This window comes from Streptomyces xantholiticus (assembly GCF_014651015.1).
In the GTDB taxonomy this organism is placed as follows: domain Bacteria; phylum Actinomycetota; class Actinomycetes; order Streptomycetales; family Streptomycetaceae; genus Streptomyces; species Streptomyces xantholiticus.
The window spans coordinates 464,100-521,770 of sequence record NZ_BMWB01000001.1; the positions used below are offsets into that span (position 1 = coordinate 464,100).

The window sequence follows — 57,671 nt, forward strand, 5'->3', positions numbered from 1 at the left end:
GTAGCCGGTGGGTGGGCGTTCGGTGCGGCCGTGGCCGCGCAGGTCGTACAGGACGATGTCGTGCCCGTCCCGTGCGGCCGGGACGGCGAGGGTGGCGTAGAAGCTGGAGAGGTTGTCGACGACCAGACCGTGGAGGAAGACGGCGGTCGCGCCCGCTTCACCCGGTGCGTCGGCGGCCGGCAGCCGGTGGACATGGAAACGCAGGGAGTTGGCGAGTATCTCGGCCATCGCGTGCTCAGGCGGCCGGAGCCGACACGGGTGTGCCGGAGATATGGGCCACGAGGTCGCCGACCGTCAGCGCCAGGATCTCCTCCATGTCCTTCTCGGCCAGGAAGGAGATCAGGTCCGCCGCGGCGCCGTACCGCTGCCGGAGCAGTTCGGCGAGCGCGACGAACTCGATGCTCTCCAGCGCCAGGTCCTCGTTGAAGGTGGTGTCGAACGTGACTTCTTCCGCGAGGAGGAACTCGTCGCCGACGGTCTGCACGAGCATGGCGGTGATCTCGGCGAGTATGCGCATCGCCGTGGGGTCGGTTGTCATGGCTGGGCTCCGTCCGGGTCGGGGGTGGGAGGTACGGTCCAGGCGACGACGTGCGGGGTGGGTGCGGTGTCCGGTCCGGACAGGTCGTGCACGGTTTCGGTTCGTACGCAATGGGCGCGGCCATCCGGAGAGACCACGCGGAGCCCGGCCGTTGTGTCGGTGACGGTCCACTGCCGAAGGCGTCCGCCCAGGCCGGTGCCCTCCGCCTTGGCCGCGGCTTCCTTTGCGCACCAGAGCGTGGTGAGCGCGTGCGCCTCGCCGTGCCCGTCACGGGCGGCGATCTGTTCGGCGAGCCGTCGTTCGTCGGCGGTGAGCGCGACACGACTCAGGGCGGCGGGGTCCTCGGTGACGGTCTCGATGTCGATGCCGACGGCGTGGGTGGGGTGGGCATACGCCACCGCGAGGCGGTCCTTGTGGGCCAGCGACATCCGCAGCCCGGCGGTGAGCGGGCCCTCGGGGTGCGGGCGGCCCGCCTCGTCATTGCCGACCGTGACCTCCACGGGGAACAGGGGTCCGGCACCACGGTCCCAGAGGAGCCGGCGTACGGCGTCCTTCGCGGCGATCCGCCCGAGCAGCCAGGCCGCGCGGGCTCGCGGCGCGCGCTGTTCGTACGCGGCCCGCTCGGCCGCACCGAGATAGCGCCGCATCACCAGCTCCTGCGAGGCGGGATCGGTCCAGCGACGCCGGGCCAGACACCAGCCGCCGGGCTGCGGCTCGCCGATGCCGCAGATCTCCGGCGTGAACTTCATCGGCCACACCCGCTCGTCGGCGGCAAAGCGCCGGTACGTCCAGCCGTCCAGCCGGGCCAGTACGGTGCCGTCCGCGCGGACGAGCTCCACGTCGCCCTGTACGGCGTCCGGCCGCACGGAGCGGATGCGGGCGGTGGCGCGGATCAGCGAGCCGTCGCGGGGCACCGGTCCGTACAGGCTGACCCGCTCCAGCGAGGCGGGGAACACCAGCCGGTCGACCGGCAGCCGCAACTGCATCCAGTGGCCGAGGAGTTGACCGGCCGCGTCGAGCAGCGCGCCGGGCGCGGGCAGGGCGCGCAGCACCCCGCGGATGCCGTCGTCGGCGACGGCGGACACCTCGTGGACACCGGCGAAGCCGGGACCGTGGAACATCCACCGGTCGCGGTAGAGGGCCTCGGCGCTGACGGGGGCCGGGCCTTCACGGGTCAGTGCGGAACGATCGGGTGCGGGAGGGGAGGGGTGGCGGGATCCGAGCACGACGGTGACGCTCGCGCACCCGCCGATCTCCACGCGTACACGCCCGCCGGCCTCCGGAGTGACGGTGAACTCCGCGTCGACGGGGGGCGCGACGGGCAGCCAGCGCAGAGCCCGTACGTCGTCGAAACCGGTCACGGTGGTCTGCGGCACCGCTTGGAGGGCGGCGTCCGCGGCGAGGTCGAGCAGGGTGGTCATGGGGACGACGGGGAAGCGGTCGGAGGGCTCGGGCCAGGCGTCGGGCTGGAGGTAGACGCAGTGGTCGCGGACGTAGGGCATGGTGTCGAGGGACAGCCGTCGGGTGGTGACCACGGACGCCGGCGGGGTACGCCAGCCGTCGGCGACGGCGCGCGCCGCTTCCTCGGCCTCGTCGAGCACGGCGTCGAGGGCCAACTGCAGTCGCGGCCGATCGGCGAGGTGCGTGCGGGCGGTCGTGGGCGGTCCGGCCAGTTGGAGCGTAGGCGCGGCGGGACCGAGGCGGATGAGGGGCGAGCCGAGATCGAGGGGGACGGAGCGGGGCGCGGGGCCGGCGGGCATCGCGGAGTCGGCTGCATCTGTCGGCGCCACCGGCTCGGTGCTCATCAGGGCAACGGATTCCGGCTCGCGTTCGACCAGAGCGTCCCAGTGAACGTCCCGGCCTTCCGTCCACAACGCGGCCGCCAACGCGCGTAGTTGGGCGACGCCGGTGTCTGCCCGGGACGCACCCGCCGAGACCGCCAGATGGGGGTGGCCGTGCAGGGTGTCCGAGACGAAGCCCGGGAGGCTGCCCGGGCCCAGCTGGACGAAGGCGCGCACGCCCTCCGCGTACAGGCGGTTCGTCAGCTCCCGAAAACGCACCGGCTCCAGCAGGTGGCGGAGCACCACATCCCGTACCTCGCGCTCGTCGGCGGGGTACGGCGCGACTGTGGTCGCCGACCAGACCGGCACCGTCGGGGGCCTCAGCGGCAGGCGGCCGAACGCGGCGCGGACCTGGTCGAGGTACGGGGCCCACATCGGCGTGTGAAAGCCCGAACGGAACGGTAGCTCCTGTGTGAGCACACCCTGCCCGGCCAGCCGCCGCAGCGCTTCCCCCACCGGGCGGGGCTCTCCGCAGAGCACCGACTGGTGGGGGCAGTTGTCGTGGCTGACGGCCACCCCGTCCATGCCTTCCAACACCTCGGCCACCTGCCGGGATCCGCAGCCGACGGCCGCGTACACCAGATCCGGAACATCGAGGTCGCCCGGCCGCAGCGAGTCGAGGAACGTGTCGACGGCCCGCTGTGGATACATCCCGGCGACCACCATCGCGGTCCACTCGCCCAAGCTGTGCCCCGCCAACAGTTCGGCGTTTATGCCGAGTTCGGGCAGGACGCGGGCGAAGAACCGGCCGACGGTGATGGCGTCCACCGCTCGCTCCACCAGCGTGCCGCCGTCCGTCAGGGCGGGCCGGGGCAGGCCGAAGTGGTCGGCGACATCGGCGACGTACGGCGCGAAGTCCGGCTCCAGGCCCGGGAAGACGAACGCCAGCAGGCCGTCGTGCGCGAGCAGCGGGCTGGGGGTGAACCAGACGCCGCCGCGACCACGCCACGGCCTGCCACGAGCCACGACCGCCGCGGCCAGCGCCTGGCGCTTGGGGGTCAGTCCGAGGACGGCGAGGCGGCAGGGTCCGGCCGTCGACGGCATGACTTCTCCAGGCAGCGCCTCGACCAGACGGCCGAGTTCGGCAGGAGTCGCGGCGGCCAACAGCGTGACATCGGCCGACACGGGCCGTCGGACACGGCCGGCCGGGACGACTGCTCCCGGTGCCTCCTCCAGCACCACATGCGCGTTGATCCCGCCGAACCCGAACGCGTTCACCCCCGCCCGCCGCGGCCCGCTCCCACGCCGCCAGGGCTCCGCCTCCGTCACCGGACGCATCCGTGTCCCGGCAAAGCCCTCGTGCGGCTCTTCCAGATGGAGGGTCGGCGGCAGCGTCCCGTGGTGCAGGGCGAGTACCGCCTTGATCAGCCCGGCCATCCCGGACGCCTGCATGGTGTGGCCGAGCATCGACTTCACTGAGCCCATCGCCACCGGTTCGGCGCCCGGCGTACGCCGCCCGAACACCTCACCGAGCGTCGCGAGTTCGGCCTCGTCGCCGACCGGCGTTCCGGTGCCGTGCGCCTCGAGCAGACCGAGCGCGTCGGGCGCTGTCGGGTCGAGGCCGGCCTGCGACCAGGCTTTCCGCAGAGCACGGACCTGGCCGTCGACCAGCGGGCTCATCAGGCTCGCGGCCCGGCCGTCGCCCGCGACGCCCACTCCCCGTACGACGGCGTAGACGCGGTCGCCGTCGCGCTCGGCATCGGCCAGGCGTTTGAGGAGTACGACTCCGGTGCCCTCGGACAACAGTGTGCCGTCGGCGCGGCGGTCGAACGGGCGGATGTGCTGGCTCGGGCTCAGCGCCCGCAGCTGGGTGAAAACGCTCCAGAGCGTAGCGATATGGCAGTGGTGCACGGCTCCGGCGGCCACCACGTCGCAACTGCCGCTCGCCAGCAGACCGACCGCCTGCTCGACGGCGATCAGCGACGACGCGCAGGCGGCGTCGAGTGTGTATGCGGGGCCCCGGAAGTCGAGCCGGTTGGCGGCCCTGGCCGCGGTGAAGCTCGGTACGAGGCCGATCGAGGCCTCCGGCTGCTCGGGCCCGAGTCCGGCCTGGAAGGCGTCGCGTACGGCGGCGATCCGCTCGTCGCCGAGTTCGGGTGCGAGTTCACGCAGGGTCGCGGCGAGCTGATGGGCGGTGCGTACGCGCTGGTCCAGGCGGGCGGTGGCGACGCCCATGAACCCGCCGCGGCCGAGGATCACGCCGATGCGGGAACGGTCGGCGGGCAGCCGCTCCTCGCCTCCCGCGTCGGCCAGGGCCTCGGCGATGACGCGCAGCGCGAGGAGCTGATCGGGCTCCGCGCCCGCCACGGCCGCGGGCATGATGCCGAAGCGGGTCGGATCGAACGCGGTGAGGTCGTCGATGAATCCGCCGCGCCGGCAGTAGAAGTGGTCGCTGCGGGCGAAGCCCTCTGACGCGCCCGGGTCGTAGTAGACCTCAGGGTCCCAGCGGTCGGGCGGCACATCGCTGATCGCGTCGGTGCCGGCGAAGAGATTGCGCCGGTAGGCGGCCAGGTCCCCGGCACCGGGGAAGACCGCGCCCATGCCGACGATGGCGGCGTCGGTCGGGCGTGGCCCGCCGTCAGCCATGGGAGGTCTCCCCCGCCATGAGTACGACCTGCCCCTCGGTGCCGTGCGCGAGTTCGGCGAGGAACGCCGCGGTCCCCGCTGCCGGATCAAGGACCGGGATTCCGCGGCTCGCGTACATCCGTTCCAGCTCGGGTGTGACCATGCCGCCGGCCTCGGCTGCCCACGGCCCCCAGTCGACACTCAGCACACGGCCTGGGAACCGGCGTGACCAGGCAGGGTTGGTGGCGAGCGTGTCCAAGGCTTCGTTGGCGGCCGCGTAGTCGGCCTGGCCGCGGTTGCCGAAGACACCGGCGACGCTGCCGAAGAGAGCGAGGAAGGCGGGGGCCCGATCCTCGCCGTGGTCGGCGGCGGCGTGGGCGAGGTGGCGGGCGGCGTCGACCTTGGTGGCGAAGACCCGCGCGAAGGATGCCGGGTCCTTGTCGGCGAGCCGGCGGTCCTCGATGGTTCCGGCGCCGTGCACGATGCCGTCGAGACGGCCGTGGCGCGTACGGATGTCGTGCACGACGGCGCGTACGGCTTCGGCGTCGGTCACGTCGGCGACGTGGTAGCGCACCGAGGCGGCTGTGCTGTTGAGGGCGGCGAGCGTGGCCCGCACCTCACGCGCGGCGAGGATGCGGGTCGCCTCGTTCTCGATTTCGGCGGGTGTGCGCAGGCCTTTCCCGAACAGGGCGGCACGCAGGGATACACGGTCGTGGGCGTGGCCGACGGCCGGGTCCTCGGCGTCCTCGGGCCGTGAGGTGCGGCCGACGACTTCGATGTGGCAGCCGGTCGCCTTGGCGAGGGCGAGGGCCGTACGCGCGGTGATGCCACGGGCTCCCCCGGTGAGGAGGACGACGGCGTCACGGCCGATCGGGAGCGGTGGCATCGCTTCGGTGACCGGCAGGGGCGCGGACACGGTCCGCAGGGTGTTGCGGGTGCCGTTGGTGTAGCCGATGACCAAGGGCTCCTCGGGCGCGCACAGTTCGGCGATCAGATGGGCGGCGATCCGCACGGGGCGGTCCTTGGGGTCGACGTCGACGGCGCGTACCGCGGTGCCGGGGTGCTCGATCGCCGCGGTGCGGGCGAAGCCGTACAGTCCGGCGCCGGGGACGGGGTCGGACGAGCCGGTCCGGCCGAAGTCGCCGCCGCGGCCGGTGACGAGCAGGAGCCGGTGCGTTCCTGCGGTCAGAATGTCGCGCAGCGCGGCGAAGTTCTCCGGAAGCACGGGCGCGGGGGCGGGTCGCAGGGCGCTGAGGTCCACGACGCCGTCTGCTCCCGCAGCGTCCGCGAGCCGGTCCGGGTGGAGCGTGCGCACCTCTGCGCCATGGGACTCCAGTACGGCGGCGAGGGCGGCGGCGACACCGAGCCCGTCGTCGACGACGGCGAGCCGCAGTCCGGGGAGTACGTCGGCGGGGTCGCGGGTGTTGGCCGGCCCGACGGGGACGACCTCGACGAGCAGCCTGTCCGGCAGCGGCACCGGGGCCGCCGCCACTTCCTCGGGGGCCGGGGGCCCGGAGGCCCGCACCGACCCGTCGGCCGACACGGCTTCCGCCGCCGCGTCCCGTGTCACGATCCAGTCGACGATCCCGCCGATCGTCTTCAGCCGGGACAGTTCCTCGACGGCCGAATCGGCCGGGCCGTCCGCTCCCCGCGGCAGCCCGATCCGTTCGGCCAGCGCGCCGATGATCTCCACCCTCTTGATGGAGTCGACCGAGAGGTCGGCCTCCAGATCCAGCGTGGGGTCGAGCATCTCCCTCGGGTAGCCGGTCCTGACGTGGACGATTTCCAGGACCGCGTCGAGGAGTTGATCGGGCGTCAGAGGCCGATGACCGGCCGTGGGCTCATCGGAGTCGACCCGCACTGGCGCAGGCACCGCCTGCGGCTCCGGCAGCGGCTCCGGCACAGCTCTCGGAGCTGCCTCAGCGCCCAAGTACCCCAGCAGTACGTCCCGCTGCGCGGCCACGAGTTCCCGTGCCCCACGCAGGTACTCCAGTACTGCGTCCTCCCGCCGGTCCACGGCCTCCGCCGCCGCACGAACCGGGGTCACCCGCCGTGCCGGAAGCAGTCCACCCGCCACCGGAACGCCGTCCGCCGTGCGGACGAGGTGGCCGTCGACCAGCCATCCGGCTCGGCGGGGCGGCTCAGCAGGCAGGGCGGAGGCGCGGCCGGCGAACAAGGGCTCCGGGTCGAACGGGACCCCGGCGGCGACGAGTTCGCCCAGTGCGTTCAGCAGGCTGGCCAGGCCGTGCTCGCCCACGACGTCGATCGGCACCGCGGTGTGCGGCCGGTCGCCCAGAATGCGCCCGACGAGGCCCGTGAGCACCCGGCCCGGGCCGGCCTCCACAAAGGTCCTCACTCCCGAGGCGTACATCGCTTCGATCTGCTCGGCGAATCGCACGGGTTCGGCGAGTTGACGCGCAAGGAGCGCCCGCAGGGACGCCGCCTCGACCGGATAGGGGCTCGCGGTCGTGTTGGACCACACAGGGATGGCGGGCTCGGTGACGGACGCAGCGGCCAGCTCGGAGGCCAGCGCATCCGCTGCCGCCGCGACGACCTCGCTGTGGAACGCGCAGGCGACCGGAATGCGTTCTGCCCTGATTCCCGCGTCTCGCAGCGCTCCGATCGCGGCGTCGACCGCCGCGGTCGGGCCGGAGATGACGCTCTGCGCCGGTGCGTTGTGGTTGGCGACGACGCATCCGGGCGGCAGTTCGGGCAGCTCGCTCGGCGCCGCGGACACGGCTGCCATCGTTCCCGGGTCGTCGCCTGCCGCGGCGAGGATCGCATCGGCACGCCGGTCGCTGAGCCGCAGCAGCGTCTCGGTGTCGTACGCGCCTGCCGCCCAGAGCGCGACGAGTTCGCCGTACGAGTGGCCGGCAGTGCAGTCGGGACGTATGCCGAGTGAGGTGAGCAACTGGTGAGCGGCGGCGCCCGCGATGCCGAGGGCGGGCTGGGCGGTGCGGGTGTCGGTGACGGCGGCGCGCTGGGCGGCGCGCTCCTCGGGGGTGAAGGCGGCGGGCGGGAACATCGCGGCCGCGAGGCGTGGATCCGCCTCGTACAGCAGCCCGCGCAGGTGGGGAAAGGCGATGAACAGGTCGTTCAGCATGCCCGGGCGCTGGCTGCCCTGGCCGGGGAAGAGGAAGGCGGACCGGCCGCCCGAAGCGGGCGCGGCGTCGTGCACGTAGACGCCCTCGCCACAGGCGTGAGTCCGGGCCCGGTCCAGCTTCGCGGGCAGGTCGTCCAGGCCCGTGGCGACGACCGCGATCCGGATGGCTCCTTCGCCGCGCGAGGTCTCGGCGGCGAGGTCGCGCAGGGGCCAGGGCCGACCGGCCGCGTCGTTCTGCTCCAGGCGCGCGGCGAGGCGGTCGATGGCGCCGAGCGCGGCGTCCCGGTCGGCTCCGCGGAAGCAGAACAGCTCGGCGGGCCAGGCGTCCAGCCCGTGCTCGGGCTCACCGCCGCCGTAGGGTCCGTCCTCATGACCCGAGAGCACTGCGTGGTAGTTGGTGCCGCCGAAGCCGAAGGCGCTGACGCCCGCGAACCGCTTTCCCGGGGGCGCGGTCCACGGCCTGGCCTCGGTGTCGAAGCAGAAGGGGCTGACGTCGGGCCTCCAGTCGGGGTTGGGGCCGGCCAGATGCAGCGTCGGCGGCCGTACGCCGGAGTGCACGGCCCGTGCCGCCTTGATCAGCCCGGCCAGGCCCGCGGCGCATTTGGTGTGGCCGAGCTGCGACTTCACGGATCCGAGCGAGCAGGAACCCGTCCCGGAGTCTGCGAAGACCTCGGTGAGGACGGCCAGTTCGGTGCTGTCGCCGACGACGGTTCCGGTGCCGTGTGCTTCCACCAGGCCGATCTCGGCAGGTGCGATTCCCGCGCGCCGGTAGGCGCGTTCCAGGGCCCGTCGCTGTCCTTCGGGCCGGGGCGCGGTGAGGCCGAGGGATCGTCCGTCGCTGGACGCGCCGACGGCCTTGACGACGGCGTAGATGCGGTCACCGTCGCGTTCGGCGTCCGCGAGGCGTTTGAGTACGACGCAGGCGACGCCTTCACCGAGTGCGATGCCGTCGGCGGATGCGTCGAAGGGCCGACAGCGGCCGGTGGGCGACAGGGCTCGTACGGAGGCGAACATCAGGTAGTCGTTGATGCCGTTGTGCACATCGGCGCCGCCGCAGAGCACCATGTCGCTGTCCCGGTCGCGCAGCTGCTTGCAGGCCAGGTCGAGTGCGGCGAGCGAGGACGCGCAGGCGGCGTCGATGGTGCAGTTGGCGCCGCCGAGGTCGAGTCGGTTGGCGACACGTCCGGCGATGACGTTCGCGAGGACTCCGGGGAAGGAGTCCTCGGTCAGCTTGGGTAACTGCTCGTCGAGTTCGGGCGGCAGCCGGCCGAGATAGCCGGGGTGCAGGGCGCGGAAGCCGTACGCCCCGGCGAGGTCGGTGCCCGCTTCGGCGCCGAAGACGACGGAGGTGCGGGAGCGGTCGAACTGCCGCCGGCCCGCGTATCCGGCGTCGGTGAGTGCGCGGGCGGCTACGTCGAGTGCGAGCAGCTGCACCGGCTCGATGCTGCCGAGTGAAGCGGGAGCGATGCCGTGTGCGAGCGCGTCGAACGGCGCGGCCGACAGGAAACCGCCCCACCGAGACGGGGTGCGCTCTCCCGCGCGTGCCGGGTCGGGGTCGTAGTGGATCTCGGGGTCCCAGCGGTCGGCCGGGACTTCGGTGACGGAGTCGGTGCCGGCGACGATGTTGGACCAGTACGCGGCGAGGTCGTCCGCACCGGGATAGCGGCAGGCCATGCCGACGACGGCGATGTCCAGCGGTTCCTCGGGCCCGGACGTCGGCGCGCCCGCTCGCAGCTCCTCGAGTCGCTCTTCGAGCAGTCGTGTTGCGCCGTCGGTGACCTTGGTGTGCAGTTCGGCGACGGTGGTGACGGCGGTGCGTGCGGTGGCGATCTGGCCGAGCATGTACAGGCCCTCATCGCGCTGCACGGCCTCGTCCACCGGCACGAGTCCCGTCTCGGTGCGGCGCAGGCCCTTGCTGGCGAGCCGCAGCCGTCCGAGGTTGAGCTTCTCCAGTTCGGCCCAGATCTCGCTCTGGCTCGCGCCGTCCTGCCGCAGCCGTTCCGCCGTGGCGGTGAAGGCGTCGACGTACGGCGTGGTGGCGCACCGGGTCGCATGGCCCGGGGAGGTGTGCAGCAGGCTGGTGGCCTCGCAGCCGATGGCTTCCTGCTGGAAGCCGGGCAGGACGGCTCCGGCGGTGACGGCATCCTCGGTGAACAGATAGGCGGTGCCCATGAGGACCCCGGTCCGGGCTCCGCGCTCGGCCAGCGGGCCTGCGGCGGTCATGGCCATCGCGGCGGACCGCTCGTCGTGGATGCCGCCGGCGAACAGCACGTCGAGTTCGGCGGCGTACGGGCACGCGAGCAGCCGGTCGATCTGCTCCTCCCAGAGCGGGAAGGCGGCGCGCGGGCCGATGTGGCCGCCGCACTCCAGCCCTTCGAAGACGAACCGCCGCGCGCCTTCGGCGAGAAACTGCTCCAGCAGTCCTGGCGAGGGCACATGCAGATAGGTCCGGGTGCCTGCGGCCTCCAGCTCGGCGGCCTGCGCGGGCCGGCCGCCGGCGATGATCGCGTACGGGGGTCGGGCGTCGGCGACGGCGGCGAGCTGTTCGCGGCGCAGTTCGTCGGGCGCGAAGCCGAGCAGGCCGACGCCCCAGTCACGGCCGGCCAGGCGTGCGGCGGTCTCGGTGAGCAGTTCGCGTACGTCGGAGCCGTTCATCACGGCCAGCGCGACAAAGGGCAGCCCGCCCGACTGCGCCACGGCGCAGGCGAAGGCGGGCCGGTCGCTGACGCGGGTCATGGGCCCTTGGGCGACGGGCAGATGGCCTTCGCCGGGGCGAGGCTGGAGCGGACGGGCCAGTACGGCCGCTTCGAGGTGGTCGGTGATGGCCGCTCGCACCGCCTGTACGACGGAGCCGGTGGTGCGGTGGCGCGCGGCGAGCCGGGCGGCGGCGGCTCCGTCCTGGCCGACGGGCAGCGGCTGCGTGCGCAGACCGCGGGCGCCGAGCTGTTCGGCGACGTCGCCGTGAACGGGTGCCAGATCGGGGCGGGTGTAGATGCGGTGGCCCCCGACGACAGTGGTTTCGCTGCCGTCCATGGCCCGGATGGCGGCCTCGACGTCGGCGGGTAGTCCGTTCACGCCTTCGGTGGTGAGCGCGAGCTGGGTGTCGAGTACGACGCCGGCGGCCCCGCCCGCGACGGCTGCGGCGGCCGTGTGCATTCCGATGCCCCCTGCCGCATGGATCGGCACGGTCAACTCCGGGTCGGCAAGGAGCCGTTGGAGCAGGACAAAGGTGGTCAGTTCGCCGACGCGGCCGCCCGCCTCGTGTCCTTTGGCGACGAGTCCGGACGCTCCGGCGGTGACGGCGGCACGGGCCTCGGCGATGTCGACGACCTCGGCCCACACCCTGCGCGTGGCCGTGCGCGCCCCCCATTCTGTCGTTCCGGTGCGCCAGTGCTCTGCGGCGAGCAGGACGGTGTCCACTGTGTCGGGCAGTTCGTCCGGTGCGACGAGGCATCCGGCCGGTATTCGTACGCCGTACCCCCGTCCCCGCAGTGAGTCCATCGCGGCCCGCGCCCGTTCACGATCCCTGCCGAGGTCGAGCATGCCCAGCGCGCCGGCACGTTCCGCGGCCGCGACCATCCGCGCGTCGGGCTCCTCGAACGGGCTCACCACGACGACGAGATCCCGTACGGCGTGCCGGAGGGTGGGGTGAGGGATCACGGGCTCTCCTTGGGTTCCGAGCAGGGCCGGGCGGGGGAGCGAGCGTGGCGCATGTGCCTCATGTCCATGGAATACCGGTGGCACGGCACCGCGGATACGCAGGCATGACAGGCGCACCGCGACGGGTCCCAGGAGGTACGGGCTCCTGTTCGTCAACCCGGTACCGGGCGGTAACCCGATGCCGTTGAATCCTGCGGCGGTCGGCCGCCAGAGTCAACGCTCAGCCGCCGGCCATGCCACAGAGGTATGGCACGTCGCCTGCGGAACCACCCTCAACTCCCCCGTATTGACCGGAGTTTGTTCCCACTCGCGCTCTTACACCTGCAACACCCCAGGGCTACCGTCCACACATGACCCCCACACTTCAGCAGCTGCGTTACCTCGTCGCCGTCGCGGACTGCCGATCCATCACGGCCGCGGCGTACTCGGTCTACGTCGCCCAGCCCGCGCTCTCCCGGTCCATCCAGTCGCTCGAACGCGACTTGGGGGTGGAGCTCCTCGAACGCACGACCTCGGGCGCGACGCTCACGCCGGAAGGCGCTCGTGTCGTGCGGCTGGCCCGCACCGTCCTTGACGCCGTGGAGGCGATCGAGGACATCCGTCCGGCGCATGCGGGCTGCTCGCGCGCCTCGCTGGCGGTCGCCGCGACGCCGACCCTCTCACTGGATCTCGCCGCCGACCTGGTGCCCTCCTTCGCCGAGCGCCATCCCGCCATCGACGTACGCCTGCTCCAGCACGACAGCCGCGAGGCGCTCGTGCGGGCCCTGAGCGACGGCGCGGCGGAGCTGGCGCTGGTCGATCTGCCGGTCGACAAAGAACTGTTCACGCACCATCTGCAGGACCGGGAGATCGTCCTGATCTCGCCCCCCGGCTCGGGGCTGCCCGATCCGGTTCCGTTCCGCATGCTCGACGGTCTGCGGATGGTGCTGCCGACGCCCGGTACCGGCCCTCGCGCGGAGCTCGACGCGATGTTCGGCCGGCTCGGTGTACGGCCCGTCGCGGTGGTCGAGTCGGACGAGCGGCCGGCGTGGGTGACCAGCGTCGCCGACGGTCGTGGCTCGCTGATCTGGTACCGGGACATGGTCTTACGGGCCTTCGGCAGTCGCGTGGAAGTCCGATCGTTCACACCGCCGTTGCTGCGTGCCGTCGACATCGTGCACCCGCGCCGCCCGCTCAGCCGCGCCGCCCGCGCGTTCCTCTCGCACGCCCGGCACAACGCAGCGGTGCGGGAGCCTGCGAGATAGGGCGACGGGTCCTCGTGCCCGCCGGGCATCGACCCATGCCCGACCGGCGGTACGCGCTTGGGGCCTGGAGCGCTCGACGTTGCTGACGGTTCGGCGCCCCGACGGCCGGCTTCTGCCGGGTTCCTGGCGGTGTGACCCGTGTCGCGATCTGTTTCCAGCGGTCACGATCACGTCGGGGCATGGCTTTGCTGCCGAGGAGCGCGAGATCGATCGTTGGAACCCACAGCGCGCTCAGTGGCGTGTCCAGTTCCGCAGGGCTGCGTCGGACAAGCATCGACCTGCCGTGAAGTGCTACTTCGTCGAAGGCGTGGGCTTGACCTGCGTGCTCGTCGATGGGCTGTGTGGTCCCCAGGTCACCTGCGAGGGGATCCGTTTGATAGGCCGTGTGGCGTCGGAGTTGGACGCGGAGATGGAGGCGCGTGCTGTAGAGCGGGACTTGGGTATCTGGTACTGCCCTACGGGCGACCTGGGCTGGCCCGACTTCGAGTTCGATCGGGGCGCGCCGGCTCACCGGGGTCGGCTGTGCGCCGACCCGTCCCGCGCCCGACGGACCGCCTGTCTGCTCGCCGGGGAGCTGAACGCCGCCCACGGGCACCGATTGCGTCGCCGGCAGGAGCCCGGGATCACCGGCGATGACGGTGAATCGTTGTGGGGCCAGGTGCCGGGCCGCACCGGACGGCCGCACGGAGGACCGGCCGAGGACCGGACGGCGTGCCCCGCGCCCTGAGCCGCCCGTCGAATCCTGCCACGCGGTGGAAGCCCTCGGACCGGAGGGAAAGCTGACGTCGCCCGGTGGAGGCCGGTCCCGCCGCTCGGACGAACGGCAACCTACAGCTGGCCGAAAGTCGAGCCATCGCTCCCTTCGAGCCGGGTAGGCGTCGGCCTGGCGCGGCGCACGTTCCGGTACTTCCTGTCGAAGTGAGGCGAACATGATCCGGGTGTTACTGGTGCACGACACATGGCTTATGCGTTCGGCCCTGACCGCGCTGCTGGATTCTGCGGAGGGCATCGAGGCGTCGTCCGCCTGCTGGGAGAGCGCCCCTGACCAGGCTCACTCGCTGCAGCCCGACCTCTGCGTGGTGGACGCGGACTGTCCCGGTTTCTCCCGGTTACCGGACCATCCAACGGGACAGAGATGCGAACTGCTCGTCCTGGCCACCTCGTGCCGGCCCGGCGTGCTGCGCCGTGCCGCCCAGGCCAGGGCGCTGGGTTTCGTGAACAAGGACGCCTCGCCGACCCTGTTGCTGAACGCGATCAGACTTGTGGCGGCCGGGAAGCGGTACGTCGACGCCTCGCTCGCTCCGGACCTCGTCCAGGCGGCCGATATGAAGCTGACTCCACGTGAGCTGAGCGTGCTGGCGCTCGCTGCGGAGGGCGCGTCCGTCCCTGAGACCGCCGGTACCCTGCGACTGAGCAAGGGAACCGTGCGGAACTACATGTCCGCAATCATCCGCAAGACCAACGCCCGTAACTGGGCGGACGCCGTACGCATTTCGAACGGGGCGGGTTGGGTGTAGGCGGGCAGTCTCAGTTCTTCTCGGCGTGCCAGCGTCCCACCAGGTCACGGTACAGCGGGGACCGGTCGATCAGTTCCTGATGGCTCCCGCACGCGGCCGTGAGGCCGTCGAGCACCAGTATCCGGTCGGCACGCCGAGCCGAACTGATCCGGTGGGCAACCACGATCAGCGTCCCGGGCCGCTCGGCGAAGGCCTGTTCTGCCCGGGCCTCGGCCGCCGGATCGAGGTGGCAGGTGGCCTCGTCCAGGATGACGAGCGGCGCGGGTGAGACATGCGCCCGTGCGAGCGCGATGAGCTGCCTTTCGCCGTGCGACAGGGCCGCGGGTTCGACCTGCGCGTCGAACCCGCCGAGCCGGTGCACGAGGGTGCCGAGGCCGACCGCCTCCGACGAGGCTTCCACCGCCGACCGCGGAGCTCCGTCCGGGCACAGGTAGAGCAGGTTCTCGTACAAGCTGCCGGTGAAGACGTAAGCCTGCTGCGGGATGAGCACGCGCAGCCGGGAGGGGGCGGCTCCACGACCGGCTTGCGCGTGCGCCGGCCGGCCGTGGAGCCGCACCTCGCCCTCGTCCGGTTCGAGCAGGCCGGCGAGCAGGCAGGTCAGCGTGGACTTGCCGATGCCGCTGGGGCCCACCACGGCGAGGTGCTCGCCGGGCTCGATCGTCACTTCCAGGCCGCGTAGCACGGGCTGCGCCGCCGCGCCGTAGGCGAAGGTCACCGCACGCAGTTCGACCCGCGGTACGTCCGGGTGTGCCGGTGCCTGCGCCGGTCGCTCGGGGGTGCCCGCGGGCGACGGTACGGCCAAGCGAGGACCCGGCACGCGGGACAGCCGGCCGAGGACCACGAGGAGCCTGGTGCCGGCCGCGCCAAGTGTGCTCATCAGGTGGTGCAGGGCGGGCAGCAGAGCCTGCGTCAGATACGTCAGCGCGCCGAGCAGAGCGCCCGCCGTGACGCCCTGACGCCGCAGCCAGGGGGCGGCGACCAGCAGCAGGACCACCGGAAGGTGTCCGGCCACGCCGAGTGAAAGGGAGCGGGCACTCGCCCACCGGGCCAGGGACCGTGCCGCCTTGGCCTCCTGTTCGATCAGCACGTGGGTCCGTGCCGCCATGGGTGCCCCGGCGCCGCAGGCCACCACATCGCGCAGCCCCTGAGCCACCGATCCGAACTGTGCCGCCAGAGCCTCGTCGGCACAGAGGAAGTCGTGTTGTCGGGCGGCCATCGGCGCCAGCGTGGCCAGAAAGAGAAGCAGCCCTGTCACCAGTGGTGGCACCACGACCACCAGCAGGGCGGGAGAGAGCGCAGCAAGACCGAAGAGCGCCCCGACCGAGGTGAAGACGAAGGACCGGGCCACGAGCACCAGCCCCGCGAAGCTGTCCCGTGCGATCTCCGTCTGGTTGGTCAGCCGGGAGACCACCGCGCTGTCAGCGGCGAGCGCCGGTTCGGCCAATGCCTCGTCCAGCGAGCGTGTCACCACCCGGCGCACCAGGCCGTCCCGCAGTGGTTCGACGAGGTCGGCCAGCCCTCGGAAGACACCGCCGGTGGCCAGGCCCCCGATGACGACGGCCAGCGCGGCCACCGCCAGCCACGCCAGCCCGGTGCCGGTACGGCCGGCGAGAAAGCCCCGGTCCAGCGCCATCGCCACGCCGTATCCGCCGAGGAAGGTATGGGCCGATTCCAACAGAGACCAGCCAGTGAGCTTCAGCAGCACGCGTTTGCGGCGGCCGAGGAAGCGCAAGGCCTGCGGAAGGAGCCGTGAGCCCGTCATCGTCATCAACTCCCGCCCGTGTCCCGGACGGTGTCCGCGAACACGGCGCGGTAGTCGGGCTCTTCCCACAGGCTTGCGTGCGGGCCCACCGCGCGGACGCGGCCGTCTTCGACCCATGCGACCAGGTCGGCACGCGCCGCCGAGGAGACACGGTGAGCGATCAGCAGCCGGGTACCGGTCCGGACGTCGTGTACGAGTGCCCGGCCGACGTGGAGTTCGGTGATGCTGTCGAGGCTGGAGGTGGCATCGTCGAGGATCAGCAATCGGCCGGCGTGGGCGAAGGCCCTTGCCAGCCCGAGCCGTTGCAGTTCTCCGCCTGACAGGGGTGCGTCGGTCAGCGGCGCCGCGTACCCGCCGGGCAGAAGCCGGACGAACGTGTCGGCCCCCGCCGCCCGGGCGGAGGCCCCGATCTCGCCCGCTGTGGGCTCGTACTGTCCGAACCCGATGGCTGCTCCGACCGTTTCGCCGAACAGGACCGGCCGTTCGAAGGCGTAGCCGACCTCCCGGCGCAGCTCCGACGGATCGGCCTCGGTCAGCGGTACGCCGTCCAGCAGCACCACCCCGTCGTCCGGGTCGGCCAGCCGTCCGGCGATGGCGGCGAGAGTGGACTTGCCCGCGCCGGAGCGCCCGACGACGGCCATCGTCGTGCCACCGGGCACGACCAGATCCACCCCGCGAAGCACGGGAGCACCGCCCCGGCTGACGGTGACCGATCGCAGCTCGACGCGCCCGGGACCGTCGGCGGGCAGTGGACGCCCTCCATGGCGTACGGCGGGAAGGGCGAGCATGTCGGCAATGCGGCGGGCCGCGGCGCGGCTGCGCAGGAGGGAGTTGAGCTGTCCGACCACCGCGCCCAGGCCGGCGGCGAGGGCGGCGTAGCGGGAGGCCGCAAGCAGGTCGCCCACGGACAGGCTTCCGCCGGCCAGCCGCACCCCGCCGACGGCCAGGACCATCGTGGTGAGCAGGGGCACCAGAATCCCGCTGCCGACCGATGCGCGTCCGTAGACCTGCCACATGCGCCGCCCCTGCGCGGACAGCTCGGACAGCGGCGCCAGCACGCGGGCGAGTTCACGCTCGGCGGTCCCGGCCGCGGCGACGGTACGCGCACCGCCGAGGGCCTCGAGGAGGCGGCCGGCAATGTCCGCCTGCACGCGCTGGTACTGGGAGACGCTGTGGGAGGACCCGCGTGCGAAGCCCCGCAACAACAGTGCCAGCAGGGGGATCCCGGCGAGGAAGACAACGACCAGCCAGAGGTCGATGAGCGCCAGACAGATCAGACCACCGACCGGGACGAGGACCGAGGCCAGACCGATGGCCGCCGTGGTGGGCGCCGTGCCCGCCTCGGCGGCGTTGCCGGTCAGCCGGGTCACCAGGTCGCCCGGGGTGAAGCGGTCGGCGGCCCGGTGCGGCGCGACGGAGAGGAGGTGGTCGGCTCCGCAGCGGCGCAGCCAGGCGGTGGTGCGGGCGCTGGTCGCGCCACCGACCAGCGCCTCCAGGGCGTCGAAGAGGACCTCGGCGGCGACCAGGACGGCGCACAGTACGAGGGCCCGCTCCACCCCTGCGGCGTCTTCGAGCAGCAGGTCGAGTGTTCGCCCGAGCGCGGCGGGCAGCGCGACGGCCGCGGCGGCTGATGCCGCGCTGAACAGGAAGAGGGCGAATATACGGCTCGCGCTGTGCCGTGCCGTACCGGCCAGCACGCCGGAAGCGTCGGCGAGGGGCGGGAGTTGCGCTGCGTTCCGGGGAGGGGCGGGCCGGGGCGTCGGGGCCATGGGGGTGCAGTCCTCGCCTCCGTCGAAGAGATGCGGGCCGGTAACGCCTCGGTCCCGGGCGAAGCTGCTCGCCCGGGACCGCTGCGCCGGTGTCACCACAGAGCCGAAGTCCTGTGGTGAACACGCGTCAGTTACAGGTGGTGACGCTCAGGCTGCTGTCACCGCAGAGCAGCAGGCTCGCGCGGCTGCCGCCGGTCGCGAGCTCGCCGGTGGCCTCGGACTTGGGGGTTTCCATCGTCTGCAGGTCGAGAAGTGCCATGGTGGTGTTCCTCTCCTTCATGGGGACGGATCTTGCTCAGGTCCCCCCGAGTCGGGGGGACCGGTTTCAGGGCCGCTGTGGCGGCGGGAGGAAGGGCAGGTGCACGGGCTGGTCGTGCAGCGCGCTGCCCAGCGCGAGCAGGCAGCCGGCTGTGCCGGTGCTGAGGTCCATGGACAGGCGCATCATCTGCTCGCCGGCGAAGGCGAGATGCCCCTGGTAGGGGACCGCGCCCCACGAGAGTGAGTCGATCTGACGGCGCAGATCGGCGGCGTGGGTGCCCGGGCCTCCGGTCGTGGTGCGGCTCAGGTGCAGGACCATGCCGGCGGCACCGCGGAACAGGCCGGGCTGGGCGTAGAACTTGGCCTGCGCCGCTTGCACGATCTCGCCCCTGGCCTTCTCGAACTCTTCGTCGGCGCGGTGGACGAGGTAGTCGTCGAGCACCATGCCGATGCCGACGCTGCCGGCGCCCAGGTAGGGCATGGTCCGCCAGCCCTCGTCGAGCTGGAGGGCTCCTCCCACGCCTCGTACACAACGGGCCAGGTCCCGGCGCAGTGCGTCGGCGGCCAGGTCCAGCAGGGCGTGGTCGCCGGTCGCCTCGTACAGGCGCAGGTGGAGCAGCGCCGTTCCGGTGGCTCCGTGGAGGAGTCCGGCCCGCGGGGCCCCGGCGCCGGCCGGCCCGGATGAGGGATCGCCGGCCTTGTCGGCCACGAGCCGGGCGCACCGGAGTGCGTGGGCACGAAGGGCACTCTCGCCCGTGGAAGTGGCCAGGGAATCGAGGGCCAGGCCGAGTCCGGCCAGTCCGCTGTGCAGGTCGGGGGCCATGTCCTCCCAGCTCTGGGAGGTGATCGTGTCGACCAGGTCCAGGGCGCGTTCGCGGTGCCCGAGCCGGTCCAGGACCCAGGCGATGCCGGACAGGCCGTCGTAGAAACCGAGTGGGCTGCCGGAAGCAGGCGTCTTCGCGGCTCTCAGCAGCCACTCCTGCGCCTCCGGAGCCGGTTCGGCGCCTGCTTCGGCCAGGGCGTAGAGGACGCCGGCCGCCCCGTAGGCGAAGCAGGCGCCGCCCACGGGCGCGAACTGGGCTATGTCTCCGGGGAAGAAACGATCTTCCCGTTCCGGAGAGGCGGAGGCCAGGATCGCTCGGACCATGGAGTCCCGGCTGCGTGGCCAGTCGTCGAGCTCCACGGGTAAGTAGGGGCCCACCGCGCCACGGGGCCGACCTTCCGGTGTCTCCGTGCCACGATGGCCGCGCAGAATCTCGTCGACCGCTTCCCGGAGGAAGGCGCGGGGCACCGGGAACTGCTCGGCGGCGATCTCCGCCACATGCGCGGCTTTCGCCCGGTCCACGGCGAACAGACTGGTGAGGGGCAGGAACAGGGCCAGGCGCAGGCAGGCCAGGGCGTAGCGGTCGACGTCGAAGCCCCTGCGGTCGGCAGGTGCGACGAATCCGGGGTTGGCGATCACCTGACGCCGGTTCACGTCATCGACAGCGGCGGCCTCGAAGTCCAGCAGCACCACCGAGCGTTCGTCCTCGGACAGCATGATGTTGAAAAGGTGCAGATCGTTGAAGGCCACTCCCCGCGCGTGGATCGCCGATACGGCGTCCTCCACCAGGCGGTGCACCCGCATGGCCCACTCGGTGTACTCGGCGAGCCTCTCCGGGCTGGGATCCGCTTCGATCAGCGGGTGCCGGTGTGCGAAGAAGCTGTTGAGCGGCCGGCCCTCGATGAACTCCATGACGAGGAAGGAGTGCTCGCCCAGGGTGAACCAGTCAAGCACCTCGGGGGTGCAGCCGAGCCCGGACAGCCGCCGCAGCGCATCCCTCTCGCGCTCCAGCCGGGTCACCGCGTCGGCCTCGTCCGCGGCCAGGCCCGCGTGTGGCCGGGCCTCCTTCAGGACCACTTGCTCATCGGTGCGCAGGTCCCGGCCGACGAACACGCCGCCGCCGTTGGAGAAATGCAGAGCTCGCTCGAACCGGTACGGGATGTCGTTGAGCGTGGTGGCGGAGCGGGCAGCCAGATGCGGTTCGAGAAACGCGGGGAGGGTCACCCAGTCCGGGACGTGGAACGTCGGGTCCCTCCGGTCGGGAACGAGTCGTCCATGGTCGTCCTCGACCGCGGGGCACAGCTCACCCCGGTCGTCGTAACAGTGCCGCTCCGTGAAGCTGCCGTAGCGCACATGGACCGGCCCCGCGCCCCAGCGCAAGTCGCTGAGTATGTACGGCCCGGGCTCGCCTCCGAGCAGACGGTCCAGGTCTTCCGCAACAGTACGGCACTGGTCGGCGTCGGCGGGGTAGACGGTGAGGAACTTCCCACTGGCGGCGCGGTCGGCGTATTTGGCGTTGCGGGTGTGCAGCAGGTACCGGCTCGGCATGCACTTGAAGGCGATGGATCGAGGGACGCAGTAGTCCCAGACCCGGGCAAGCACCTTCTCCGCGTTGTCCAGGCAGACGGACACGTGGATCTTCCATCCTTGGCTGGGCAGTGCACTGTCGAGCGGTCGGAACGCCAGCCAGTCGCCTGACCGGTGGCGCTGCCAGCCCTGCGGAAGCTCGCGCCTCACGGTCCGGTAGAAGGCGGCGGAACCGCTTCCTTCCTCGTGCGACCGGTGCGGAGCATCGTAGAACTGCCGGTTCGCGTCGCAGAAGACGGCGTACCCCTTGTTCATCGCACTCCTTCGGCCGGTGACGCTCAGACGTTTTCACGGCTCGGGCGCTCGCAACAGTCGCGATTGTCATGAACCACCCGTGAAGAAATCCACGGGTGGCGCACAGGTGGGGGGTGGCCGGACCCACCCCGGTGCCGCGGCACGCACGAGTGCCCGAGGGATGGGTTACCGGGGGTGTCGCACAACCGCCGGTGTTGCTCGCTCCGCTGCCCGACACGAGTAGGTCCGCCCCGGAGTCTGCCTGCCATGGACACGAAACCCGCCTCACCCCCGCGCCGCCCCTACGAAGCCGCCCGGGCGGCGTGTGACGTCGTCGAAGTGCTGGAGGTTGTGTGGGAGCGCTGCAGGGACACGGCGTCGTTGCCGGTCTCGACCTCTCAACTGCGGGTGCTGTACGCCCTCGAGCGTGAGGATGGCATCAACCTCCGTACTCTCGGCGAGATGCTGGGCTCCATCCCATGGAAGCGCGCGGCGTGTCCGGGTAGAAGTTGGCCGAACCCTCCGCGAGGAGCGTGGCGTTGCGTCGGATGATGGCGCGGAAGCCCTTCTCTTCGCCCGTGCTCACGGCTGGGCCCAGGTCGCCGCTGGTCACGAGGGAGAAGTCGCTGTCGTCGCCGAGTTCGCCGTCGAGGGAGGCAGCGTAGATGGCCGCGCCTCGGGCGACGGCGGTCATGGGTCGACACAGGCCGCTGTCGACGATGCGGTCGTGGCCGAGGAGCTCGCCCAGCGCGTGACGCACCTGAGGGATCTGTGAGGTGCCGCCGATCATCAGAACGGAGTCGATGTCCGGGGCAATGGCCAGGTCTTCCAGGGCCTGCTGGACCGCCTCCAGGGCGCGGGTGATGAGCGGGTCATCGCCTCGGTGTACTCGGCTGCGGTGATCCTGACCTCACGCTTCGAGACCGAGGGGGCGAGGAGGGCACGATGCATCTGCCGCACGGCTCTGATCACGGTTCGCACGCCGATCCAGCCGTTGAACCTCTTGTTGCTCGCGCTGCGCACGCTGGGGTTGATCCGCTCCAGGAGGACCCACTGCCGCTCGTCGGCGACGAGGTCGTCCGGGACCTCTCCGGTCCGCCGCACCTCACGCAGAGCGTCGAGGAGCTTCTGCGTCGGCGGCAGGAGGTCGGTCCACTCTTCGGCGACGGCCTTGGCGTCGTTGGCCTGCAGCCTCGCCAGCAGGCGCCAGTCCTGCGGCCAGTCACGGCCGGGTTCCGTTCCCGGACCGGCCTCCCGGCGCTCCCGAGCCCTCCTCCATGGGGACGACGAGACGGCGGAACAGCGGAGGAGAGCTGCGCTCAGCATCGCCGCGAGGCTCCGGTACCACTCGCAGCCGGTGCGCTGGGAGGCCTGGAACTCCCGCCCGAGCCCCTGCAGAGGCTCACCGCGCCGCCCACGGACAGCGACCGCGCGTGGTCCCGCGCCGAGGCGGCCCGAGAAACAATCACGAGGGCGACAGAACGCCTTCCCCGGCTGCCGAAGACACCGCAGCCTTTGAAGATTCAGGGAGCAGCACATCGTGACCAGCAGTCGTAGGGACCTCGGAGAGGTCTCGCAGCTTCTCCAGAGCACCGATCCCAGCGCAAGAGCCGCGCTCCACGAAGCTCTGGGCATCACAATCGGCTACGAAAATGCCACGAGGACCGCGACCGTAAGGTCGAGGCCCTCGCATCCGTATCGTCCCGGCGAGTGTCCGAGGGGGGACTTGAACCCCCACGCCCGATAAAGGGCACTAGCACCTCAAGCTAGCGCGTCTGCCATTCCGCCACCCGGACCGGTGGTCGGCCCCGGTCTCCCGTGGCGACATGGACAACAATACCAGGGGTTCGAGGTGCCTCTCACCCGCATATTGCGTGGTCAGGCAGGCTCCCGGGGGCCGGAAGCACTGCGGCACAGCGTGTATCCGTGCGGATGCGGTGCGTGAGGATACCGTCGGCCGGGTGAGCCTTCGCACCTACCGACAGCCCCGGCCGCTCTCTCCGCTGCGCGAACATCTGCGGGACACCTTCTGGTTCGCCCCCACCGTGGCGCTCGTTCTCGTCCTCGCGCTGTGGGTGGCGGCCGACGCGCTCGACACGGCGCTGCTGCAGGCTCTGCAGGACAGTCGGGACCACGACGCCGTGCGCACGCTGATCTCATGGGCCGAGGACGCCAAGATCATCGTGACCACGATCGCTGCCGCCATGATGACGTTCATCGGTGTCGTGTTCAGCATCTCGCTGGTCGCGGTGCAGATGGCGGCGGGCAACTTCAGCCCCCGCATCGTGAGGATCTTCACCCGGAGCCGGATCAGCAAGGCCACGTTCTCGGTGTTCCTGGCGACGTTCCTGCTCTCGCTGCTGGTGCTGACCTCGTACGACAGCGAGCAGGACCCCGCGAAGGTCGCCTCCGTGCCGCTGGTGCAGAGCGCGCTGACACTGCTGCTGGTGGGTCTCAGCCTGCTGCTCTTCATCGCCTATGTGACTCAGACGCTGCAGCTGATGAAGGTCGGGCCCGTGGTGGAGCGGGTGACGAAGGAGTCGTTCCGGGTGCTGGAGCGGACACCGGTGCAGCTCTCGGACGAGGCGCCGCTGCCGGACGAGGTGGCGACGGTCCTGCACCGCGGTCGGTCGGGCACCCTGCGGGACGTTCATGTGGCCCGGCTCGTACGGGCCGCCCGGCGCAAAGACGTGGTGCTGCGGCTCGTTCCGCGGATCGGGGACTTCGTGGTACCGGGGACGCCGGTGATCGCCGTGCACAGTCGCCGGAACGATGGCCGGAAGGACCTGCCGGTACGGCAGGTACTGCAGTCCTCGGTGTCCGTCGGAGTGGAACGGACGTTCCATCAGGATCTCGGGTTCGGGCTGCGGCAGCTGTCCGACATCGGTCTGCGGGCGCTGTCGCCGGCCGTGAACGATCCGACCACCGCCGTTCAGTGCCTCGACCGAATCGTGCAGTTCCTCGCCGCGGCCGCGCACCGGCCTCTGGGCTCCGTGCACCACCGCGACCGCGACGGTGTGGTGCGCCTGATGCAGGACGGCCCCGGGTGGGGGGATCTGGTCGACCTGGGATTCACGGAGATCCGGGGCCATGCGGTCGGCGACCCGCAGGTCTCCCGGCGGCTGATGGCCGCGTTCGACGATCTGCTGCGGTTGGTGCCGGCCGAGCGGCGCGAGCCGCTGGAGAGGCACCGTGCGTTGCTGGTGCAGGCGGTGGAGCGGGGCGTGTCGGAGGCGGCCGAGCGTGCGTTCGCGCTCACTCCCGACCGCCAGGGCATCGGATGAGCGGCCGGCTCGCGCGGACGGTGGCGTGCGCGACGGCAGCAGCTACCGCACCGCGCTCAGTGTCGCGTAGACGACGATGTTGCCCTCGTAGCCGGTCTTGCTGGAGTAGCCGCCGCCGCAGGTGATCACCCTCAGTTCGGCCCGGTCCGAAGTGCCGTAGACCTTGTCGTCGGGGAACGCCGTCTTGTCGTAGACCTCCACGGCGTCGACGGTGAAGACGGCCGTGCGCCGGTCCTCCCTCACGACCTCGATGGTGTCGCCCTTGGTCAGTGCGCCGAGCGGGTAGAAGACAGCGCGGCCGACGGGCGTGTCCACGTGCCCCGCCGCAACGGCGGTCCCCGCCGCGCCGGGAGCAGTGCCGTCGCCGTACCAGCCGGCCAGGCCGGGTTCGTCGACGGGCGGTGGCCGTAGCGCGCCTTTGCCGTCCAACCCCAGCCGGGTCATGGGGGCATTCACCCCGACGGCGGGGATCAGAAGCCGGACGGGATCGGACGGGGGCAGCGGCCGCACAGCAGGGGGCTCGGGCGCGCCGCGGGAAGCGGGCTGTGCGGAGGAGGACCAGGCCTGAGCGGGTGAGGGCTGAGGTGGGTACTCGTCACGCACCGCGTTGACCACCAGCACCGTTCCCGCGAACAGGGCACAGGCGAGCACCTTGAGCGAGGGGACGCAGGGCTGCGGCTCGTCAGTGGTGCTGGTCCGGTGGCCGTTGCGCATGGGGCCTGCCTTTGCTCGGCAGCGGGTGGGGCGACCCTCCACGCCCCCGGCACCTGTGCGGTGGCCGGGGGCGGCGGGGAGGACGACGGTCAGATCCGCACGCTGCCGGCACGGCGGCGCATCCTGGCCACCGAGCCGACGGCGGCTCCGGTGAGCAGCACACCGCCGAGCGCAAGCTGGGCGGCCTTGCCGTCGGCGGCACCGAAGCCGGCATCGACGGAGCCGCTGGGGCGATCGGCGATCTCGTACGTACCGGTGACCTTGGTCCGCGGGGGGCACTTCAGGGTGACCGTGTCGCTGCCGGACCCGCCGTCCTCAGGGATCTTGAACTCGCCCACCAGCTCGCCCTTGTCACCCTCGAAGAGGTGGAACTGCCCGCCCGCCTCCGACTCGCCCTTGCCGTAGGTCTCCTTGCCGCAGGCGGTGGTACTGACGGTGACCGTGCTGCCCGGGGATGCGTTTCGCGGGCTGATACTGATGTCCCCCTCACCTTCAGCGGCCGAAGCGGCCGGGGCGGAGAGTGCGAGGGCGCCGATGACCAGGGCGACCTTGAGACCGGCACGTGCGATGAGCATGTCTTCCTCCAATGGAGCAGTGTCCGGCCTGTCTGCGCGGCGCCTCTCTTGTGCTCCGGACACGAGGCAACCGACAGTCCGTGATCACCGCAATTCGAGGTGCCGCCCGATCTGTCACCCAGTCAGATGCAGGATCCGCTCCCCCCTCGACGTCACCGCAGGTCGCCGCCGTGGATGCCCCGCGGCGACTTGCGGCGATGCGGAGCGTGCGAACGGAGTAAGACCGCTCCGGACTCCGCTGAAAGACTGTCAGGCGTTCAGGGGCACTCCGGGAAGTTGCCCGGCAGCCGCTCCCCCGCCCATCCTTCCGTCACGACCCGCACCAGCAGCTCGCCTCCGACGAACGCGCCGCGCCATGAGGCGCCGTGCCCGCCGAAGGGCGCGCCGCGGTCGCCGCGTGAACGGGGGTGGCCCTGACCGGACTTGAAGGCCCGGATCTGCGGGGCGAGGCGTTCGAAGGTCGCCGGGTCGCCCGTGGAGAGTGTCGCGACGAGCGCGCCGCCCGAGGCGTTCATCGCAGCGGGCAGCTCCGCCTCCGTGCCGACGAGGACGATCGTGTCGACCGCGCGGAAGGCTTCGGTGTGGTGCAGCGGGGAGGACGGCGCCGGGCCCGGAGGGTGACCCGGGGGAGGTAGGTGGAGGTGTCCTGACCGGGCAGGAAGCGACCGTCGGTCAGCGATCCCCGGTGAGAGGTACGGCTCCGCGCTCGATCGCCTCCGCCGCGTGATCGGCCGGCCCCTTCGCCTTCGCCGCGTTGATGAGAGGCCCGAAGTCGAGGACGGAGCGGCGGGTCGTCGGGGTGCCCGACGGCGAGGGGCGGCCGGTGTGGATTCCTCCACCCGCCGGGGCGGCCGCGGAAGGGCCGGATCAGGCCAATCCGAGGCCGATCAGCCGGGACATGGGCTGAGCCTGCGTTCCGTCAGGGCCACGGGTGGCGCGGCGGCCGGGGGACCGGCCACCGCGCCACCCGCGCTTACGGGCTCCGCCTAGGACAACTGGCCGTCGTAGTCGGGGAGTTTGAACGTCCGCTCGGCGTGGCCGCCGACCAGATCGGTCGTGTTGTTGCCGATGTTGGCGATGATCGTGTAGCCCTTGGCCTCGATCTCGGCGCGCTTCTCGGTCTTGTAGGCGCTGACCTCGTCGAAGAGGTCGGGCAGGTCGCGCACGTACAGGCCGTCGACCGGGTAGCCGGTCTTCTTCAGGTTCCAGTCGGTGAGGGAGTGGATGATGCCGGGGCGCGCGGTGACGAAGAAGACGGCGACGCCGCGGGAGTCGGCGTAGCGGGCGAGGTCGCGCATCTGGGCGATGGCCGGGGTGGGCAGCTCCCAGAACGGGTGGAAGTGCGTCTCCAGCGAGGTGTTGTCGATGTCGAGGACGATCGCCTGCTTCTCTCCGGACGGGTCGGCCGTGCGCTGTTCGATGTAGGGGCGGGCCTCGGCGACGACGGCGGCGACGTCGCGCAGCCAGGTGTAGTAGTCGACGCTCTGCGTCCGTACGGCGGTTGTCGTCGTGGCCGCGGTGTCCGCGTGGGCGGTGGCGACAGGCAGGGCTGCGACGAAGGTCAGGGCGGCGGCGGTCGCGGTGGTACGGACCGTCCAAATGCGTGCATGCATGGGGGGTTCTCCTGGGTGTGGAGGCGGCTCAGGGAGCCCGTTCGGCCATGATCGACCCAACGGGTTGACATGCTCGCGCTTCATGATGGACGGAAGGCGACGTTCTTACTACCGGCCGGTAGCGCCTTTTGTTCTCCGGGTCGGCGGACGGGCGGCCGGCCCGGTGGACCCCGGACCACCGGGAGGGCCGCTGCCGGGTCAACGGCGGGCGCGCAGGGCCGCGAGGTTGTCGTAGCTCTCCCGGGCGACCTCGAGGGACTGCCCAGGAACCGTGGAGCTGGGCGCGCCGTCGTGCTCGATCATCGGGTTGTGGTAGTTCTTCGCACCCACCCGCCTGAAGAACGTCCCGTAGTCGATGTCGCCCTCGCCGAACGTCACCATGTCGTAGCCCTGCCCGTTCTGGGTGTTGACCGTGCCGTCCTTGGCGTGGAACAGCGGATAGCGCATGTTGTGACGGGCCACCAGGCCCGCCGGGTCGAAGACCCGCTCCCGTGTGGAGCCGTCGTGTGCGGTGTACGTGTGGAACTTGTACTGGGCCACGTGCGCCCAGTAGATGTCCATCTCCAGCCGGACGACGCTCGGGTCGGTCGCCTCGAGGAAGTACTCCAGCTTGCGGATGCCGGAGCTGCGGGTCGGCCGGCCCTGGGCGTCGAGCGGGCCGCCGTCGAGCAGGAACCCGTACGCCGAGTCGTGGTTGTGGGTGTAGAGCTTGATGCCCTCGCGCCGGGCGATCGCTCCGAGCGTGTTCCACTTCTCGGCCGCGACGTCCCAGTCGGCCCGGTAGGAGCTGCCGGTGGGGTCGCCACCGGTGCCCATGTGGGGCATGCCGAGGATGTTGGCAATCTCCAGATGGCGCTTGAAATTGTCGAGGTCAAAGGGGGTCAGCGGCCAGGAGCCCGGGATGAAGCCGTGGTTGCCCTGCGCCCGCAGCCCGTACTCGTCCAGCCAGGACCGCAGGAGCTTCGCACCCTCGACGCTCTCCAGGTTCGCGCCACCCGGGGCATTCGCGTGCTGGCGGTATCCGGCGAACTCCACCTGCTGGTAGCCGTAGCGGGACAGCTGCTTGAAGACCTCGCGGAAACCGGACGGCAGATCGGTGGACAGCGGGTCACGACCCGTCGCGTCACGGACGGTGTAGAGGATCAGCCCCCGCTTGTGCGGTGGAACCAGGGCGGAACGGCCGTCGTCATGGCCTCTGTCGTCCGGCCCGCTCTGGGCCATGGCCGGTGGGGCACCGAAGACCGGGGCGGCGATCGCCGCCGCGGCGGCAGCCGTGCAGGTGCTGAGGAAACGACGGCGGCTTACGCCGAGCGAACGGCGCAGCGAGTCGTCGGCGGCGGGCTCTTCGAGATACGCGGTCACGGTGATTGCCTCTCTCACTTCGATTGAACACTTCTGCCGGGTGCGCTGCCTTCTCGGGATGGGTCCCTACCGGTCGAGGCCGGCCAGCCTGAGCAGCAGGGACTTCACTTCGGTGGCCTCGACGCGGCCCGACACGGCGCGGGGGGTGGAGCACAGGACGAGCGGGCCTTCTTCGTCGCTCGCGGGGAGGCGGCCGTGGCTGCCGCGGATCGGTGAGGGGTCCAGCGGCACGACCGCGAGGCGGTAGCGCATGCCGAGTTTCTTGCGTGCCACGGCCGCTGCGGCTTTGAGGCGCACATAGGGGTCGTGCGGGTCCATGAACAGCTCGACCGGGTCGTAGCCGGGTTTGCGGTGGATCTCGACGAGCTGCGCGAAGTCGGGGGCGCGGGCGTCGTCGAGCCAGTAGTAGTACGTGAACCATGCGTCCGGTTCGGCGATCGCCACCAGCTCCCCGGCGCGGGGGTGGTCGAGCCCGTGGTCCTTCTTGCCCTCGTCGCCGAGGAGTTCGTCGAGACCGGGCAGACCGGCCAGTGCCTCGCGGGTGGCGTCGAGGTCCTCCGGCCGGCGCACATAGACGTGGGCCAGCTGGTGGTCGGCCACGGCGAAGGCGCGGGAGGCCATCGGGTCGAGGTACTCCATGCCGTCCTGGGTGTGGACCTCGAGAAGACCGGCCCGCCGCAGCGCGCGGTTGATGTCGACCGGTCGGCTCACCCGGGTGATGCCGTACTCGGACAGGGCGACGACCGTGCGGCCCTCCTGCCGGGCGTCGTCCAGCAGCGGGCCGACGACGGCGTCGAGGTCGGCTGCGGCGCGGTGGGAGCGGGGATCGTCGGGGCCGTAGCGCTGGAGATCGTAGTCGAGGTGCGGCAGATAGCAGAGGGTCAGGTCGGGCCGGCGGGTGCGCATGATGTGCCGGGTGGCGTCGGCGATCCACGTGCTGGAGACGATGCCGGCGCCCGGTCCCCAGAAGTGGAAGAGCGGGAAGGTGCCGAACCTCTCGGTCAGTTCGTCGTGCAGGGCCGGCGGGCGGGTGTAGCAGTCGGGTTCCTTGCGGCCGTCGGCGTAGTACACCGGCCGGGGGGTGACGGTGATGTCGGTGTCGGCGCCCATCGCGTACCACCAGCAGATGTTGGCGACGGTGTAGCCGGGGTGGGCACGGCGGGCCGCGTCCCAGATCTTGTCACCGGACACCAGGCCGTTGTGCTGCCGCCACAGCAGTACGTCACCCAGCTCGCGGAAGTACCAGCCATTGGCGACGATGCCGTGCTCGGCCGGGAGGGCGCCGGTGAGGAAGGTGGACTGGGCGGCACAGGTGACGGCCGGCAGCACGGTGGAGAGGTTCGCCTGGGAGCCGGCCGCGGCGAACGCCTTGAGGCGGGGCATGTGGTCGAGGAGCCGGGGGGTGAGACCGACGACGTCCAGGACCAGAAGAGGGGTGGGGCGCTTGTCGCTCATGGCAGTTCCTTCAGGCCGAGGTCCGTCAGCAGGTCGCGGGCGAGGGTGAGTTCGGCGGCGATCCCGTCGGCGAGCTGGGTCCTGGTCCGGGGGCGCAGCTCGGCGGGAAGGGCCTGCCAGGTGTAGGTCTCGACCTCGAGGTGGCGGGTGCGGGGTTCGGGGACGCCCACGAGCCGGGTCAGGGTGTCCTGGAGGACGGGAAGGGTGGAGGTGAGCGGTGCGGCGGGCGGGGCGTGCAGGGGGACGTGGAAGTGGGCCCGCCACGGCCCGCCGTCGGGCAGCGTGTCACCGGCCACGGCCTGGCCCAGGTCGTCAGTGCCGCGCAGTCCGGCGGCCGTGAGGGTGCGGGTCTGGTGCAGGAAACGGGGCTCGGCGAAGGCGGCGAGCGCGTCGCGCACCTCCGGCAGGTGAGGGTGCTCGGCGTGCAGGGCTGCGGACAGCTGTGCCTTGGGGACACCGATGTCCGCCGCCGCGAGTGCGGCGAGCGCCGTCTCGGGATCCTCGAAGGAGGTGGCGAGATGGCAGGTGTCGATGCAGATGCCGATGCGGTCGCCCGGAACCTCCATGAGCGGTCCGATCGCGTCGGCGGTGGTCTCCACCGTGCAGCCCGGTTCCGGTTCGAGGGCGACGCGGATCGACTTGCCGGTGAGATCCTCGAGCGCGTCGAGCCGCTCGGCGAGGGTGCTCAACGCGGCAGAGGCGGCGGCCGCGGCGTGCTCGTCGAAGTCGGTGCGCCAGGCGAGCGGGAGGGTGGAGATGGTGCCCTCGGCGACGTCGTCGGGCAGCAGGGCCGCGAGGAGCCGCGCCAGGTCGGTGGTGTGGGCGAGACGTTCGGCGTCCGCCCAGTCCGGCTTGTAGACGCGGTACTTGACCTCCTCCGCGCCGAAGCCCTCGTAGGGGAAGCCGTTGAGCGTGACGACTTCGAGGCCGCGCCGCTCCAGCTCCGCCCGCAGCCCCCGCAGCGAGGCCGGATCGGTGATCAGGGCGTGGACGGCGTCCTTGGCGAGCCACAGCCCGATGCCGAGGCGGTCGCGGCCCAGGCGTTTGCGTACCGGCTCGCAGTGGTCACGGAGCTGGGTGAGGACGCCGTCGAGAGTCTCGGCGGGGTGGACATTCGTGCAGTAGGAGAGGTGGACGGTGGAGCCGCCGGGGTGACGGAAGCGCATCCGTGGCTCCTCTCATTCCCCGCTGCGCAGGACGGAGTTGCCCTCGTGGAGGCTCTCCGGCTTCGGGACGTCGAGCTGGAGACGGCCGCTGAGTCCGTAGAAGGAGACCGGGTTGCGCCACAGGACCTGGTCGACGTCGTCCTCCGTGAAGCCGGCCGCCAGCATCGCGTCGCCGACCTTGCGGGTCTTGAGCGGGTCGCTTCTGCCCCAGTCGGCGGCCGAGTTGACGAGAACCTTCTCCGTGCCGTAGGTCCGCAGGATCCTCACCATGCGGTCCTCGTCCATCTTGGTGTCCGGGTAGATGGAGAAGCCGAGCCAGCAGCCGCTGTCGATGGCGTGCTTCACGGTCGTCTCGTTGAGGTGGTCGAGCAGCACCCGTTCCATGGACAGGTTCGACTCGCGGACCACGTCGACGGTGCGGCGCAGCCCGGCCCGCTTGTCACGATGGGGCGTGTGGACGAGGGCGGGCAGGCCGTGGTCGGCGGCGAGCTGCAGCTGCGCGGCGAGCGCGGTGTCCTCCGCGGGCGTCATGGAGTCGTAGCCGATCTCGCCGACGGCGACGACCGAGTCCTTGACGAGGTAGCGGGGCAGCGCGTCCAGGACGGGTGTGCAGCGGGGGTCGTTCGCCTCCTTCGGGTTGAGCGCGACGGTGCAGTGGTGGGCTATCCCGTACTGGGCGGCTCGGAACGGCTCCCAGCCGAGCAACGCGTCGAAGTAGTCGAAGAAACTGGCCGGTGAGGTGCGGGGCTGGCCGAGCCAGAAGGACGGTTCGACGAGGGCGCGCACCCCGGCGGCGTACATCGCCTCGTAGTCGTCGGTGGTGCGGGAGGTCATGTGGACGTGGGGGTCGAAGATACGCATCACAGCTCCTGGGGCCGCTGGGACTTCTCGCCGGTCAGGGTGAGCACGCGGTCGAGGTCGTGGGGGATGTCACGGCCGGCGGCGGAGCGCTCGGCGGCGTAGTCGATGAGCATCCTGGCGAGTTCGGCGTCACCGGCGGCGCGTACCGCCAGATCCGCGACCGCGTCGAGGGGCACGCCGGTGAACAGGCACTTGAGGACGGCGTGCCGCCAGGCGTGCGGTCCGAGGTGGGCGGCGGCGTAGGGGCCGACGGCGGCGGAGACGAGCCGGGTGTCGTTGGTGCGCAGCGCGTCGTCGACGAGGTGCACGGCGCACGGGCCGTCGACCAGGGCCGGCAGTGCCTGGAGCACGGCGCGGCGTTCGGCGGCGCTGCCCTGCTGGTAGAGCCGGGTCAGGGTATCGAGGCCCGGCCGGGCCTCGACGAGCAGAAGCGTACGGACGGCGTCCGCGTTGTCCTCGCCGCAGTGCCGTCCGGCCGCCGCGAAGCACAGCTCCCAGCTGTGCGCGGTGTACGGGGAGGGCGCCGTCGGAAGTGCCTTCGCTGCGCCGGCGGCCTCGGCCAGCGCCTCGTCGAGCCAGGCGCGGGCGATGTCGTCGTCAAGCCGGGCGTCGACGTCGGCGCGGGTCCGGGGTGGTGTCTGCGTCACTGTGCCGGTGCTCCCTTCGAGGTTGCGGCGCGGAGGAACTCGATGGACGCGCGGGCCAGTTCGGGGCCCGCGTGGGAGTGGCGGGGCAGCTCGACGACGGTGAGGCCCCGGTAGCCGGTGGAGGCGAGGGCGTCCAGCACGGGCGGGAAATCGATCTCGCCGTCGCCGAACGGCAGATGCTCGTGCACGCCACGGCGCATGTCCTCGATCTGCACATGCCGCAGCCATGGCGCAGCCGCCCGGATGCACTCGGCCGGCGGTTGGGGCTCCAGGCACTGGCAGTGGCCGATGTCCAGGGTCAGGCCGAGGGGAGAAGGGTTGCCGAGACACGTGCGCAGGTGGTGGAAGTCGGCGAGGGTGGCGAGGAGATGGCCGGGTTCCGGTTCGATCGCCAGGGGCACGCCGGCGAAGGCGGCGGCGTCGAGCACCGGCAGAAGTGCCTCCTCCAGACGTTTCCATGCGGTCTCGTCGCCGGTGCCGGGCGGGGTGGTGCCGCTGAAGCAGTGCACGGCGTGCGCGCCGAGGTCGGCGGCGACTGCGACGGCCGTGATCAGCAGCCGGGTACGGGCCGCGCGGGCCTCCGGGTCCGGGTCGAGCAGCGACGGGCCGTGCTTGCGGCGCGGGTCGAGTACATAGCGCGCTCCGGTCTCGACGGTGGCGGTCAGGCCGAGTTCGCCGAGCCGGCGGGCGACACGGCTCGTGCGAGCGGCGAGGTCCGGGGCGAGCGGGTCGAGGTGCATGTGGTCGAGGGTGAGCCCGACACCGTCGTAGCCGAGGTCGGCGAGGAGGTTCAGGGCGTCGTCGAGGCGGAGGTCGGTGAGGCCGTTGGTGCCGTAGCCCAGGCGGAGCCGACCCGGGTTCGTCCCGGGGCTCATGTGGGGCTCACCTTGCGTGCGAGCCGGCGGGCGAGCGGCACGAGCCCCATCACGGCGGCCCCGGTGACGCCCGCCCCCGCTCGGGCGGCAAGGGCGGCCTGCAGCGGGATCATGGCGCGGATTCCGCCTCCGACGGCCCGCTGGGTGAGGGGCGGGGAGGGGTTGAGAGCGGCGTGGAGGTACGGGGTGGCGGCGGTACGGAGGTAGGCGGCGGCGAGCAGGACGGGGGCGGGACGGGACGGTGGCCACGCCACGGCTGCGCCCAGCGTGGCGGTGGCTGCCAGCGCGGCGAGGGGGGTGACGGTCGAGCCGCCGTGCGCTTCGTGCCGGGACACGGCCGTGACGGCGTAGGTGTGGGCCGCGAGGGCGGCGGCGGCGCGGCCGGCGCGGGCCGCCGTGCGAAGTCCCCCACCCCGCCCCTTCCCCAAACCCGGACGGAACCCGGACGGCCCCGCCCCCGGACCGCCGGCGGCGGCTGCGCGCAGCGGCGAGCGGGCGAACGTCCGCCCGTTGGACCCAGCAGGCCGCTGAGGGGCGGCTCCTGAGGGCGTGGCAGCGGCGGACAACGTTGCGGTGGCGCCCAGCAGGAGGTCCAGGCCGCGGGCCGCGGCCATCGTGGCCGGGGCGACGGGGGTGTGCTTGAGGCGGAGGTCGTAGGCCCAGACCGTCGCGGAGAGAACCGTGGCCGTCGCGAGCGCGGGGCGGCCGGCGCGGGCCGCGAGGACCAGGCCCGTCGCGGTGAGGGCCCCGGCCGCGGTCAGGGCCGCGCGCGGGGTGATGCGGCCCGAGGGGATCGGGCGGTGGGGGCGGTCGACGGCGTCCTCCTCGCGGTCGGACCAGTCGTTGAGCGCCATGCCCGCCTCGTACAGGCAGAGCGAGGCGCCGATGGCATACGCCGTGCCCCGGTTGGGCGGCAGTCCGGCCGCCGCCGCGCCTGCGAGGGCGTCGCCGGGGACCGTGGACAGGGCCGACACCCGTAGCAGTTCTGCCCAGTCGCAGGGCCGCGCCCACCGTCGGCTCCGTCGGGTCCGGGGTGCCGCTCCGGCCGCGTCCGCCGGACCCGCGGGGATGCGGCCGCTCTGCCGGGCCGACGGGCCCGGGGCCGAGGGGGCGAGGCGCACCGGCAGCGCGCGGGTCACCGTGCCTCCCGCAGGCGGTCCGCGAAGGACAGGAGGGCGGTGAACTGTTCGGGCAGGCCGGACGGGCCGCCGTCGGGGTCCTTGAAGTAGAAGCCGAGCTCGGGGAGCGGCCCGGCCACGCCCGCCTCGTGGGCGCGGGCCACCAGCCGCGCCAGGTCCAGGACGAGCGGCGCGGCCAGCGCCGAGTCGCAGCCCTGCCAGATGGTCTGGAGGATCATCCGCGAGCCGAGGAAGCCCTCGAAGGCGATGTGGTCCCATGCGGTCTTCCAGTCGCCGAGCGCGGGAACGTCGTCGATGTGGACCTCGCCCTCGGGCGTGCGGCCCAGCACGTCGGCCAGGACGCGCTCCTTGCCGGCGTTCTTCGCCGCGGCCGCGCCGGGGTCGGCCAGCGCCGCCCCGTCGCCGCCGCCCAGCAGGTTGGTGCCGGACCAGGCCCGTACGTCCAGGGCTCGCTGGACGAACATCGGGGCCAGCACGGCCCGCAGCAGCGTCTGGCCGGTCTTGCCGTCGCGGCCCGCGTGGGGAAGTCCACTGGCCGCGACGGCGTCGCAGAGGGCGGCGGTGCGCAGCCCGGTGGAGGGGGTGAAGTTGACGTAGGGGCAGCCGGCACGCACCGCGGCGGCCGCGTAGAGGGAGCTGGGCGGCAGCCGTACGGCGCCCGGTTCCGGCAGGGGTTCGGTGGAGGAGACGTTGACGACGACGACCCGTACCGCCCCGAGGCGCTCCCTGAACGAGATCATGTCGGCCGCAAAAGCGGCGACCAGTTCCTCGTCGGTGCGGGTGTCACCGGCGCCGGGCCCGCCGGGTTGTATTTCCCGGTCGGCGGCATCGAGTTCGGCCCGGACAGCGGAGGCGAGCCCGTGCGGCAGGACGCCCGCTTCGGTGAGATGTTCCGCCCGCTTGGGCAGCGGGCAGTGCGCTGTGTCGTGCCCGCCGAAGACGAGCGCGGGCAGGGCCGGCAGCCCGGTGCCGGCGAAGGCAGGGGTCTCGGTGACCATGCCGGTCGGCGGGTGGAGTCCGGCCGTGACCGCCGCGCATCCGGCGACGGCCGTGATGGCCACTGAACCCCGTGCTCCGACGAACCAGACTCCTGTGCGTGCGTTCCCGTCGCTGTTCATGGCTGCCTCCCTGCCGTGTGGTGTGGTGCGTGATGGAGGGGCGGCGGGCGGGGGGTCCCGCGCCGCCCCGCCCGCCGCCCGGTCATGGCGGCCCGACGGCCCCGATGGGCTACGAGGGCAGCTCCTTCAGCCGGATGTCCCGGAAGGAGACCTGGTCCTCCGCCCCGTGGTTCTGGATGCCGATGTAGCCGTCCGTGAGGCTGCGGGCCGGGTCGGTGTTGGTGAAGTCGTTGATCTTCACTCCGTTGAGGAAGACCCGCAGGCGCTCGCCCTGGACCCGGATCTCGTAGCTGTTCCACTCGCCGGGCGGCCGCAGGACCTGGTCACGGGCCTCGATGTCCGCCGACTTGAAGCCGTAGACCGCGCCGGTGGTGCGGTCGGCGGCGTCGGTGGCGTCGATCTGGATCTCGTAGCCGTTGTTCACCGCCGACCACGGGTCGTTCGAGGCGGGGAAGCCGACGAAGACGCCCGAGTTGTCGTCGCCCTCCATCTTCCAGTCGAGCTTCAGCGAGTACGAGCCGAGCTCCTTGGCCTGGTACCAGAGCATGCCCATGCCGCCCTCGGTGCGCAGTTCACCGTCGACGACGTCGAACCTGCCCGGCCCTGCCTGCTTCCAGCCGTCCAGCGTCTCGCCGTTGAAGATGGTGCGGTAGCCGGTGCGCGGCCCGCAGTCGGCCTTGACCTGGCCGGTCGCGTACCGGAGCCCGCCCAGCAGGTGCTGCCGGAAGGCCGGCTCCGCGTACGACGCCTTGGTGTGGCCGCCGCCGGTGTAGAAGGCGCGGCCTCCCTCGTAGGCCTGGCACCAGGCGATCGGGTGGTCGCCCTTCATGGTGCCGCCCTCGTAGGTGGTCTCGTCGAGGGTGGCGAGCACGCGGGCCTGCTCACGCGGGTTGGTGCGGTAGTTGTACCACTCGTCGGTGCGCTCCCAGGGGCCGTTGACGTGCGCGGTGGCCGGGTGGTCGTGGTCCTCGACGCGGACCGTCGCTGGCTGGATGTGCGGATGCGAGTCGAAGTAGGCGCCGACGAGGCCGCCGTAGAACTCCCATTCGTACTCGGTGTCGGCGGCCGCGTGGACGCCCATGTAGCCGCCGCCTGCGGCGACATAGTTCTCGAACGCCTTCTGCTGATCGGCGCCCAGGACGTCACCGGTGGTGGAGAGGAAGACGACGGCGTCGTAGCGGGCGAGGTTGGTGGCGGTGAACTGGCCTGCCGACTCGGTGGCGTCGACGGTGATGTCGCCGCTCCCGCCGAGTTCCTTCAGCGCGGCGACGCCGGCCGGGATGGAGTCGTGGCGGTATCCGGCGGTCTTGGAGAAGACCAGGACGCGCTTGGCGCTGCGGTCGACGGGGGTGTCGGAGAGCTTGAAGTCGTCCACGTCGTAGAGGGCTCCGGCGCCGCCCTTGAAGACCAGGAAGAGCTCGGTGGTCTTCTCCGGCACGCCCTTCAGGGATACGTCGATGTCCTGGAACGTCTCCCAGCTGCCGGTGACGGGGACCGGTCCGGAGCCGAGCAGCTTGCCGTCCACGGAGCCGCTGCGCACTTCGAGGATGCCGCCGGCGCCGCCGGAGGAGATCCGCGCGGTGAGCTTCTTGGAGCCGGTGAGGTTGTACGGGGCGAAGGAGATCCAGTCGCCGTTGTGGATGTCGCCGACGGTCTTGCCACCGTGGGCGGCCGCCTTGTCGTAGGTCTTGATGCCCGACTGGTCGTCGAAGTGCTCCGCCTGCCGGTGACGGGGCTGCAGTTTGGCCTGGTCGTGGGTGGTCAGCGCTGCCTGGCCGCCGCCTCCGCCGTCGGTGTACTCGGCGTCGAGGACCCCGAAGACGTTGGCGTTCGGGTCGTGGCCGCCGTCCGCGGAGGTCTTGATGACGCCTTCGCACCCGTTGGCCGAGGTGGCGGGGTGGCCGTGGCTGTCGTGGCCGAGGATGTAGTTGACCGTGACCTTGGCGCAGTCGACGGCACCGTCCTCGGGGTCGGTGACGGTCACCTTGAACGGGATGTCGTCGCCGAAGTCGAACAGCGCTCCGTCCGCGGGTAGTTCGAGCTCGACCTTGGGGGCGGTGTTGCCCACGACGACGTGGACGCCGGCCGATCCGGTGCGGCCCGTCGGGTCCTTCGCGGTGACGGTGGCGGTGTAGGTGCCGTTCTCGGTGTACTCGTGGACGGGGTTCGCCTCGGTGGAGGTGGCTCCGTCGCCGAAGTCCCAGCTGTAGGTGAGGGCGTCACCGTCCGCGTCGGTGGTTCCGGCGGAGGAGAAGGTGACGCGCATCGGCGCCTGGCCGGACGTCTTGTCGGCGGAGGCTTCCGCGACCGGTGAGCGTCCGCCGGTGGCGTTCTCGATCCGGTACAGGCCGGCGTTCTCGTCCCCGCCGAACCAGGCGGTCCCGTAGTCGAGGACGTACAGCGCGCCGTCCGGGCCGAAGGCCATGTCCATGACCTGGGTACCGGTCCACGGAACGGGGTTGATGGACAAGACCGTGCCGTCCTCGGCCGTGTCGATTCGCTTGATCCAGCGCCGGCCGAACTCACCGGCGAGGAAGTCGCCGTCGTACTCCTCGGGGAACTTCACCGGGGAGTCGAGATCGGGGTCGTAGTGGTAGACCGGGCCGCCCATCGGGGACTCGGAGCCGCTGCCGAGTTCGGGCACGGAGCCGCCGTCGTACGGGATCCAGGCCGGCTGCGCCGGCGGCAGGTCGACGAGGCCGGTGTTGTGCGGCGAGGTGTTCTTCGGGTTGGCGCAGTCGAAGGTGGCGCCGGAGGTCTTGGTGGCGAAGTCGTACTCGACATAGGGGTCGTTGTCGCCGGTGCAGAACGGCCAGCCGAAGTTGCCGGGGCCGGTGACCCGGGCGAACTCGACCTGGCCGGCCGGGCCGCGCTTCGGGTCGGCGGTGCCGGCGTCGGGGCCGTAGTCGCCGACGTAGAGGATGCCGGTCTTCTTGTCGACGCTGAAGCGGAACGGGTTGCGAAAGCCCATCGCGTAGATCTCGGGCCGGGTCTTCTCCGTGCCGGGGGCGAAGAGGTTGCCTTCGGGCACGGAGTACGAGCCGTCCGCTTCGACCTTGATGCGCAGGATCTTTCCGCGCAGGTCGTTCGTGTTGCCGGAGGTGCGGCGGGCGTCGTACGCGGGGTTGCGGCCGGGCCGGTCGTCGATGGGCGTGTAGCCGTCGGAGGCGAAGGGGTTGGAGTCGTCGCCGGTCGAGAGGTAGAGGTTGCCCTCGGCGTCGAAGTCGATGTCGCCGCCGACGTGGCAGCAGATGCCGCGGGTCGCCGGGATGTCGATGATCTTCTTCTCGCTGGCGTTGTTCAGCGTGCCGTCCTGGTTGAGGACGAACCGGGAGAGCCGGTTGACGCCGTCGAACCTGGCGAAGTCCGCCGCGGTGCCCTCGCCCGGAGCGTCGCCCGCGGGGGTGTCCATCGGCGGGGCGTAGTAGAGATAAACGAAACGGTTCTGCTCGAAGTTCGGATCCAGGCCGACGCCTTGGAGGCCCTCTTCGTCGTGCGAGTAGACGGGGACGGTACCGACGACGCGGGTGTTGCCGGCGGCGTCCGTCATGCGCAGCTCGCCGCTGCGCGAGGTGTGGAGCACGCTGCGGTCGGGCAGGACGGCCAGCGACATGGGCTCGCCGGTCTCCTCACCACCCTTGGCGAGCGTGACCTGCTGGAACTCCTCGGCTGCCGCGGAGACGGCCGCTTCAGGGTCGGCGGCGGACGCGGTGGTCGGCGCGGTGAGGGCCAGCGACGTGGCGGCGAGGAGGCCGCCGGTGAGCAGTGCGAGTGCCTTGCGGCCTCTGGGCCTTGTTCTGTGCACGAGTGTCCTCCGGTAAGGCCGGTCGAACGGGCGGGGTGCCGTGGACCCGGAGTGCGCCGTCACTCCCGAACCACCTGGGTCGTGAACACGAGATGGGACCGTAGCCGGGTTCGTCCTGGACGGAAAGGCCTTGTGCGCCAAGGAAGTTGAACTTTTTCCCAGTGCAGGACAAAGACGTACCCGGGCAGCCCGGACCGGCCCGGTGACATCCCTCGCCACCGGGCCCGGACCTGGCTTGTTCTAGTTGTCGCCGCCTTGGAAGGCGGCGTCGAAGGAGGCAGCCGGGGGCTCGAAGTCGAACCGCTTCAGATCAGCAAGCGCTTGCGGCGCTCCCATGAGGCGGTCCATGCCGGCGTCCTCCCACTCCACCGAGATGGGACCGTCGTAGCCGATCGAGCGCAGCATCCGGAACACGTCCTCCCACGGCACGTCGCCGTGCCCGGCGGAGACGAAGTCCCAGCCGCGCCGCGGGTCGCCCCACGGCAGATGGGAACCGAGCCGCCCGTTGCGCCCGTCCAGACGCTTACGGGCCTCCTTGCAGTCCACGTGGTAGATCCGGTCCCGGAAGTCGTAGAGGAACCCGACCGGGTCCAGGTCCTGCCAGACGAAGTGGCTCGGATCGAAGTTGAGGCCGAAGGCCGGCCGGTCGTCCACCGCCTCCAGGGCGCGTTTGGTGGTCCAGTAGTCGTAGGCGATCTCACTGGGGTGGACCTCGTGGGCGAAACGGACCCCCTCGGTGTCGAAGACGTCCAGGATCGGGTTCCAGCGCTCCGCGAAGTCCTCGTAGCCACGCTCGATCATGCGCTCCGGCACCGGAGGGAACATCGCCACGAGGTGCCAGATCGACGAACCGGTGAAGCCGACGACCGTGTCGACGCCGAAGGCGGCCGCGGCGCGCGCCGTGTCCTTCACCTCGGCCGCCGCCCGCTGCCGTACGCCCTCCGGCTCGCCGTCGCCCCAGATCCGGGCGGGCAGGATGCCCTGGTGGCGCTCGTCGATGGGGTTGTCGCAGACCGCTTGGCCGACCAGATGGTTGGAGATCGCCCAGCACTTGAGGCCGTACTTCTCCAGCAGCGCGTGCCGACCGTCCAGATAGGACGGGTCGGCGAGGGCCTTGTCGACCTCGAAGTGGTCTCCCCAGCAGGCGAGTTCGAGGCCGTCGTAGCCGAAGTCGCGGGCGTGCGAGCAGACCTCCTCGAGCGGCAGATCGGCCCACTGGCCGGTGAACAGGGTGAACGGGCGTGGCATGGCGCCTCCAAACCGGAAATCGTGCCGGGTCTCTACCGGGTTCCTGCCGGGTCTCTACCGGGTTCCTGCGGGGTCTCTACCGGACTTCGGCCTGTACTGCCTGGACGGGGGTGTAGACGGCGCTCTTGTGCGCGCTCTCCTCCACGGCCGCGAGCACCCGCTGCACCTGAAGCCCGTCGGCGAACGACGGCACCGGATCGGTGCCGGACGCGATCGCCTCCACCAGGTCGCGCGCCTGGTGGGCGAACGTGTGCTCATAGCCGAGTGCGTGACCCGGCGGCCACCAGGCCCCCAGGTAGGGATGCTCCGCCTCGGTCACGAGGATCCTGCGGAACCCGGCGGTGGTGGCCGGCTCGTGGTGGTCGTGGAAGGACAGCTCGTTCAGCCGCTCCAGGTCGAACGCGAGTGAACCGTACTCCCCGTTGATCTCCAGCCGCAGGGCGTTCTTGCGGCCCGTCGCCATCCGGGTCGCCTCGAAGGTGGCGAGCGCCCCCGAAGTGAGCCGCCCGGTGAAGACGGCCGCGTCATCGACGGTGACCGGCCCGCGGCGCGTGCCGCCGGACGCGGTCGGACCGGCGGACGCACCCTCGAGCCGGGGCCGTTCCCTGACGAAGGTCTCCAGCTGTGCGGAGACGCCGACCAGCAGCTCCCCCGCGAGGTACTGCGCGAGGTCGACGATATGGGCGCCCAGATCGCCGAGCGCCCCGGACCCCGCGTGCTCGCGCTCGAGCCGCCAGGTCAGCGGGAAGCCCGGGTCCACCAGCCAGTCCTGCAGATACGTCACCCGTACGTGGCGCAGGGTGCCGAGTCTGCCCTCGGCGATCAGCCGGCGGGCGTAGGACAGCGCGGGCACCCGGCGGTAGTTGAAGCCGACCATCGCCAGCTGCCCGTTCCTCCTGGCCCGTTCGGCGGCCGCGACCATGGCCTCCGCCTCGGCGACCGAATTGGCCAGGGGCTTCTCGCACAGGACGTGTTTGCCCGCCTCCAGCGCCGCGATCGCGATCTCCGCATGGCTGTCGCCCGGTGTGCAGACGTCGACGAGCTGCACGTCGTCGCGGGCCACGAGGGCGCGCCAGTCGGTCTCCGCCACGGCCCAGCCGTGCTTGTCGGCCGCCGATCGCACGGCGGCGGGGTCACGGCCGCCGATCGCGGCGAGGACCGGCCGCAGGGGCAGGTCGAACACGCGGCCGACGGTGCGCCACCCCTGGGAGTGCGCGGCGCCCATGAACGCGTAGCCGACCATGCCGACGCCCAGTGTCGGCGGTGCGGCCTCACTGTCCCTCAGTTCCATTCGGATCCTCCTCGTCGGAGTCACGGACTCGTCGGTGTGCTCGGTGGGGGCGGGGCCCGAGCGGGCCCCCGCGCGCCGCCGGTCAGTTGAAGCCGGTGGGCAGGTACTCGTCGACGTTGTCCTTGGTGACGACGGCCGAGTAGAGGGTCAGGGAGGCCGGGATCTCGAGCTCGGCCATCCCGCTGACGCCCTTGCCCTGCCCGAGCGCGCGAGCGAGATCGATGGCGGAGGCGGCCATGGTCGGCGGGTAGAGGACGGTGGCCTTGAGCACGCTGTTGTCGGCCTTGATGGCGTCCATCGCCGACCTGGCGCCGGCGCCGCCGACCATCAGGAAGTCCTTGCGGCCGGCCTGGGCGATGGCGCGCAGTGCGCCCACGCCCTGGTCGTCGTCGTGGTTCCACAGCGCGTCGAACTGCGACTGGGCCTGGAGCAGCTGCGCCATCTTGGCCTGGCCGGACTCGACGGTGAAGTCGGCCGCCTGGCGGGCCACCTTCCTGAGGTTGGGGTAGTTCTTCAGGGCGTCGTCGAAGCCCTGGGTGCGCTGCTTGGTGAGCTCCAGGTTGTCGAGTCCGGCGAGCTCGATGACCTTGGCGTTGGGCTTGTCCTTGAGCTGCTCGCCGATGTAGTTGCCGGCGTTGAGCCCCATGCCGTAGTTGTCGCCGCCGATCCAGCAGCGGTACGCCTGCGGGGACGCGAAGATCCGGTCCAGGTTGACGACGGGGATGCCCGCCTTCATGGCCTGCAGCCCGACCTGGGTGAGGGCCTTGCCGTCGGCGGGCAGGATGACCAGGACGTCGACCTTCTTGTTGATGAGGGTCTGGACCTGGCCGATCTGGGCGGCCGTGTCGTTGGAGCCCTCGGTGATCTCCAGGGTGACGTCGGAGTACTTCTCGGCGCGGGACTTGGCGTTGACGTTGATGGCGTTGAGCCAGCCGTGGTCGGCCTGCGGTCCGGCGAAGCCGATGGTGACGGCCTTGCCGGGCTTGTCGTCGGCGACCGGGGCGTTGTCGGCCGGCTGTTTCTCCGTCTTGGGCTCGTTGCTGGTGCACGCGGTGAGCAGGGCGCCGGCGGAGATCGCGGCGGTGCCGAAGAGCAGTCCTCTGCGGCTGGTGGCTGGGATTTCTGGCATGACGGGTCAACCCTTCAGCTGGGCGGTGCGCGGGGGCGGGAGGAGCGTCCAGGGGCCTGGCCGGGTGTCAGGCCTCGCCGGCGCCTCGCAGCGTGCGGTGCTGGACGAGTACGGCGGCGACGATGATGGCGCCCTTGGCGATCTGCTGTACGGCGCTCTCGAGGTTGTTGAGCGCGAAGATATTGGTGATCGTGGTGAAGACGAGGACACCGAGGACGGAGCCGACGATGGTGCCGCGGCCGCCGCTGAGCAGGGTTCCGCCGATGATGGCGGCGGCGATGGCATCGAGTTCGTAGAGGTTGCCGTTGGTGTTCTGGCCGGATCCGGCGAGGACGATCAGCATGAAGGCGGCGATGCCGCAGCACAGCCCGGACAGCAGATACAGGTAGAGCCGCTGGCGGCGGACGTCGATGCCGGCGAGCCGCGCGGCCTCCGCGTTGCCGCCGACCGCAACGGTACGGCGGCCGAAGGTGGTGCGGTTGAGGACGAGCCAGCCGATGACGGTGACCGCGGCGAAGACCAGCACCAGGGGCGGGATGCCGAGGATGTAGGCGTCCCTGACGCCGAGGTCGAGCACCGAGTCGACGGTGACGATCTGGGTCTTGCCGTCGGTGATCTGCAGGGCGAGGCCGCGGGCGGACGCGAGCATGGCGAGGGTGGCGATGAACGGCACCATCCGCCCGTACGCGATGAGCAGGCCGTTCACGAGTCCGCAGCCCACGCCGACGACCACGGCCGTGAACAGGATGCCCGCGAAACCGAACTCCTGCGTGGCCACGGTCGTCGCCCACACCGAGGCGAGGGCCACGATGGCCCCGACGGACAGATCGATGCCGCCGCTGGTGATGACGAAGGTCATGCCGACGGTGACGACACCGATGACGGATGCCTGGGTGAGGACGAGCTGCAGATTGCTGGTGGCGAGGAACTCGTCGGGCTTGGTGAAGCCGCCGACCGCCACGAGTACGGCGAGGACACCGAGCAGCGACAGGTTGCGGACATCCATGCGCAGTCCCAGCGGACGGCGTGAACCTCCCTTGTCCGGCGTGGACTTGGCGGCGGGCATCGGCGCGTCCTGCTGCGCCGGGGGGGCCGGCTGGGTCATGCCGACGGGCTCCCTTCCATCACGAGGTCGAGTACGCGGTGCTCATCGAGCTCCCGGGCGTCCGCCGTATGCACGACGCTGCCCTCACGCAGCACCAGCACCCGGTCGGCGAGGCCCAGGACTTCGGGCACTTCGCTGGATACGAGAAGTACGGCGAGGCCTTCGTCGGCCAGTCGGCGGATCACGGCGTAGAGCTCGGCCCTGGCGCCGACGTCGACGCCCCGGGTCGGCTCGTCCAGCAGCAGCACCTTGCAGCCGCGCAGCAGCCAGCGCGCGAGCACCGCTTTCTGCTGGTTGCCGCCGGAGAGGGTGCGGATGCGGGCGTCGGGGTTGTCGGGGCGCAGGGACAGTCCCCTGGTGGCCTGCTGCGCGGCGGCGCGTTCGGCGCGGTGGTCGAGCCAGCCGGCGCGGGAGAAGCGGGAGAGGGTGGAGAGGGACACGTTGCGGGTGACGGATTCGAGCATCAGCAGCCCCTGCGTCTTGCGTTCCTCCGGGGCGAGTCCGATACCGGCCCGGACCGCTGCCCGGACGCTGCCGGGCGGCAGCGCGGCACCGTCGACGAGGACGCGGCCGCCGTCGGCCCTGCGCGCCCCGTAGATCGTCTCCAGGATCTCGCTGCGGCCGGAGCCGACGAGCCCGGCGAGGCCCACGATCTCGCCGGGGCGCAGCTCGAGGTGGACGGGTGCGAACTCGCCGCGCCGGGTGAGCCCTTCGACCCTCAGCACCGGCTCCTTCACGGCGGTGGCAGGTTTGTCGGGGCGCTCGGGAAAGACGTACTCCACGTTGCGCCCGGTCATCAGGGCGACGACGTCACGGGTCGGGGTGGACTCGGCGGGCAGACCGACGGCGACGGCCCGGCCGTCCTTGAGGACGGTGACCCGGTCACCGATGCGCCGGATCTCCTCGAGGCGGTGGGAGATGTGGACGACGGCGACTCCGTCGGCGGTCAGGTCGCCCACGATCCGGAAGAGGTTGTCGACTTCGTCGGGGTCGAGCGCGGCCGACGGCTCGTCCATCACGATCAGGCGCACGTCGTGCGAGAGGGCGCGGGCCATGGAGACGATCTGCTGGTGGGCGGCGGACAGGTCGCCGACGAGTCGCGAGGGGTCGATCTCCGAGTGGCCGAGCCTTTGGAGGAGTTCGGCGGTCGCGGTGCGGGCGGCAAAGCCGCGTACGACGAAGCCGGCGGAGGTGGGCTCGTGCCCGAGGAAGACGTTCTCCGCCACGGACAGCCCTTCGACCAGGTCGAGTTCCTGGTAGATGGTGGCGATACCGAGGCGCATGGCGGCGATCGGCGACCTGAGGGACACGGGCTCGCCGCGCCAGATGATCTCACCGCTGTCGGGCTGGTGCGCTCCGGCGAGCACCTTGATCAGGGTGGACTTGCCGGCGCCGTTCTGGCCGAGGAGGCAGTGGACTTCGCCGGCCTGGACCTCCAGGTCCACGCCGTCGAGGGCACGGACGCCCGGGAACGACTTGGTGATGCCGGACATGGTGAGCAGGGGTGGTTCTGGTGCCATGACGAATCCCCTCGGCGGGTGCGGCCGGTGAGCGGGCAGGGCGGGGTGGCCTGACGGCCACCTGTCCCAGGGCGGGGTGGCCTGACGGCCACGCGGCGCCGGGGCGGTGGCGCGGGGCGCCCCGGGCGGTGCGGGTGGTGTGCGTGGTGCGTATGGCGCGGTGGCGCGGTGGTGTGGTGAGACGGGGTGCCGTGACGCCTTGGGCGGTGCGGGTGGGGCTGGTGGTGCGGTGAGACAGGGTGCGGTGACGTCTCGGGCGGTGTGGGTGGGGCGGTGTGCCGTGACGCCTCGGGCGGTGCGGGTGGGGCTGGTGGTGCGGTGAGACAGGGTGCGGTGACGTCTCGGGCGGTGCGGGTGGGGCGGTGTGCGGTGAGACAGGGTGCGGTGACGTCTCGGGCGGTGCGGGTGGGGCGGTGTGCGGTGACGTCTGGGGCGGTGCGGGTGGGGCGGTGAGACGGGGATGCGGTGACGTCTGGGGCGGTGCAGGGTGTGGAGCGGGCGGTGCGTTACGTGTCGTCCGGTCCGGTCGCGCCCGGTGCGTTCGACCGGCCCCGGTCGGGCCGGAAAGGCTCGACCGGCCCGGTCAGGCCGGCGAGAACAGGTGGTCGCTGATGAGCCGTGCCGCGCCGATGACTCCGGCGGTCGGACCCAACTCTCCGAGCACGATGGGCAGGTTGCCGGTGGCCAGCGGCAGGGACTGCCGGTAGACCTGGGTGCGCACGCTGGCCAGCAGCGTGTGGCCGAGCCCGGTCACACCGCCGCCGATCACCACGAGGCCCGGGTTGAAGAAGCTCACCAGCCCGGCGATGACCTGGCCGAGACGGTTGCCTCCTTCCCTGATGAGATCAAGGGCGGCGGCGTCACCGGCCGCGGCGGCGGCCGACACGTCCGCGGCCGTGAGCCGCCCGGCCGCCTCCAGTCGGGCGGCGAGTTCCGCCGACCGGCCGGCACGCGCCGCGTCCTCGGCGTCGCGAGCCAGGGCCGCACCGCTGAAGTGCGCCTCCAGACAGCCGCGGTTGCCACAGGCGCAGGCGCGGCCGTCCGGCTCCACCTGGATGTGGCCGATGTCGCCGGCGCTGCCGGTCGTACCGCGGTAGACGTCGCCGCCGACCACGATCCCGCAGCCGATTCCCGTGCCGATCTTGACGCAGAGGAAGTCGCCGATGGAGCGCGCGACGCCCGCGTGCTGCTCCCCCATGGCCATCAGGTTCACGTCGTTGTCGACCATGACGGGGCAGCCGAGGTCCTGGCTGAGCGCCTCTCGTACGGGGAAACCGTCCCAGCCCGGCATGATCGGGGGCGCGACGGGCACGCCCTCGGGGTAGCGGACCGGGCCGGGGACGCCGATGCCCGCACCGTCGAAGCCCTCGGCGACGCCGGAGGCCCTGAGCTTCGCGGCCATCGACAGCACCTGCTCGAAGACGGCGACGGGGCCTTCGCGGACGTCCATGGGGTGGTTGAGATGCCCGAGGACCTCCAGCTCCGCGTTGGTGACGGCGACGTCGATCGAGGTGGCACCGATGTCCACACCGAGGAAGCGGAGCGCGGGCGCGAGCCGGATGTTGTGCGAGCGGCGCCCGCCCCGGGAGGCGGCGAGCCCGTCGGCGACCACGAGCCCCGTCTCCAGCAACCGGTCCACCTCGACGGCGAGCTTGGAACGGGACAGGTCCACCTGATCGCCGAGCTGCGCACGGGAGTTGGGCCCACCATCACGCAACAGCCGGAGCAGTCGCGCCTGATGCGCGTTCGCGGGTCGAGCGGTCATCCGTCTCACGTGCCCCTCCCCTCCCCTGGCCTTCGGCTGGGGACCCAGTCCGGTGTCTCCGTCGGGCTTTCGTGGGGAACGTAGCAGCGCTTTACCGAACTGGGAAGAACTTGCGCACAGATCCGACCCAACTTTCTCCACACTCAAGACAAAGCAAGGGCGCGGGGCGCCGCACCCCTTCGGGCGTGGATCGGCCGAAGGCGGTGCGCCCCGGGTTTCCCCGCCGGCGGTCGGTTCCGAGGGGCCGTTGCCGGCCGTGGTCGTCCCCCAGGGCCGGTGCTGCCTCCCGAGGGGGCTCAAGGCGGGCCGAAAGCCCGGCAGGCCCGACTGGCGGTCCGCCGGATGCGGGTGCGGTTCGGCTGCGCGGGCTGTTCCACCACCCCACCCCTTCCCGTAACCGGGCTCCGCCCGAACCCGACCACCGCGCTCCGCCCCGGGCCCCGTACCGCGCCTCGCGTGGTGTCCGGGGGCGCCGGACGGCTGCGGAGCAGCCCCGCTGGGCGTACAACCCACGCCCAGGGCGTGGAGAAAAGGGAAGGCTAGGCGGGTGCGGGGGTCAAACCTCCGCAGGCGGGTCCGGTGGGAACGCGAGCGCGTCACGCACACCCACCGGGCCCCGCCCGGAGAACGCGGGCGCCCCCAGGGGCGCCGCTCACACGCACCGGGCCCCGCCCGGAAACGCCGGGTCCATACACCCCTTTCCGCACCGGCCCACGACACGGCGATGCGGCTCATGCTCGCGGTCGGTCGGCTGCCTGCCCCAATGGGGCGCCGAGTCAGGGCTGTTCGCGCTGGAGGTGGGTCCTGCGTGTGTGCTCTGTGTGGGCCCGCATGATCTCCGTCGCCCGCTTCTCGTCACTGGCGGAGATCGCCGCGATCAGCTCGCGGTGCTCGATCCACGACTGCTGTCCGCGCTGCCGGGCGACCGGGGTGTAGTACCAGCGGACCCGGCGGTCGACCTGCCCGGCGAGCTCCGCGAGGACGAGATTGCCGGCGAGCTCCATCACCTTGGTGTGGAAGGCCGCGTTGGTGGCCACCGCCAGGTCGAGGTCGTCCTCCGCGACGGCCCGCTCGCCCTTGGCGCACAGTTCTTCCAGGGCCGCGAGGCCTGCCTTGTCCGAGTTCGCCGCCGCGAGCCTGGCGGCCTCCGCCTCCAGCAGCGTACGCACCGACAGCAGGTGGTCGGCCTCCGCTTCGGTGGGCTCGTGGACGAACGCGCCCTGGGCGGGGCGGAGGTCGACCCATCCTTCGGTGTTGAGACGTTGCAGCGCCTCTCGGACGGGCTGGCGCGAGACGCCCAGATGACCGGCGAGCTCGCCCTCCACCAGATGTTGGCCGGGCCGCAGCGCACGGGTGGTGATCAGCTCGAGCAGTGCCTTGTACACGCGCTCACGCAGTGGGCCCGGCCGTTCCAGCTTGGGCACGGTCCCCTGCGGCAGTCCTGCGAACAACATCAATGGTCCCCTTCCGGGCGATGGAGCGGCGAACGGCGGACGACAACGGTGATCGAGGAATTGGCATCGCCTGCGGTCCACCGGGCGCAATCCCCCCTTTCCACGAGACGCCCGCCACGTCCGGCCGCCCCCCGAGAACGGTCACAGGAGCGGAATCAGACGCTCCAGGAAGACCCGCTGGCCGCTCACCAGTTTGGGCCGGGCCTCCTCCACGCCGTACCACTCCGCCCGGTCGACCTCTGGGAACTCCCGCGTCTCGCCGGAACCCCGCGGCCACTCCATGGTGAAGGTGCCCGGCACGACGAGAGACGTGTCGAGGTCGCCCTCCATCGCCCACACCGTCACGAGCTTGCCGCTCGACTGCCGCGCCTCGCCGAGCGGATGCCAGTCGCCGGCCGGGGCCTGGAGACCGAGTTCCTCCTCGAACTCCCGTCGCGCGGCGGCCATGGGCTCCTCATCCGGTTCGTACTCGCCCTTCGGGATCGACCAGGCCGCCTCGTCGCGCGACTGCCAGAATGGGCCGCCCATGTGCCCGATGAGGACCTCGACACCGGCCGGCCGCCGCCGCCACAGCAGCAGCCCGGCACTTCGCTTCGTCACCATCCCGTCAGTCTGCCCGTGAAACTCAGGGGCAGCGGATCACCTGGCCCGCGTACGAAAGATTTCCGCCGAATCCGAAGAGCAGGGCCGGGTCGCCGGACTCGATCTCACCGCGCTCGACGAGCTTGGAGAGTGCCATCGGGATCGACCCGGCCGAGGTGTTTCCCGAGTCCACGACGTCGCGGGCGATGACGGCGTTGACGGCGCCGATCTTCTGCGCGACCGGCTCGATGATCCGCAGATTGGCCTGGTGCAGTACCACCGCCGCCAGTTCCTCGGGGGCGACGCCCGCGCGTTCGCAGACCTTGCGGGCGATCGGCGGCAGCTGGGTGGTGGCCCAGCGGTAGACGGACTGGCCTTCCTGCGCGAAGCGCGGCGGAGTGCCCTCGATCCGCACGGCGTGCCCCATCTCGGGTACGGAGCCCCACAGCACCGGGCCGATTCCCGGGTCCTGGCCCTCCGGGACGGCCTCGACCACAGCCGCGCCCGCGCCGTCGCCGACGAGCACGCATGTCGAGCGGTCGGTCCAGTCGACGATGTCGGCCATCTTGTCCGCCCCGATGACCAGAGCCCGGGTAGCGGCGCCCGCCCGCAGGGTGTGGTCGGCGGTGGCGAGCGCGTGGGTGAAGCCGGCGCACACGACGTTGAGGTCCATCACCGCGGGCGAGCCCATGCCGAGCCGCGCCGCGACCCGGGCGGCGGTGTTGGGCGACCGGTCGACGGCGGTGGACGTGGCGACGAGGACCAGGTCGATGTCGGCCGGGGTAAGCCCTGCCGAGGCCAGCGCCTTGGCCCCGGCGTGCGCGGCGAGCTCGTCGACCGGCTCGTCGGGTCCCGCCACATGACGGGTCCTGATCCCGACGCGGCTGCGGATCCACTCGTCGCTGGTGTCGACCATGGCCGCCAGGTCGTCGTTGGTGAGCACCTTGGCGGGCTGGTAATGCCCGAGCGCGACGACGCGTGAGCCGGTCATGAGTGGCGTTCCCCTCGATCATGAAGTCAGTAACCACCCAGTCTTGGCTGCTACCGGCTGGTACGAGGGCAGGTGATCCCACAGCTTCCGGGCCCGGTCTTTGGAGCTTCCCGAGGATGCGGGCTGCGGCCGGGCGCGATCCGCACGGCTCTTGACCCCGGCGAGGTACCTCGCGCTGCGGCGCGAGGTCGGCCGGGCCATGCGGGACGCCTCGATCCGCGGTCTCGGACAGACCGCCTGGAACGCCGTCGAATCCGCCATCGACCGGCTGGGAGCCTACGGATGACCGCCATCGATCTCCAGTTGCCCCGCAGGCTCGTCGAGGAAGATCGACAACGACCCCCATGTCCGCGACCACGACAAGTGCATCCTCTGCCACAAGTGCGTCGACGCCCGCAGCGACCAGCGGCAGAACACCTTCGCCATCGCCGTCGCGGGCCGCGGCTTCGACTCCCGTATCTCCACGGAGCACGACGCGCCCCTCACCGACTCGGCATGCGTGTACTGCGGGAACTGCATCGAGGTGTACCCGACGGGGGCGCTGTCCTTGAAGTCGGAGTTCGACACGCGTGCGTCCGGCACCTGGGACGAGTCGGCACAGACGCGGACCCCGACCGTGTGCGCGTACCGCGGCGTCGGCTGCAACCTCACACCGCCGTGCAGGAGAATGAGATCGTCGAGGTCACCTCGCCGCGCGACGACCCGGTGACCCACGGCAACCTCTGCATCAAGGGCCGTTTCGGCTACCGACACGTACAGAATCGGGTCTGATCTCATGGGACGGGTCACCGAGCGCCGCCGCACCATCCGCATCCGGGACGGGGCGGTGTCGACCCGTCCCGACACGCTGGTCGCCGAGGAGCCCCTGGAGATCCGGCTGAACGGCAAGCCCCTCGCCATCACCATGCGCACGCCGGGCGACGACTTCGCGCTGGCCGCGGGCTTCCTGGTCAGCGAGGGCGTGATCCACTCCGCTTCGCAGGTGCGGTCGATCGTGTACTGCGCGGGCGCCACCGAGGACGGCAGCAACACGTACAACGTGGTGGACGTGGCGCTCGCACCCGGTGTCGCGGTGCCGGACATCACCCTGGAGCGCAATGTCTACACGACGTCGTCGTGCGGGCTGTGCGGCAAGGCCAGCCTGGAGGCCGTGCGCACCACGGCGCACTTCCCGATCGCCGACACTCCCCCGGTACGTGTCGAGCCCGCTCTGCTCGCCGGTCTCCCCGACCGGCTACGGGCGGCGCAGCGGGTCTTCGACCGGACCGGAGGCCTGCACGCGGCGGCGCTGTTCTCGCCCGAGGGCGAACTGCTCGACGTACGCGAGGACGTCGGCCGGCACAACGCGGTCGACAAGCTCGTCGGCCGAGCCCTGCAGGACGACCGGCTCCCGCTGTCCCAAGCGATCCTGCTGGTCTCCGGGCGGGCGTCGTTCGAGCTGGCGCAGAAAGCGGTGATGGCGGGCATCCCGGTCCTGGCGGCCGTCTCCGCCCCTTCCTCCCTCGCGGTGGACCTGGCCGCGGAAACCGGCCTCACGCTGGTCGGTTTCCTGCGCGGCACCAATATGAACGTGTACGCGGGTGAGGAGCGCATCGCCCTCGGCACCGGGGTGTGACGCGTCCCGCTGCACGGGACACGGCCGGGCCTGCGGTGGAGCGGCCCCTGCCCGGTCCTTCCGTGAGTGCGGCCACCCGCACAGCGGCCGGTCCGATACGGCAGGCGTCCGACGGCGGGGGCCGGCGCCCGCCCGCGCAGGCCGCCCTCGTTGCCTGCATGCATAGCGCGACATTGCATGATCATGCGTAATGGCGCATACTCTTCCCCATGTCCAAGGTTCTTACCTCCCTGCCCACCGGCGAACGCATCGGCATCGCCTTCTCCGGCGGCCTCGACACTTCCGTCGCGGTCGCGTGGATGCGCGACAAGGGTGCCGTCCCGTGCACCTACACCGCCGACATCGGCCAGTACGACGAGCCCGACATCGCGTCGGTGCCCAGCCGTGCGTCGGCGTACGGTGCCGAGATCGCGCGCCTGGTCGACTGCCGCGCGGCGCTGGTCGAGGAAGGCCTGGCCGCACTCACCTGCGGCGCGTTCCACATCCGCTCGGGCGGGCGCTCCTACTTCAACACGACGCCGCTCGGCCGCGCCGTCACCGGCACCCTGCTGGTCCGGGCGATGCTCGAGGACGGCGTGCAGATCTGGGGCGACGGCTCGACGTTCAAGGGCAATGACATCGAGCGGTTCTACCGCTACGGCCTGCTCGCCAACCCGCACCTGCGTATCTACAAGCCGTGGCTCGACGCGGACTTCGTCTCCGAGCTCGGCGGCCGCAAGGAGATGTCGGAGTGGCTGCTCGCCCACGACCTCCCCTACCGCGACAGCACTGAAAAGGCGTACTCCACCGACGCCAACATCTGGGGCGCCACCCACGAGGCCAAGACCCTGGAGCACCTCGACACCGGTGTCGAGACCGTCGACCCGATCATGGGCGTGCGGTTCTGGGACCCCTCGGTCGAGATCGCCACCGAGGACGTGACGATCGGCTTCGACCAGGGCCGCCCGGTGACGATCAACGGCAAGGCATTCGCCTCCCCGGTCGACCTGGTGATGGAGGCGAACGCCATCGGCGGCCGCCACGGCATGGGCATGTCCGACCAGATCGAGAACCGGGTGATCGAGGCCAAGAGCCGCGGCATCTACGAGGCACCGGGCATGGCACTGCTGCACGCCGTGTACGAGCGCCTGGTCAACGCGATCCACAACGAGGACACCCTCGCGCAGTACTACAACGAGGGCCGGCGCCTCGGTCGCCTGATGTACGAGGGCCGCTGGCTCGACCCGCAGGCGCTGATGATCCGCGAGTCGCTGCAGCGCTGGGTGGGCACGGCGGTCACCGGAGAGGTGACGCTGCGGCTGCGGCGCGGCGAGGACTACTCGGTCATGGACACGTCCGGCCCCGCGTTCAGCTACCACCCGGACAAGCTGTCCATGGAGCGCACCGAGGACTCGGCGTTCGGCCCGGTGGACCGGATCGGCCAACTCACCATGCGCAACCTCGACATCGCCGACTCCCGCGCCAAGCTGGAGCAGTACGCCGGTCTCGGCATCGTCGGCAATACGCACGAGACGCTCATCGGTGCCGCCCAGGCCGCCTCGACCGGGCTGATCGGCGCGATGCCGCAGGGCGGCGCGGAGGTCATCGCCTCCCGCGGCAGGGTCGAGGAGGACGACGAGATGCTCGACCGGGCAGCGATGGAGTTCGGCACCGACTGACCGGGGCGGCGTGCGCGGCTCCTGACCGGGCTCCTCCTGAGGCCCCGGCCGGACCGGCCGGCGGCGGCCAGGGCGGTGAGAACCACCCAGGAAGCAACTGGTGGGTCACTCATCGCCTGGTTCACCGCCCGTCGGCGACACCCCTACCGAACGCCGGCGGCGCCGGACGGCGGCGGGATCATCTGGAGCGTGAGGGTGGCCGGGGGCTCGGCGATACCCGGACCGCCGGCCTCGACCCACCCGAGGACGTCGTCGGTGGCGTCGTTGTCGAGCGCCCAGCCGATCCAGGCTGCCCGCGCGCCGCGGCGGCGCGCCTCGGTCGAGGGCTGCACGACGATCACATTGGCCTGCCCGCACGGGCCCAGGCAGTCACTGGTGCGCACCGCGAACCGCCCGCCGGACGCCGCGGCCGCCTCCCGCAATCTGGCGAGCTGACCGGCGTGATCCGTGCCGGGGTTCTTGCGTGCGTCGCCGCAGCAGCAGCCGCGGCAGACCACCAGGGTGCAGGGGCGGGCGCCGAAGGCGCGTATCGGATACGTCGTCACCGAGTGATCTTCGCACCCGGTGTCTCCGTCCAAGAGAACGGGTTCCGGCTCACGCCGCCGAAAGCCTCCCAGTCGCCTGGGGCCGGTCGGAGCACTGGGCGGCAGGCCGAGGGCCGGTCCGCGTCGACGCGTCGCGCAGGGCCGGGAATCGGCCGGTCAACCATGATGTGGACCGCAGCCGACCTTCGAGGAGCCAGCACCATGGCAAGCACGACACCGCAGAAGATCACGACGTTCCTGATGTTCGAGGGGAAGGCCGAGGAGGCCATGACCTTCTACATGTCGCTCTTCGACGACGCCGAGGTCGTCGACATCACCCGCTACGGCGCGGACGGACCGGGCACGGAAGGCACCGTGCAGCACGCCACGTTCTCGCTCGCCGGCCAGCGGTACATGTGCATCGACAGCGCGCTGAAGCACGACTTCACCTTCACCCCGGCCATGTCCCTCTTTGTGCAGTGCGACGACGAGGCCGAGATCGACCGTCTCTACGCGGCGCTGGCCGAGGAAGGCTCGGAACTGATGCCGCTCGGTTCGTACGGCTTCAGCGCCAAATTCGGCTGGGTGAACGACCGGTTCGGCGTCTCCTGGCAGCTCAACCTGCCCGCGTAGGCGTCCGCCGACCCGCAGCTCCGCCCAGACCGCCTTGACCACGGGATCGTCGGCTGTCCAGCCCCAGGCCGTGGCAAGCGCTTCGAGCAGCAGCAGACCGCGCCCGCCCTCGGCGTGGGCCGGCGTGCCGGCGGCGGCGACTGCGTAGAGGTCGCCGCCTCACGCGAAACCGTTCACGTGCGTGACTCGAAGGACCGGACCCGGCCGCACCTCATCGTGGGAGCGGCCCACTGGACCGCGTTCGTCACCTTCGCAGCGCGGTAGGCGCGCCCCGCCGCGCCGGTGCGGCCCGGTCCGTGTCGCGGGCGCGGCGTCCCGCGATCACCGTGCAGACCATCAGCTGCATCTGGTGGAAGAGCATCAGCGGCAGCACCGCCAGGCTCGCCTGCGCGCCGAAGAGCACGGTGGCCATGGGCAGTCCGGCCGCCAGGCTCTTCTTCGAGCCGGCGAACTGGATCGCGATCCGGTCCGCCCGGCCGAAGCCGAGGCGCTTCGCGCCGAACCAGGTGAGCGTCAGCATGGCCGCGAGCAGCACCGCCTCGACGGCGAGCAGCGCGCCGAGCCGGGCCGGGGTGACCTGGTGCCAGACACCGGCGGTCATGCCTTCGCCGAAGGCCGTGTAGACGACGAGCAGGATCGCGCCCCGGTCCACGTAGCCGAGGACCTGCTTGTGGCGGACCAGGAACACGGCGACCCAGCGGCGCAGCAGTTGGCCTGCCAGGAACGGCACCAGCAGCTGGAGCGCGATCCGCAGCAGCGAGTCGGCCGAGAGCCCGCCCGCCGCGCCGCCGAGCAGCAGGGCGGCCAGCAGCGGGGTGAGGACGATGCCGGCGAGGCTGGAGAAGGAGCCGGCGCAGATCGCGGCGGGCACGTTGCCACGTGCCATGGACGTGAACGCGATCGACGACTGGATGGTCGAGGGCACCAGGCACAGGAAGAGGAGTCCGCTGTAGAGCTCGGGCGTCAGCACCGCCGGTTCGAGCACGCATCCCGCGAGTCCCAGCAGCGGAAAGACGACGAACGTCGCGGCGAGCACGGTCAGGTGGAGCCGCCAGTGCCGCAGCCCGTCGAGGGTCTCGCGCGTGGAGAGCCGCGCGCCGTAGAGGAAGAACAGCAGCGCCACCGCGCCGGTCGAGGCTCCGCCCGCGACGTCGGCCGCCGCCCCGGAGGCGGGCAGGAGTGCGGCGAGGGCCACCGTCCCCAGAAGCACCGGTATGTACGGGTCGATCGGCAGCCAGGACGGCAGGCGCGGGGTGCGGGGGCGGCTCATGTGCTCCACTTGCTCTCGGTTCAGGTCGTGCCCTGCCCATGCTCCTCCACCCACCGCCGATCGGGAATCCCGTACGCCGTGCTGACTGTCATCACCATTCGTGATCACCGTGCCGGAAACCCGCACCACCTCTCTCGCCGACCTGCAGCAGGAGGTGCTGCGCGAAGTGACGGGCAGGGGTTCCGACGCCCGAGAATGGCACGGCCGCAACGGCCGTCAGCCCGCCGAACCCTAGGATCGACGCCGTGTACGACCCCACCCAGCTGCGTACGTTCCTGGCGGTGGCGCAGACGCTGAACTTCACGCAGGCGGCGCGTCGGCTCGGGCTGCGTCAGTCGACGGTCAGTCAGCATGTGCGCCGACTCGAGGAGGCCACCGGCCGACCCCTGTTCAGCCGTGACACCCACAGTGTGGAGCTGACGGAGGACGGCGAGGCGATGCTCGGTTTCGCCCGCACGATCCTGCAGGCCCACGAGCGCGCCTCCGCGTACTTCACGGGCACACGGCTGCGGGGGCGGCTGCGGTTCGGCGCGTCGGAGGACTTCGTACTGACGCGGCTCCCCGAGATCCTCGAGGCGTTCCGTCGCGACCATCCCGAGGTGGACCTGGAGCTCACCGTGGAGCTGTCGGGCACCTTGCACAAACGGCTGGAGGCCGGCCGGCTCGACCTGGTGCTCGCCAAGCGGGGGCCGGGGGCGACGCACGGCGAACTGGTGTGGCGGGACCGGATGGTGTGGATCTCGGCGGAGGGCCTGCGGCTGGATCCGGACCGTCCGCTGCCGCTGATCCTGTTCCCGCCGCCGGCCGTGACCCGGGCACGCGCTTTGGAGGTGCTGGAGCAGGCGGGCCGGTCCTGGCGCATGGCCTGCACCAGCGGCAGCCTCAGCGGTCTGGTGGCCGCCGCCCGCGCCGGTCTCGGTGTGATGGCGCACACCCGCGGGCTGATTCCGCCCGGCCTGGTCACGGTGCCGGAGCGGGCGGGCCTGCCCGAGCTGGGCACCGTCGACTTCGTCCTTCTGCAGGGCCGCCGCAGGGACGCGGCCAGGGAGGCCGCCCAGGCGCTGGCCGGTGCGCTGCTGGCGGCGGGCGACCGGTTGCACGGCCCTGCCGGGCCCGGCGTCAGTCGCCGAGGAAGTCCGTGAGCACACAGCCTTCCACCAGCGCCTTCTCCTTCTGGTAGCCGCTGGGCACGGCGAAGCTGGGATTGCAGTTGAGGACGAGCAGTCCTGATCCGATGACGCCGCGGACGTCGTCGTCGCCGACCGCCACGACGGCGAAGTCCTGGGCGACTGCGAAGCCGCCGTTCAGCCCGGCGGTCGGGTCGTCCCCGAACTCCTTGTAGAGGTCGCTCTTGTAGGCCGCCTGGAACTT

Annotated in this window: 44 protein-coding genes, 1 tRNA gene and 4 pseudogenes (2 of these 49 cut by a window edge); 13 read left to right on the forward strand and 36 right to left on the reverse strand. The window is 71.5% G+C overall.

From position 1 onward, the window contains the following. The 4 genes in view from IE198_RS02175 to IE198_RS02190 are tightly spaced (at most 7 nt apart) and all read right to left on the reverse strand, a layout consistent with a single transcriptional unit that may run on beyond the window. Positions 1-228: the 5' end (the start) of an alpha/beta fold hydrolase gene (locus IE198_RS02175; RefSeq protein ID WP_189881988.1), read on the reverse strand. The gene continues 588 nt to the left of window position 1, outside the view; only the first 228 of its 816 coding nucleotides appear in the window; the start codon lies at positions 226-228; its stop codon lies off the left edge, out of view. A gap of 7 nt (positions 229-235) precedes the next feature. Then, a complete protein-coding gene (locus IE198_RS02180) occupies positions 236-538 on the reverse strand; it encodes an acyl carrier protein (RefSeq protein ID WP_189881990.1) in 303 nt (100 codons plus the stop codon). Then, a complete protein-coding gene (locus IE198_RS02185; RefSeq protein WP_189881992.1) occupies positions 535-4,965 on the reverse strand; it encodes a beta-ketoacyl synthase N-terminal-like domain-containing protein in 4,431 nt (1,476 codons plus the stop codon). Before IE198_RS02185 ends, IE198_RS02180 begins: the two co-directional genes overlap by 4 nt. Then, positions 4,958-11,707, reverse strand: coding sequence for an SDR family NAD(P)-dependent oxidoreductase (locus IE198_RS02190; protein ID WP_373299739.1), 6,750 nt, complete (start codon positions 11,705-11,707; stop codon positions 4,958-4,960). The genes IE198_RS02185 and IE198_RS02190 overlap by 8 nt, the downstream gene beginning before the upstream one ends. A gap of 350 nt (positions 11,708-12,057) precedes the next feature. Between IE198_RS02190 and IE198_RS02195 the strand changes: the two genes are divergently transcribed. The 3 genes from IE198_RS02195 (at position 12,058) to IE198_RS02205 (ending at position 14,468) form a co-directional block, all read left to right on the forward strand. Continuing rightward, positions 12,058-12,951, forward strand: a complete 894-nt coding sequence (locus IE198_RS02195) for a LysR family transcriptional regulator (protein WP_189881994.1) — start codon at positions 12,058-12,060, stop codon at positions 12,949-12,951. A 385-nt stretch (positions 12,952-13,336) separates the two neighbouring features. Further along, the gene (locus IE198_RS02200; RefSeq protein WP_189881996.1) at positions 13,337-13,678 is read left to right on the forward strand and encodes a hypothetical protein; all 342 of its coding nucleotides are present in this window, start codon (positions 13,337-13,339) and stop codon (positions 13,676-13,678) included. A 202-nt stretch (positions 13,679-13,880) separates the two neighbouring features. Continuing rightward, on the forward strand, positions 13,881-14,468 hold the full coding sequence (locus IE198_RS02205) for a response regulator transcription factor (RefSeq protein ID WP_189881997.1): 588 nt from the start codon (positions 13,881-13,883) through the stop codon (positions 14,466-14,468). 10 nt (positions 14,469-14,478) lie between these two features. Here IE198_RS02205 and IE198_RS02210 read toward each other — a convergent pair whose 3' ends face one another. The 4 genes from IE198_RS02210 to lanKC form a co-directional block, all read right to left on the reverse strand. Next, positions 14,479-16,236: an ATP-binding cassette domain-containing protein gene (locus IE198_RS02210; protein WP_189881998.1), complete on the reverse strand. Its 1,758-nt coding sequence runs from the start codon at positions 16,234-16,236 to the stop codon at positions 14,479-14,481. Beyond that, positions 16,236-17,999 carry an ABC transporter ATP-binding protein gene (locus tag IE198_RS02215; RefSeq protein ID WP_189881999.1) on the reverse strand — a complete coding sequence of 588 codons (1,764 nt, stop codon included), beginning with the start codon at positions 17,997-17,999 and terminating at the stop codon, positions 16,236-16,238. The genes IE198_RS02210 and IE198_RS02215 overlap by 1 nt, the downstream gene beginning before the upstream one ends. 127 nt (positions 18,000-18,126) lie before the next feature. Continuing rightward, complete coding sequence (locus IE198_RS02220; protein ID WP_100111498.1) at positions 18,127-18,258, reverse strand: SapB/AmfS family lanthipeptide; 132 nt, start codon at positions 18,256-18,258, stop codon at positions 18,127-18,129. Between the two features lie 66 nt (positions 18,259-18,324). Next, positions 18,325-20,922, reverse strand: a complete 2,598-nt coding sequence (lanKC, locus tag IE198_RS02225; protein ID WP_189882000.1) for a class III lanthionine synthetase LanKC — start codon at positions 20,920-20,922, stop codon at positions 18,325-18,327. A gap of 246 nt (positions 20,923-21,168) precedes the next feature. Here lanKC and IE198_RS34905 point away from each other — a divergent pair. Then, a pseudogene (locus tag IE198_RS34905) lies at positions 21,169-21,381 on the forward strand (MarR family transcriptional regulator); the annotation flags it as partial. On the opposite strand, the gene IE198_RS02230 reads toward IE198_RS34905, so the two are convergent. From IE198_RS02230 to IE198_RS02240, 3 genes are all read right to left on the reverse strand, one after another. Further along, a complete protein-coding gene (locus IE198_RS02230; protein ID WP_189882790.1) occupies positions 21,341-21,766 on the reverse strand; it encodes an Hsp70 family protein in 426 nt (141 codons plus the stop codon). The pseudogene IE198_RS34905 and the gene IE198_RS02230 sit on opposite strands and share 41 nt — an antisense overlap. Next, a complete protein-coding gene (locus IE198_RS02235) occupies positions 21,691-22,227 on the reverse strand; it encodes a hypothetical protein (RefSeq protein WP_189882001.1) in 537 nt (178 codons plus the stop codon). The genes IE198_RS02230 and IE198_RS02235 overlap by 76 nt, the downstream gene beginning before the upstream one ends. Before the next feature lie 385 nt (positions 22,228-22,612). Continuing rightward, a tRNA-Leu gene (locus tag IE198_RS02240) sits at positions 22,613-22,697 on the reverse strand. A gap of 165 nt (positions 22,698-22,862) precedes the next feature. Here IE198_RS02240 and IE198_RS02245 point away from each other — a divergent pair. Beyond that, positions 22,863-24,185 (forward strand): DUF2254 domain-containing protein, encoded by a 1,323-nt coding sequence (locus IE198_RS02245; protein ID WP_189882002.1) that lies wholly within the window; start codon positions 22,863-22,865, stop codon positions 24,183-24,185. Positions 24,186-24,227: 42 nt separating this feature from the next. On the opposite strand, the gene IE198_RS02250 is transcribed toward IE198_RS02245, so the two are convergent. The 22 genes and pseudogenes from IE198_RS02250 to IE198_RS02355 form a co-directional block, all read right to left on the reverse strand. Next, the gene (locus tag IE198_RS02250; protein WP_189882003.1) at positions 24,228-24,899 is read right to left on the reverse strand and encodes a class F sortase; all 672 of its coding nucleotides are present in this window, start codon (positions 24,897-24,899) and stop codon (positions 24,228-24,230) included. An 89-nt stretch (positions 24,900-24,988) separates the two neighbouring features. Next, positions 24,989-25,474 carry a sortase gene (locus IE198_RS02255; RefSeq protein WP_189882005.1) on the reverse strand — a complete coding sequence of 162 codons (486 nt, stop codon included), beginning with the start codon at positions 25,472-25,474 and terminating at the stop codon, positions 24,989-24,991. A 257-nt stretch (positions 25,475-25,731) separates the two neighbouring features. Next, positions 25,732-26,291, reverse strand: a pseudogene (locus IE198_RS02260) (aldehyde dehydrogenase family protein); the annotation flags it as partial. A 169-nt stretch (positions 26,292-26,460) separates the two neighbouring features. Then, the gene (locus tag IE198_RS02265) at positions 26,461-27,087 is read right to left on the reverse strand and encodes an HAD family acid phosphatase (RefSeq protein ID WP_189882006.1); all 627 of its coding nucleotides are present in this window, start codon (positions 27,085-27,087) and stop codon (positions 26,461-26,463) included. A gap of 198 nt (positions 27,088-27,285) precedes the next feature. Then, positions 27,286-28,449 (reverse strand): sugar phosphate isomerase/epimerase family protein, encoded by a 1,164-nt coding sequence (locus tag IE198_RS02270; protein WP_189882007.1) that lies wholly within the window; start codon positions 28,447-28,449, stop codon positions 27,286-27,288. A 66-nt stretch (positions 28,450-28,515) separates the two neighbouring features. Then, positions 28,516-29,904, reverse strand: a complete 1,389-nt coding sequence (locus tag IE198_RS02275) for an alkaline phosphatase family protein (RefSeq protein ID WP_189882008.1) — start codon at positions 29,902-29,904, stop codon at positions 28,516-28,518. Then, entirely contained in the window at positions 29,901-31,070 is a 1,170-nt protein-coding gene (gene eboE, locus IE198_RS02280) for a metabolite traffic protein EboE (RefSeq protein ID WP_189882009.1), read from the reverse strand. Before eboE ends, IE198_RS02275 begins: the two co-directional genes overlap by 4 nt. 12 nt (positions 31,071-31,082) lie before the next feature. Beyond that, positions 31,083-31,931, reverse strand: a complete 849-nt coding sequence (locus IE198_RS02285) for a TatD family hydrolase (RefSeq protein WP_189882010.1) — start codon at positions 31,929-31,931, stop codon at positions 31,083-31,085. Continuing rightward, positions 31,931-32,578 carry an EboA domain-containing protein gene (locus tag IE198_RS02290; protein ID WP_189882011.1) on the reverse strand — a complete coding sequence of 216 codons (648 nt, stop codon included), beginning with the start codon at positions 32,576-32,578 and terminating at the stop codon, positions 31,931-31,933. The genes IE198_RS02285 and IE198_RS02290 overlap by 1 nt, the downstream gene beginning before the upstream one ends. Next, positions 32,575-33,453 (reverse strand): sugar phosphate isomerase/epimerase family protein, encoded by an 879-nt coding sequence (locus IE198_RS02295; protein ID WP_189882013.1) that lies wholly within the window; start codon positions 33,451-33,453, stop codon positions 32,575-32,577. Before IE198_RS02295 ends, IE198_RS02290 begins: the two co-directional genes overlap by 4 nt. Continuing rightward, on the reverse strand, positions 33,450-34,592 hold the full coding sequence (locus IE198_RS02300) for an SCO3242 family prenyltransferase (protein WP_189882015.1): 1,143 nt from the start codon (positions 34,590-34,592) through the stop codon (positions 33,450-33,452). The genes IE198_RS02295 and IE198_RS02300 overlap by 4 nt, the downstream gene beginning before the upstream one ends. Next, positions 34,589-35,710, reverse strand: coding sequence for an inositol-3-phosphate synthase (locus IE198_RS02305; RefSeq protein WP_189882017.1), 1,122 nt, complete (start codon positions 35,708-35,710; stop codon positions 34,589-34,591). The genes IE198_RS02300 and IE198_RS02305 overlap by 4 nt, the downstream gene beginning before the upstream one ends. Positions 35,711-35,819: 109 nt before the next feature. Continuing rightward, complete coding sequence (locus IE198_RS02310; RefSeq protein ID WP_189882019.1) at positions 35,820-39,515, reverse strand: ThuA domain-containing protein; 3,696 nt, start codon at positions 39,513-39,515, stop codon at positions 35,820-35,822. 240 nt (positions 39,516-39,755) lie between these two features. Beyond that, the gene (locus IE198_RS02315; protein ID WP_189882022.1) at positions 39,756-40,763 is read right to left on the reverse strand and encodes a sugar phosphate isomerase/epimerase family protein; all 1,008 of its coding nucleotides are present in this window, start codon (positions 40,761-40,763) and stop codon (positions 39,756-39,758) included. 76 nt (positions 40,764-40,839) lie between these two features. Beyond that, the gene (locus IE198_RS02320) at positions 40,840-42,054 is read right to left on the reverse strand and encodes a Gfo/Idh/MocA family protein (protein ID WP_189882024.1); all 1,215 of its coding nucleotides are present in this window, start codon (positions 42,052-42,054) and stop codon (positions 40,840-40,842) included. Positions 42,055-42,136: 82 nt separating this feature from the next. Next, positions 42,137-43,183 carry a substrate-binding domain-containing protein gene (locus tag IE198_RS02325; protein ID WP_189882026.1) on the reverse strand — a complete coding sequence of 349 codons (1,047 nt, stop codon included), beginning with the start codon at positions 43,181-43,183 and terminating at the stop codon, positions 42,137-42,139. Between the two features lie 67 nt (positions 43,184-43,250). Then, positions 43,251-44,288 (reverse strand): ABC transporter permease, encoded by a 1,038-nt coding sequence (locus IE198_RS02330; protein ID WP_189882028.1) that lies wholly within the window; start codon positions 44,286-44,288, stop codon positions 43,251-43,253. Beyond that, entirely contained in the window at positions 44,285-45,808 is a 1,524-nt protein-coding gene (locus tag IE198_RS02335; protein WP_189882030.1) for a sugar ABC transporter ATP-binding protein, read from the reverse strand. Before IE198_RS02335 ends, IE198_RS02330 begins: the two co-directional genes overlap by 4 nt. 583 nt (positions 45,809-46,391) lie before the next feature. Beyond that, positions 46,392-47,573 (reverse strand): ROK family transcriptional regulator, encoded by a 1,182-nt coding sequence (locus tag IE198_RS02340; RefSeq protein WP_189882032.1) that lies wholly within the window; start codon positions 47,571-47,573, stop codon positions 46,392-46,394. A gap of 776 nt (positions 47,574-48,349) precedes the next feature. Continuing rightward, positions 48,350-49,027, reverse strand: a complete 678-nt coding sequence (locus IE198_RS02345) for a GntR family transcriptional regulator (RefSeq protein ID WP_189882034.1) — start codon at positions 49,025-49,027, stop codon at positions 48,350-48,352. Positions 49,028-49,168: 141 nt separating this feature from the next. Then, positions 49,169-49,630, reverse strand: coding sequence for an NUDIX hydrolase (locus IE198_RS02350; protein WP_189882036.1), 462 nt, complete (start codon positions 49,628-49,630; stop codon positions 49,169-49,171). Positions 49,631-49,652: 22 nt separating this feature from the next. After that, positions 49,653-50,600, reverse strand: a complete 948-nt coding sequence (locus IE198_RS02355) for a beta-ketoacyl-ACP synthase III (protein WP_189882038.1) — start codon at positions 50,598-50,600, stop codon at positions 49,653-49,655. A 169-nt stretch (positions 50,601-50,769) separates the two neighbouring features. On the opposite strand from IE198_RS02355, the pseudogene IE198_RS02360 reads away from it, so the two are divergent. The 4 genes and pseudogenes from IE198_RS02360 to argG all read left to right on the forward strand — a co-directional run. Then, positions 50,770-50,886 (forward strand): annotated as a pseudogene (locus IE198_RS02360) (complex I 51 kDa subunit family protein); the annotation flags it as partial. A gap of 39 nt (positions 50,887-50,925) precedes the next feature. Beyond that, positions 50,926-51,371 (forward strand): annotated as a pseudogene (locus IE198_RS02365) (2Fe-2S iron-sulfur cluster-binding protein); the annotation flags it as partial. 4 nt (positions 51,372-51,375) lie between these two features. Further along, positions 51,376-52,215 (forward strand): formate dehydrogenase accessory sulfurtransferase FdhD, encoded by an 840-nt coding sequence (gene fdhD / locus IE198_RS02370; RefSeq protein ID WP_189882040.1) that lies wholly within the window; start codon positions 51,376-51,378, stop codon positions 52,213-52,215. 209 nt (positions 52,216-52,424) lie between these two features. Further along, positions 52,425-53,873: an argininosuccinate synthase gene (argG, locus tag IE198_RS02375; protein ID WP_189882042.1), complete on the forward strand. Its 1,449-nt coding sequence runs from the start codon at positions 52,425-52,427 to the stop codon at positions 53,871-53,873. 143 nt (positions 53,874-54,016) lie between these two features. On the opposite strand, the gene IE198_RS02380 is transcribed toward argG, so the two are convergent. After that, positions 54,017-54,418: a (2Fe-2S) ferredoxin domain-containing protein gene (locus IE198_RS02380; RefSeq protein WP_189882044.1), complete on the reverse strand. Its 402-nt coding sequence runs from the start codon at positions 54,416-54,418 to the stop codon at positions 54,017-54,019. A gap of 201 nt (positions 54,419-54,619) precedes the next feature. Between IE198_RS02380 and IE198_RS02385 the strand changes: the two genes are divergently transcribed. Together IE198_RS02385 and IE198_RS36280 are read left to right on the forward strand one after the other, a co-directional pair. Continuing rightward, positions 54,620-55,030, forward strand: a complete 411-nt coding sequence (locus tag IE198_RS02385; RefSeq protein ID WP_189882046.1) for a VOC family protein — start codon at positions 54,620-54,622, stop codon at positions 55,028-55,030. A 177-nt stretch (positions 55,031-55,207) separates the two neighbouring features. Further along, on the forward strand, positions 55,208-55,294 hold the full coding sequence (locus IE198_RS36280; RefSeq protein ID WP_308426783.1) for a DUF397 domain-containing protein: 87 nt from the start codon (positions 55,208-55,210) through the stop codon (positions 55,292-55,294). On the opposite strand, the gene IE198_RS02395 is transcribed toward IE198_RS36280, so the two are convergent. Beyond that, entirely contained in the window at positions 55,275-56,300 is a 1,026-nt protein-coding gene (locus IE198_RS02395; RefSeq protein ID WP_189882050.1) for a bile acid:sodium symporter family protein, read from the reverse strand. The genes IE198_RS36280 and IE198_RS02395 overlap by 20 nt on opposite strands. A gap of 100 nt (positions 56,301-56,400) precedes the next feature. On the opposite strand from IE198_RS02395, the gene IE198_RS36025 reads away from it, so the two are divergent. Both IE198_RS36025 and IE198_RS02400 read left to right on the forward strand, forming a co-directional pair. Next, positions 56,401-56,535 (forward strand): hypothetical protein, encoded by a 135-nt coding sequence (locus tag IE198_RS36025; protein WP_268246456.1) that lies wholly within the window; start codon positions 56,401-56,403, stop codon positions 56,533-56,535. A 10-nt stretch (positions 56,536-56,545) separates the two neighbouring features. Continuing rightward, positions 56,546-57,442 carry a LysR family transcriptional regulator gene (locus tag IE198_RS02400; RefSeq protein ID WP_189882051.1) on the forward strand — a complete coding sequence of 299 codons (897 nt, stop codon included), beginning with the start codon at positions 56,546-56,548 and terminating at the stop codon, positions 57,440-57,442. Here the strand turns inward: IE198_RS02400 and IE198_RS02405 are convergent. Further along, positions 57,420-57,671: the final stretch of a hypothetical protein gene (locus tag IE198_RS02405; RefSeq protein ID WP_189882054.1), read on the reverse strand. 420 nt of this gene lie beyond the right edge of the window; 252 of the gene's 672 nt are visible here — the last part of the coding sequence; its start codon lies off the right edge, out of view; its stop codon occupies positions 57,420-57,422. The two genes, IE198_RS02400 and IE198_RS02405, sit on opposite strands and share 23 nt — an antisense overlap.

What these genes read in the sequence shown, in the direction of transcription:
- IE198_RS02220 (WP_100111498.1), bottom strand. Translation starts at nt 18,258, where the DNA reads ATGGCACTTCTCGACCTGCAGACGATGGAAACCCCCAAGTCCGAGGCC.
- IE198_RS02235 (WP_189882001.1), bottom strand. Translation starts at nt 22,227, where the DNA reads ATGCTGAGCGCAGCTCTCCTCCGCTGTTCCGCCGTCTCGTCGTCCCCA.
- IE198_RS02325 (WP_189882026.1), bottom strand. Translation starts at nt 43,183, where the DNA reads ATGCCAGAAATCCCAGCCACCAGCCGCAGAGGACTGCTCTTCGGCACC.
- IE198_RS02250 (WP_189882003.1), bottom strand. Translation starts at nt 24,899, where the DNA reads ATGCGCAACGGCCACCGGACCAGCACCACTGACGAGCCGCAGCCCTGC.
- IE198_RS02265 (WP_189882006.1), bottom strand. Translation starts at nt 27,087, where the DNA reads ATGCATGCACGCATTTGGACGGTCCGTACCACCGCGACCGCCGCCGCC.
- IE198_RS02215 (WP_189881999.1), bottom strand. Translation starts at nt 17,999, where the DNA reads ATGGCCCCGACGCCCCGGCCCGCCCCTCCCCGGAACGCAGCGCAACTC.
- IE198_RS02340 (WP_189882032.1), bottom strand. Translation starts at nt 47,573, where the DNA reads ATGACCGCTCGACCCGCGAACGCGCATCAGGCGCGACTGCTCCGGCTG.
- IE198_RS02315 (WP_189882022.1), bottom strand. Translation starts at nt 40,763, where the DNA reads ATGCCACGCCCGTTCACCCTGTTCACCGGCCAGTGGGCCGATCTGCCG.
- IE198_RS02345 (WP_189882034.1), bottom strand. Translation starts at nt 49,027, where the DNA reads ATGTTGTTCGCAGGACTGCCGCAGGGGACCGTGCCCAAGCTGGAACGG.
- fdhD (WP_189882040.1), top strand. Translation starts at nt 51,376, where the DNA reads ATGGGACGGGTCACCGAGCGCCGCCGCACCATCCGCATCCGGGACGGG.
- IE198_RS02285 (WP_189882010.1), bottom strand. Translation starts at nt 31,931, where the DNA reads ATGCGTATCTTCGACCCCCACGTCCACATGACCTCCCGCACCACCGAC.
- IE198_RS02195 (WP_189881994.1), top strand. Translation starts at nt 12,058, where the DNA reads ATGACCCCCACACTTCAGCAGCTGCGTTACCTCGTCGCCGTCGCGGAC.
- IE198_RS02255 (WP_189882005.1), bottom strand. Translation starts at nt 25,474, where the DNA reads ATGCTCATCGCACGTGCCGGTCTCAAGGTCGCCCTGGTCATCGGCGCC.
- IE198_RS02180 (WP_189881990.1), bottom strand. Translation starts at nt 538, where the DNA reads ATGACAACCGACCCCACGGCGATGCGCATACTCGCCGAGATCACCGCC.
- IE198_RS02385 (WP_189882046.1), top strand. Translation starts at nt 54,620, where the DNA reads ATGGCAAGCACGACACCGCAGAAGATCACGACGTTCCTGATGTTCGAG.
- IE198_RS02275 (WP_189882008.1), bottom strand. Translation starts at nt 29,904, where the DNA reads ATGAGCGACAAGCGCCCCACCCCTCTTCTGGTCCTGGACGTCGTCGGT.
- IE198_RS02335 (WP_189882030.1), bottom strand. Translation starts at nt 45,808, where the DNA reads ATGGCACCAGAACCACCCCTGCTCACCATGTCCGGCATCACCAAGTCG.
- IE198_RS02205 (WP_189881997.1), top strand. Translation starts at nt 13,881, where the DNA reads ATGATCCGGGTGTTACTGGTGCACGACACATGGCTTATGCGTTCGGCC.
- IE198_RS02305 (WP_189882017.1), bottom strand. Translation starts at nt 35,710, where the DNA reads ATGAACAGCGACGGGAACGCACGCACAGGAGTCTGGTTCGTCGGAGCA.
- IE198_RS02210 (WP_189881998.1), bottom strand. Translation starts at nt 16,236, where the DNA reads ATGACGATGACGGGCTCACGGCTCCTTCCGCAGGCCTTGCGCTTCCTC.
- IE198_RS02330 (WP_189882028.1), bottom strand. Translation starts at nt 44,288, where the DNA reads ATGACCCAGCCGGCCCCCCCGGCGCAGCAGGACGCGCCGATGCCCGCC.
- IE198_RS02185 (WP_189881992.1), bottom strand. Translation starts at nt 4,965, where the DNA reads ATGGCTGACGGCGGGCCACGCCCGACCGACGCCGCCATCGTCGGCATG.
- argG (WP_189882042.1), top strand. Translation starts at nt 52,425, where the DNA reads ATGTCCAAGGTTCTTACCTCCCTGCCCACCGGCGAACGCATCGGCATC.
- eboE (WP_189882009.1), bottom strand. Translation starts at nt 31,070, where the DNA reads ATGCGCTTCCGTCACCCCGGCGGCTCCACCGTCCACCTCTCCTACTGC.
- IE198_RS02295 (WP_189882013.1), bottom strand. Translation starts at nt 33,453, where the DNA reads ATGAGCCCCGGGACGAACCCGGGTCGGCTCCGCCTGGGCTACGGCACC.
- IE198_RS02320 (WP_189882024.1), bottom strand. Translation starts at nt 42,054, where the DNA reads ATGGAACTGAGGGACAGTGAGGCCGCACCGCCGACACTGGGCGTCGGC.
- IE198_RS02350 (WP_189882036.1), bottom strand. Translation starts at nt 49,630, where the DNA reads ATGGTGACGAAGCGAAGTGCCGGGCTGCTGCTGTGGCGGCGGCGGCCG.
- IE198_RS02355 (WP_189882038.1), bottom strand. Translation starts at nt 50,600, where the DNA reads ATGACCGGCTCACGCGTCGTCGCGCTCGGGCATTACCAGCCCGCCAAG.
- lanKC (WP_189882000.1), bottom strand. Translation starts at nt 20,922, where the DNA reads ATGAACAAGGGGTACGCCGTCTTCTGCGACGCGAACCGGCAGTTCTAC.
- IE198_RS02395 (WP_189882050.1), bottom strand. Translation starts at nt 56,300, where the DNA reads ATGAGCCGCCCCCGCACCCCGCGCCTGCCGTCCTGGCTGCCGATCGAC.